The 57671-nt window shown below is 39.6% G+C and carries 53 protein-coding genes and 1 riboswitch (2 of these 54 cut by a window edge); of the genes, 29 read left to right on the top strand and 24 right to left on the bottom strand.

All coding sequences use genetic code 11. From position 1 onward, the window contains the following. The 4 genes from HMPREF0013_RS21870 to HMPREF0013_RS25115 form a co-directional block, all read left to right on the top strand. A protein-coding gene (locus HMPREF0013_RS21870; RefSeq protein WP_002116028.1) for a methyltransferase crosses the window boundary here: on the top strand, positions 1-150 show its final stretch. The gene continues 864 nt to the left of window position 1, outside the view; the window shows 150 of its 1014 coding nt (coding positions 865-1014); its start codon lies beyond the left edge, outside the window; it ends in the stop codon at positions 148-150. 21 nt (positions 151-171) lie between these two features. Further along, on the top strand, positions 172-1632 hold the full coding sequence (locus HMPREF0013_RS21875; protein ID WP_002116519.1) for an amino acid permease: 1461 nt from the start codon (positions 172-174) through the stop codon (positions 1630-1632). Positions 1633-1898: 266 nt separating this feature from the next. Further along, complete coding sequence (locus HMPREF0013_RS21880; RefSeq protein WP_002116075.1) at positions 1899-3104, top strand: RtcB family protein; 1206 nt, start codon at positions 1899-1901, stop codon at positions 3102-3104. Between the two features lie 3 nt (positions 3105-3107). Beyond that, positions 3108-3266: a hypothetical protein gene (locus tag HMPREF0013_RS25115; protein ID WP_002116121.1), complete on the top strand. Its 159-nt coding sequence runs from the start codon at positions 3108-3110 to the stop codon at positions 3264-3266. A 124-nt stretch (positions 3267-3390) separates the two neighbouring features. On the opposite strand, the gene omp38 is transcribed toward HMPREF0013_RS25115, so the two are convergent. Then, the gene (gene omp38 / locus HMPREF0013_RS21890) at positions 3391-4431 is read right to left on the bottom strand and encodes an outer membrane protein Omp38 (protein ID WP_002116311.1); all 1041 of its coding nucleotides are present in this window, start codon (positions 4429-4431) and stop codon (positions 3391-3393) included. A gap of 379 nt (positions 4432-4810) precedes the next feature. On the opposite strand from omp38, the gene HMPREF0013_RS21895 reads away from it, so the two are divergent. The 3 genes from HMPREF0013_RS21895 (at position 4811) to HMPREF0013_RS21905 (ending at position 7183) form a co-directional block, all read left to right on the top strand. Next, on the top strand, positions 4811-5326 hold the full coding sequence (locus HMPREF0013_RS21895) for a GspH/FimT family pseudopilin (RefSeq protein WP_002116357.1): 516 nt from the start codon (positions 4811-4813) through the stop codon (positions 5324-5326). A gap of 108 nt (positions 5327-5434) precedes the next feature. After that, a complete protein-coding gene (locus tag HMPREF0013_RS21900) occupies positions 5435-6610 on the top strand; it encodes a thiolase family protein (RefSeq protein ID WP_002116080.1) in 1176 nt (391 codons plus the stop codon). A gap of 129 nt (positions 6611-6739) precedes the next feature. Then, the gene (locus tag HMPREF0013_RS21905) at positions 6740-7183 is read left to right on the top strand and encodes a VOC family protein (RefSeq protein ID WP_002116181.1); all 444 of its coding nucleotides are present in this window, start codon (positions 6740-6742) and stop codon (positions 7181-7183) included. Between the two features lie 51 nt (positions 7184-7234). Here the strand turns inward: HMPREF0013_RS21905 and HMPREF0013_RS21910 are convergent, their stop codons facing one another. The 6 genes from HMPREF0013_RS21910 to HMPREF0013_RS21935 all read right to left on the bottom strand — a co-directional run bounded on the left by HMPREF0013_RS21910 (position 7235) and on the right by HMPREF0013_RS21935 (position 15043). Then, a complete protein-coding gene (locus tag HMPREF0013_RS21910) occupies positions 7235-7588 on the bottom strand; it encodes a DMT family transporter (protein WP_002116446.1) in 354 nt (117 codons plus the stop codon). Between the two features lie 81 nt (positions 7589-7669). Continuing rightward, positions 7670-8155 carry a DUF934 domain-containing protein gene (locus HMPREF0013_RS21915; protein ID WP_002116122.1) on the bottom strand — a complete coding sequence of 162 codons (486 nt, stop codon included), beginning with the start codon at positions 8153-8155 and terminating at the stop codon, positions 7670-7672. Then, on the bottom strand, positions 8148-9791 hold the full coding sequence (locus tag HMPREF0013_RS21920) for a nitrite/sulfite reductase (protein ID WP_002116477.1): 1644 nt from the start codon (positions 9789-9791) through the stop codon (positions 8148-8150). Before HMPREF0013_RS21920 ends, HMPREF0013_RS21915 begins: the two co-directional genes overlap by 8 nt. A gap of 165 nt (positions 9792-9956) precedes the next feature. Beyond that, positions 9957-12362, bottom strand: a complete 2406-nt coding sequence (locus HMPREF0013_RS21925; RefSeq protein ID WP_002116290.1) for a glucose/quinate/shikimate family membrane-bound PQQ-dependent dehydrogenase — start codon at positions 12360-12362, stop codon at positions 9957-9959. Between the two features lie 174 nt (positions 12363-12536). Continuing rightward, complete coding sequence (locus HMPREF0013_RS21930) at positions 12537-13769, bottom strand: carbohydrate porin (RefSeq protein ID WP_078210305.1); 1233 nt, start codon at positions 13767-13769, stop codon at positions 12537-12539. A 155-nt stretch (positions 13770-13924) separates the two neighbouring features. Further along, positions 13925-15043, bottom strand: coding sequence for a CaiB/BaiF CoA transferase family protein (locus HMPREF0013_RS21935; RefSeq protein ID WP_002116185.1), 1119 nt, complete (start codon positions 15041-15043; stop codon positions 13925-13927). 210 nt (positions 15044-15253) lie between these two features. On the opposite strand from HMPREF0013_RS21935, the gene HMPREF0013_RS21940 reads away from it, so the two are divergent. The 5 genes from HMPREF0013_RS21940 (at position 15254) to HMPREF0013_RS21950 (ending at position 21092) form a co-directional block, all read left to right on the top strand. Then, positions 15254-16264 carry an AraC family transcriptional regulator gene (locus HMPREF0013_RS21940; RefSeq protein ID WP_002116561.1) on the top strand — a complete coding sequence of 337 codons (1011 nt, stop codon included), beginning with the start codon at positions 15254-15256 and terminating at the stop codon, positions 16262-16264. 169 nt (positions 16265-16433) lie between these two features. Further along, entirely contained in the window at positions 16434-17639 is a 1206-nt protein-coding gene (locus HMPREF0013_RS0105760; RefSeq protein WP_016802596.1) for an acetyl-CoA C-acetyltransferase, read from the top strand. Positions 17640-17657: 18 nt separating this feature from the next. Beyond that, on the top strand, positions 17658-19793 hold the full coding sequence (locus tag HMPREF0013_RS0105765; RefSeq protein ID WP_017400279.1) for a 3-hydroxyacyl-CoA dehydrogenase NAD-binding domain-containing protein: 2136 nt from the start codon (positions 17658-17660) through the stop codon (positions 19791-19793). A 165-nt stretch (positions 19794-19958) separates the two neighbouring features. Continuing rightward, a complete protein-coding gene (locus tag HMPREF0013_RS21945; protein ID WP_001280981.1) occupies positions 19959-20216 on the top strand; it encodes a hypothetical protein in 258 nt (85 codons plus the stop codon). 15 nt (positions 20217-20231) lie between these two features. Continuing rightward, positions 20232-21092 (top strand): patatin-like phospholipase family protein, encoded by an 861-nt coding sequence (locus tag HMPREF0013_RS21950; RefSeq protein ID WP_005804689.1) that lies wholly within the window; start codon positions 20232-20234, stop codon positions 21090-21092. A gap of 29 nt (positions 21093-21121) precedes the next feature. Here the strand turns inward: HMPREF0013_RS21950 and HMPREF0013_RS21955 are convergent, their stop codons facing one another. Together HMPREF0013_RS21955 and HMPREF0013_RS21960 are read right to left on the bottom strand one after the other, a co-directional pair. After that, entirely contained in the window at positions 21122-21541 is a 420-nt protein-coding gene (locus tag HMPREF0013_RS21955; RefSeq protein WP_005804690.1) for a GNAT family N-acetyltransferase, read from the bottom strand. A gap of 12 nt (positions 21542-21553) precedes the next feature. Beyond that, positions 21554-22765: a class I SAM-dependent methyltransferase gene (locus HMPREF0013_RS21960; RefSeq protein WP_017400280.1), complete on the bottom strand. Its 1212-nt coding sequence runs from the start codon at positions 22763-22765 to the stop codon at positions 21554-21556. A gap of 128 nt (positions 22766-22893) precedes the next feature. On the opposite strand from HMPREF0013_RS21960, the gene trhA reads away from it, so the two are divergent. Next, the gene (gene trhA, locus HMPREF0013_RS21965; RefSeq protein ID WP_005804692.1) at positions 22894-23535 is read left to right on the top strand and encodes a PAQR family membrane homeostasis protein TrhA; all 642 of its coding nucleotides are present in this window, start codon (positions 22894-22896) and stop codon (positions 23533-23535) included. Positions 23536-23667: 132 nt separating this feature from the next. Continuing rightward, a complete protein-coding gene (locus HMPREF0013_RS21970) occupies positions 23668-24978 on the top strand; it encodes an MFS transporter (protein ID WP_005072730.1) in 1311 nt (436 codons plus the stop codon). Between the two features lie 65 nt (positions 24979-25043). On the opposite strand, the gene HMPREF0013_RS21975 is transcribed toward HMPREF0013_RS21970, so the two are convergent. Both HMPREF0013_RS21975 and secA read right to left on the bottom strand, forming a co-directional pair. Then, positions 25044-25487: a hypothetical protein gene (locus HMPREF0013_RS21975; protein ID WP_005804693.1), complete on the bottom strand. Its 444-nt coding sequence runs from the start codon at positions 25485-25487 to the stop codon at positions 25044-25046. A gap of 131 nt (positions 25488-25618) precedes the next feature. Continuing rightward, the gene (gene secA / locus HMPREF0013_RS21980; RefSeq protein ID WP_005804694.1) at positions 25619-28339 is read right to left on the bottom strand and encodes a preprotein translocase subunit SecA; all 2721 of its coding nucleotides are present in this window, start codon (positions 28337-28339) and stop codon (positions 25619-25621) included. 406 nt (positions 28340-28745) lie between these two features. Between secA and HMPREF0013_RS21985 the strand changes: the two genes are divergently transcribed. From HMPREF0013_RS21985 to HMPREF0013_RS21995, 3 genes are all read left to right on the top strand, one after another. Beyond that, entirely contained in the window at positions 28746-29396 is a 651-nt protein-coding gene (locus HMPREF0013_RS21985) for a peroxiredoxin (protein ID WP_005309671.1), read from the top strand. Between the two features lie 215 nt (positions 29397-29611). Then, entirely contained in the window at positions 29612-30424 is an 813-nt protein-coding gene (locus tag HMPREF0013_RS21990; protein ID WP_005804695.1) for an MBL fold metallo-hydrolase, read from the top strand. Further along, positions 30421-30999, top strand: a complete 579-nt coding sequence (locus tag HMPREF0013_RS21995; protein ID WP_005804696.1) for a dual specificity protein phosphatase family protein — start codon at positions 30421-30423, stop codon at positions 30997-30999. Before HMPREF0013_RS21990 ends, HMPREF0013_RS21995 begins: the two co-directional genes overlap by 4 nt. A 29-nt stretch (positions 31000-31028) precedes the next feature. On the opposite strand, the gene HMPREF0013_RS22000 is transcribed toward HMPREF0013_RS21995, so the two are convergent. The 5 genes from HMPREF0013_RS22000 to HMPREF0013_RS22020 form a co-directional block, all read right to left on the bottom strand. Next, positions 31029-32087: an SPOR domain-containing protein gene (locus tag HMPREF0013_RS22000; protein ID WP_005804697.1), complete on the bottom strand. Its 1059-nt coding sequence runs from the start codon at positions 32085-32087 to the stop codon at positions 31029-31031. Next, a complete protein-coding gene (gene folC, locus HMPREF0013_RS22005) occupies positions 32078-33364 on the bottom strand; it encodes a bifunctional tetrahydrofolate synthase/dihydrofolate synthase (protein ID WP_005804698.1) in 1287 nt (428 codons plus the stop codon). Before folC ends, HMPREF0013_RS22000 begins: the two co-directional genes overlap by 10 nt. After that, entirely contained in the window at positions 33361-34257 is an 897-nt protein-coding gene (gene accD, locus HMPREF0013_RS22010; RefSeq protein WP_005804699.1) for an acetyl-CoA carboxylase, carboxyltransferase subunit beta, read from the bottom strand. The genes folC and accD overlap by 4 nt, the downstream gene beginning before the upstream one ends. Then, on the bottom strand, positions 34254-35057 hold the full coding sequence (gene trpA / locus HMPREF0013_RS22015) for a tryptophan synthase subunit alpha (RefSeq protein WP_002116163.1): 804 nt from the start codon (positions 35055-35057) through the stop codon (positions 34254-34256). The genes accD and trpA overlap by 4 nt, the downstream gene beginning before the upstream one ends. Positions 35058-35303: 246 nt before the next feature. After that, positions 35304-36353, bottom strand: a complete 1050-nt coding sequence (locus HMPREF0013_RS22020) for an AraC family transcriptional regulator (RefSeq protein WP_005804700.1) — start codon at positions 36351-36353, stop codon at positions 35304-35306. A 121-nt stretch (positions 36354-36474) separates the two neighbouring features. Here HMPREF0013_RS22020 and HMPREF0013_RS22025 point away from each other — a divergent pair, with 121 nt between their 5' ends. Beyond that, the gene (locus tag HMPREF0013_RS22025) at positions 36475-37350 is read left to right on the top strand and encodes a metal-dependent hydrolase (protein ID WP_005804701.1); all 876 of its coding nucleotides are present in this window, start codon (positions 36475-36477) and stop codon (positions 37348-37350) included. Between the two features lie 8 nt (positions 37351-37358). Here HMPREF0013_RS22025 and HMPREF0013_RS22030 read toward each other — a convergent pair whose 3' ends face one another. From HMPREF0013_RS22030 to HMPREF0013_RS22045, 4 genes are read right to left on the bottom strand one after another with little or no spacing between them, the layout of a single operon-like run. Next, positions 37359-38354 (bottom strand): DUF2804 domain-containing protein, encoded by a 996-nt coding sequence (locus HMPREF0013_RS22030; protein ID WP_005804702.1) that lies wholly within the window; start codon positions 38352-38354, stop codon positions 37359-37361. Between the two features lie 37 nt (positions 38355-38391). Continuing rightward, positions 38392-38904, bottom strand: coding sequence for a DUF1543 domain-containing protein (locus HMPREF0013_RS22035; protein ID WP_001139542.1), 513 nt, complete (start codon positions 38902-38904; stop codon positions 38392-38394). 9 nt (positions 38905-38913) lie between these two features. Next, positions 38914-40143 (bottom strand): tryptophan synthase subunit beta, encoded by a 1230-nt coding sequence (gene trpB, locus HMPREF0013_RS22040; protein ID WP_000372734.1) that lies wholly within the window; start codon positions 40141-40143, stop codon positions 38914-38916. After that, a complete protein-coding gene (locus HMPREF0013_RS22045) occupies positions 40127-40786 on the bottom strand; it encodes a phosphoribosylanthranilate isomerase (RefSeq protein ID WP_005804704.1) in 660 nt (219 codons plus the stop codon). Before HMPREF0013_RS22045 ends, trpB begins: the two co-directional genes overlap by 17 nt. A gap of 126 nt (positions 40787-40912) precedes the next feature. Further along, positions 40913-41120: riboswitch (cobalamin riboswitch) on the top strand. A 23-nt stretch (positions 41121-41143) separates the two neighbouring features. Between HMPREF0013_RS22045 and HMPREF0013_RS22050 the strand changes: the two genes are divergently transcribed. From HMPREF0013_RS22050 to HMPREF0013_RS22060, 3 genes are all read left to right on the top strand, one after another. Further along, on the top strand, positions 41144-43060 hold the full coding sequence (locus HMPREF0013_RS22050; RefSeq protein WP_078210297.1) for a TonB-dependent receptor plug domain-containing protein: 1917 nt from the start codon (positions 41144-41146) through the stop codon (positions 43058-43060). 95 nt (positions 43061-43155) lie between these two features. Further along, the gene (locus HMPREF0013_RS22055) at positions 43156-43734 is read left to right on the top strand and encodes a cob(I)yrinic acid a,c-diamide adenosyltransferase (protein ID WP_005804706.1); all 579 of its coding nucleotides are present in this window, start codon (positions 43156-43158) and stop codon (positions 43732-43734) included. Between the two features lie 74 nt (positions 43735-43808). Continuing rightward, the gene (locus HMPREF0013_RS22060; RefSeq protein WP_005804707.1) at positions 43809-44522 is read left to right on the top strand and encodes a glycerophosphodiester phosphodiesterase; all 714 of its coding nucleotides are present in this window, start codon (positions 43809-43811) and stop codon (positions 44520-44522) included. A gap of 28 nt (positions 44523-44550) precedes the next feature. On the opposite strand, the gene HMPREF0013_RS22065 is transcribed toward HMPREF0013_RS22060, so the two are convergent. Continuing rightward, complete coding sequence (locus HMPREF0013_RS22065; RefSeq protein WP_017400285.1) at positions 44551-45084, bottom strand: META domain-containing protein; 534 nt, start codon at positions 45082-45084, stop codon at positions 44551-44553. A gap of 208 nt (positions 45085-45292) precedes the next feature. Here HMPREF0013_RS22065 and HMPREF0013_RS22070 point away from each other — a divergent pair, with 208 nt between their 5' ends. From HMPREF0013_RS22070 to HMPREF0013_RS22080, 3 genes are all read left to right on the top strand, one after another. Further along, positions 45293-46465 (top strand): acyl-CoA desaturase, encoded by a 1173-nt coding sequence (locus HMPREF0013_RS22070; RefSeq protein WP_002116208.1) that lies wholly within the window; start codon positions 45293-45295, stop codon positions 46463-46465. Between the two features lie 99 nt (positions 46466-46564). Beyond that, positions 46565-48007 (top strand): protein adenylyltransferase SelO, encoded by a 1443-nt coding sequence (locus tag HMPREF0013_RS22075; protein WP_005804709.1) that lies wholly within the window; start codon positions 46565-46567, stop codon positions 48005-48007. A 68-nt stretch (positions 48008-48075) separates the two neighbouring features. Then, positions 48076-48657, top strand: coding sequence for a L,D-transpeptidase family protein (locus HMPREF0013_RS22080; protein ID WP_017400286.1), 582 nt, complete (start codon positions 48076-48078; stop codon positions 48655-48657). 70 nt (positions 48658-48727) lie between these two features. Here the strand turns inward: HMPREF0013_RS22080 and HMPREF0013_RS22085 are convergent, their stop codons facing one another. Together HMPREF0013_RS22085 and baeS are read right to left on the bottom strand one after the other, a co-directional pair. Continuing rightward, positions 48728-49414 carry a response regulator gene (locus HMPREF0013_RS22085; protein WP_002116101.1) on the bottom strand — a complete coding sequence of 229 codons (687 nt, stop codon included), beginning with the start codon at positions 49412-49414 and terminating at the stop codon, positions 48728-48730. 21 nt (positions 49415-49435) lie between these two features. After that, positions 49436-51094, bottom strand: coding sequence for a sensor histidine kinase efflux regulator BaeS (baeS, locus tag HMPREF0013_RS22090; protein WP_005064224.1), 1659 nt, complete (start codon positions 51092-51094; stop codon positions 49436-49438). 132 nt (positions 51095-51226) lie between these two features. On the opposite strand from baeS, the gene HMPREF0013_RS22095 reads away from it, so the two are divergent. The 3 genes from HMPREF0013_RS22095 (at position 51227) to HMPREF0013_RS22105 (ending at position 55645) form a co-directional block, all read left to right on the top strand. Next, positions 51227-51604, top strand: coding sequence for a hypothetical protein (locus HMPREF0013_RS22095; protein ID WP_005804711.1), 378 nt, complete (start codon positions 51227-51229; stop codon positions 51602-51604). A gap of 289 nt (positions 51605-51893) precedes the next feature. Continuing rightward, positions 51894-53696: an acyl-CoA dehydrogenase C-terminal domain-containing protein gene (locus HMPREF0013_RS22100; RefSeq protein ID WP_005804712.1), complete on the top strand. Its 1803-nt coding sequence runs from the start codon at positions 51894-51896 to the stop codon at positions 53694-53696. 167 nt (positions 53697-53863) lie between these two features. Beyond that, positions 53864-55645 carry an acyl-CoA dehydrogenase C-terminal domain-containing protein gene (locus tag HMPREF0013_RS22105; RefSeq protein ID WP_005804713.1) on the top strand — a complete coding sequence of 594 codons (1782 nt, stop codon included), beginning with the start codon at positions 53864-53866 and terminating at the stop codon, positions 55643-55645. 72 nt (positions 55646-55717) lie between these two features. Here HMPREF0013_RS22105 and HMPREF0013_RS22110 read toward each other — a convergent pair whose 3' ends face one another. Then, positions 55718-56596: a LysR substrate-binding domain-containing protein gene (locus HMPREF0013_RS22110; protein WP_078210307.1), complete on the bottom strand. Its 879-nt coding sequence runs from the start codon at positions 56594-56596 to the stop codon at positions 55718-55720. Between the two features lie 123 nt (positions 56597-56719). Between HMPREF0013_RS22110 and HMPREF0013_RS22115 the strand changes: the two genes are divergently transcribed. Then, entirely contained in the window at positions 56720-57424 is a 705-nt protein-coding gene (locus HMPREF0013_RS22115; protein ID WP_005804714.1) for a glutathione S-transferase family protein, read from the top strand. A gap of 167 nt (positions 57425-57591) precedes the next feature. Continuing rightward, positions 57592-57671, top strand: partial view of a phosphate-starvation-inducible protein PsiE gene (locus tag HMPREF0013_RS22120; RefSeq protein ID WP_002116490.1) — the 5' portion only. 403 nt of this gene lie beyond the right edge of the window; 80 of the gene's 483 nt are visible here — the first part of the coding sequence; it begins with the start codon at positions 57592-57594; its stop codon lies off the right edge, out of view.

The raw sequence follows: 57671 nt of genomic DNA on the forward strand, positions 1-57671 counted from the left end.
AACGCTAAAAAACATTTAAAGGCATCAGGTGAGCTATGGATTGTAGCAAACCGTTTTTTAAACTATCCGATCTTAATTGAGAAGCACTTTGGTCAGTGCCAGATTAAAACTGATCATCAAGGCTTTAAGGTGTTATATGCCTGTGCATAACAAACTATGTAAGGAATCTCCATGAGCGAAACACATGCTCCTGAAAAACTCCAGCGTAAGCTTGGGGCTCGTCATCTGAATATGATCGCCATTGGTGGTTCCATTGGTACAGGCCTCTTCCTTGCTTCTGGATCAACCATTGCAAACGCTGGCCCTGGTGGAGCGCTACTCGCCTATTCACTCATTGGCATTATGATTTACTTCTTAATGACCAGCTTAGGTGAGCTTGCAACTCACACACCAACATCCGGTGCCTTTTTTACTTACGGCAGTCGTTATGTCGAAGAAGGCTTTGGTTTCGCTCTAGGCTGGAACTATTGGTATAACTGGGCAATTACGGTTGCATTTGAACTTGTTGCAGTCCAGTTTATTATGAAGTTCTGGTTCCCTGATATTCCGGGATTCTATTGGAGTGCTTTATTCCTTGCCGTTATTTTTATGATTAACGCGATGACAGTAAAGGGATTTGGCGAAAGCGAATTCTGGTTCTCAATGGTAAAAGTGATTGCAATTGTTGCATTTATTATTATTGGCTTAGCCATGATCATCAAGATTATGCTAACTCCAGGTGTTGCAACATTCGGGAACTGGACTTACAAAGAGGCACCTTTTGTAGGCGGTTTACAAGCCATGATTGGTGTAGCAATGATTGCCGGATTCTCTTTCCAAGGAACTGAAATGGTTGGGGTTGCTGCTGGCGAATCAAAAGATCCAAAGAAGACAATTCCACTTGCAATCAAACAGATTTTCTGGCGAATCTTATTATTCTATATCCTATGTATTTTCATTATCGGCACCCTGATTGCCTATGATGACCCGAATTTATTGCAAGCAGCAGCCACTGAAGATATCGCGCTTTCTCCATTTACATTGCTTTATGAAAGAGTAGGTTTTGCTTTTGCTGCGAGTTTAATGAATGCTGTCATTCTTACTGCTATTTTATCAGCAGGTAATTCAGGCATGTATTCCTCAACTCGTATGTTGTTTAAAATGGCTCAAGAAGGCCGTGCACCAAAGTGGTTTGGAAAACTCGATGGTCGTGGCGTTCCGATGAATGCGCTCTATGCCACCACATTTATTGCCGCTTTTTGCTTCCTCACAACATTTATTGGAGAAAAGCAAGTATTTAACTGGCTACTCAATATGTCGGGTATGTGCGGTTTTATTGTTTGGTTAGGAATTGCGATTTCACATTATCGTTTCCGTAAAGGATATATTGCTCAAGGCTATAAATTAGAAGATTTAGCATATCGTGCCAAATTTTTCCCATTTGCACCCTGGTTTGCATTTATTCTCTGCTCAATCATTATCTTAGGGCAGAACTACCAAGCCATTTTAGGTGGAAAAATTGATTGGTTAGGCTTACTTTCAACCTATATTAGCTTGCCACTGTTCTTGATCATTTGGTTAGGTTATAAGTGGAAAAATAAAACCAAATTGATCTCTTACGATCAAATGAACGTCAAACCTGAGCAAGATTAAAACTGGTCATTAAAGTAAATCAAAGATCAAAAGCTTGATCTTTGATTTAAAAAGCGTAAAATGCCGTTCAGATTTTCAACGGCACTTTTAAATAAGGAGGACATCATGCCATTAGTACAAGGTAAAACAGATTAAATAATTTGGCACGATGTCAGCTCACGGACAAGTGTACAAATTCACACCACTTGTCCGAATGCTTAAACTTAGAACCTAGCATTCGCTAGGTTTTTTTATGCCTATTCGGACGGAAAAATAAGAGAAAAATTATGGGCATACAAAAAATATTAAACAAGGAGGCACTCTATGGTGTCCCTGTTAAAATTTTTACTCAAGATATAGATAGTGAAAGTATAGAACAACTCAAAAAAATGGCTCAGCTGCAATTCATCTATTCTCACATTGCAGTTATGCCTGATGTGCATGTGGGTAAAGGCACTACTGTAGGTAGTGTTATTCCAACCAAACACGCCATTATTCCTGCTGCTGTAGGAGTTGACATTGGATGTGGGATGAATGCAATTCGCTTGAGTTTAAAGGCTTCACAATTACCTGATAACTTAAGTCGTTTGCGTGATGCAATTGAACGTAAAGTCCCTGTTGGCTTTGCTTTGCATAAACAAGTCAAAGCGAAAGCTTCTAGCATTATTCCACTTGAAAAATGCTTAGAACCAATTATCAAAAAGCATCCTGGTCTTGTCCGAATGCTTCGACAATTTGATGCAACATGGCAAAAGCAACTTGGGACTTTGGGTGGTGGTAATCACTTTATAGAGTTATGTATTGATGAGAATCAAGACGTATGGGTAATGCTACATTCAGGTAGCAGAGGGCTTGGTAATGTTATTGGTACTTACTTTATTGAGTTAGCCAAAAAAGAAGCTCAGCATCGCTTTGGCCATGTTCCTGATAAAGACTTAAGTTATTTTGCTGAAGGCTCAAAAAGTTTTGATGATTATGTAGAAGCTGTAGAGTGGGCACAAGAATATGCTTTTGAAAACCGCAAAGAGATGATGCGATTAATTTTAGAAGCGATCCGCCCTCCTCTCCCTTCTTTTCAAATGACAAAAGAAGCGATTAATTGTCATCATAATTATGTAAGCCGTGAAACACATTTTGGCGAAAATCTATTGATTACCCGAAAAGGTGCAATTAGAGCAGGCTTAGATGAGTTAGGTATTATTCCAGGTTCAATGGGAGCACGATCTTATATCGTTAAAGGCAAAGCAAATCCTGAATCATTTTGTTCTTGTTCTCATGGCGCTGGTCGCAAGATGAGCAGAAGTAAAGCAAAAGTTCTTTTTAATCAGCAAGATCTTATTGAACAAACCCAAGGTATTGAATGCCGTAAAGAAAGTGGCGTTGTCGATGAAATTCCAAGCGCCTATAAAGACATTGATGAAGTCATGGCGAATCAGTCAGACCTCATTGAAGTCGTTCACACACTTAAACAAGTTTTATGTATTAAAGGTTAAAACATGAAAATTAAAGAAATGTCAAAAATCAAAGTCCGTAATCAAGTGGCTCTTTCCCCTTTACTTCACAAAGGTGGAATACATGAAACAGAGAAACCTCGTGCTCAACATCGTAGAGATAGACAAGACGCTAAACAGCAATTGAAGAAAGGTGTTTGGTAAATAATTTAAACCAAGATCGAAAGTAATTATTATTAAGGAGACATAGAAATGACTAAATATTTTAAAAATCGCAATAAAAAAAGCGACTCTAACGAGTCGCTTTTTTACTGTTCAAAAACTCAAATTATTGAGCTTGTTGACCAGGTTGAACAACTACAGTACGGCTACCAGTGATTGTCGCGAATACACGACGGTTCATAGCACGACCTTCTTTAGTTTTGTTGTCAGCAATCGGTTGATCCCAAGCGAAGCCTTGAGTAGACAAACGAGATGCATCAACGTTGTATTCGTTTACAAGAGCTGATTTAACAGAGTTAGCACGAGCTAAAGATAAACGTTCGTTCAATTTACGTGGACCAGTGTTATCTGTGTGACCTTCGATACGTGCAGTAGCGTTAGGGTATTCAGTTAACTTCTCAGCAACTTTAGCGATTTCTGGTTTGTATTGGTCTTTGATATTTGATTTGTTAGTATCAAAGAACACGCGAAGTTCCATGTTAAGATCTTCAGTTAACTCTTGTGGTTGTGGAGCAACTGGAGTTGGTTCAACTGGAGCAACTTCCACTACAGGAGCAGCAGGCTTCAAGTGACCACCAAGAACTACGTTCAAACCAGCAAGAGCTGTATAGTTCCAGAATTTTTCGTCAAAGTTATAAGTACCACGAGCTTCTGTACGAAGAGATAAAGCATCGTTCAAGCGGTAGAAAGCACCTACACCTGCGTTACCTAAAGTACCTTCTTCGCCATCATGATATGCTAAACGAGCATCATCAAACTCATATTTGTAGTGACCAGCACCTAACAATACATATGGCTTAATTTTGCTGTCATAGTTTTTTGTGATTAAATCAGAAGTAACATAGAAATTACCATTGATTTGTTTTTGTTTGTATTCACCGTAGTTAGGATCTACATCACCTTTAACTTGGTTATATTCAGCTTCGAAACCTAACCATGGTGTTAACTCAATACCAAGAGCTGCACCAACGAATAAATCGTCTTGTAATTCAGGTCCGTTAGTTAACTCGCCTTTGTCACCACCATTGTTGTGTTGGCTGTCTTGGAAAGTGTAACCAAGCAATAATGGAGTAACAGTTACGCCAGCATTAGCAGCAGCTAATGGAGCAGCGACAAGCATAGCAAGTGCAATACGACTCAATTTCATGGATATCCTCCAGAGATAACAATTGTTGTTCAAGCTCAGCCTAAATTTATTGGCCCCTGAGATATTTTCACCCCAGTATTATTTTTAAGCTATTCACATTTGAATCATACAAACACTTGATAGACTTTCCAAGTGCTTGATAATTTTAATCAAGTAAATTATTGACAAAATTACTTACAATTTCCGTTGTAATTCGGTAATTTTTCACTCAACTAGCAAATATGAACAACTTCTTTCTTTCGCTTACGGTGATTTTACCAGTATTCTAGCATCCTGATAACCTTTATTTAATTTTGTGTTTCCTCACTATAAAAATCATTATAAATCATTGATAGAAAGCATAAAATCAAAATACCTCTTTATATATTAAGGAATTTTAATGTTTAAATCTCCCGGTTTCACGTTGTTGGAACTCGCTATAACGCTCGCAATTCTTATGATTATGGCCACTATAGCGCTTCCTTTATATCATCAATTTATGGCTTCTGTAGAATTAAAAAATTCGCCTCGACTACTCACAATTCATATACAAAAAGCCAAATACGACGCAATTCTACGACATAAGAGTGTCGTACTTTGCCCAAGTGTTGATTTGTCTACATGTAATAATAACTGGGATACAAGTCTTATAAGCTTTGTAGACACGAATCAGAATCTACAAAGAGAAAATAATGAAGAAGTATTAACCAATGTTGAATTTGCTCATCGCTACGGTTCTTTAAAATTTCAAAAGTTTGGAAAAAAACTAAATAGTATTGTATTTCAGGGCGACACAGGACTCCCACGCGAATCTAACGGCACTTTTACTTACTGTTCTTATAACCAGCTTAAAAACTTTAAATTAATTCTCAGCAAAATGGGACACACCCGTTTAGAAGACCTTAAAAATTGTTAGAACTCTACAGTCTAATGCAGAAGATATCTCTCTTTGATTTTTGCAATATACTGCCTAGGTTTTAAACATTTCTTATTTTGAGATTAAGAACAATCGGAGATTACAACAATGACTGACATCGTAATTGTAAATGGTGCTCGTACTGCCATGGGTGGTTTTCAAGGATCACTATCAGGACTTACAGCGCCTGAATTAGGTGCTGTAACGATTAAAGAAGCAATCGCACGAGCAGGTTTACAGCCTACTGATGTCGAAGAAGTCATTATGGGTTGTGTACTGCCTGCTGGCCTAAAGCAAGGTCCAGCACGTCAAGCGATGCGTAAAGCTGGCTTACCAGACTCTACAGGTGCAGTAACGATTAACAAGCTTTGTGGTTCTGGCATGAAAGCTGTTATGCAAGCCGCTGATATGATTAAAGCAGGTAGTGCTGAAGTTGTTGTTGCTGGCGGTATGGAGTCTATGACAAATGCACCTTATGTTTTACCAAAAGCACGAGCTGGCTATCGCATGGGCCATGGCGAAATTAAAGATCATATGTTCTTTGATGGGCTTGAAGATGCTGAAACTGGGCGTTTAATGGGTTCATTTGCTCAAGATATGGCCAATACTCGTGGCTATACACGTGAACAAATGGATGACTTTGCGATTCGCTCTTTAAAACGTGCTCAAACAGCAATTACTGAAGGTTATTTCAAAGACGAAATCGTTCCAGTTACTGTACCTAGTCGTAAAGGTGATGACCTTGTTGATCAGGATGAACAACCTTTAAATGCCAAGATTGACAAGATTCCTTCACTCAAACCAGCTTTTGCAAAAGACGGTACGATTACCGCCGCAAATGCAAGTTCTATTTCGGATGGTGCATCTGCATTAGTATTAACTTCAAGTGAAGTTGCAGCACAGCGCGGTTTGCAACCGCTTGCAAAAATTATCGCAACAGCGTCAAACTCTCAGCATCCTTCAGAATTTACGATCGCTCCAGTTGGTGCTATCGAAAAAGTGCTTAAAAAAGCGGGATGGAATGCGCAAGATGTTGACCTGTGGGAAATTAACGAAGCGTTTGCTATGGTTACCATGTGCCCAATTGATGATTTCAAACTTGATGCAGAGAAAGTAAATATCAATGGTGGTGCTTGTGCACTAGGTCACCCTGTAGGTTCTACGGGCTCTCGTATTATTCTTACACTTATTCATGCACTGAAACGTACTGGCGGTAAAAAAGGTATTGCTGCACTCTGTATTGGTGGTGGTGAGGCAACAGCAGTTGCAATTGAACTCATTTAATCCAAATTCATTATTTTAAAATCCCACTTCGGTGGGATTTTTTATGAAAAAACTACAAAAAATGACCCACAAAATCACTTTTAAGTTTTAACTTATTCCTTTAAACGAAAACAACAATGGACAATAACAATGCAACTCAATCACTATCTCAATTTCCAAGGTCAAGCAGAACAAGCCTTTAACTTTTATAAATCAGTATTTGGTGGTGAATTCGGTATGTTAAGCCGTTATGGTGATATGCCAGCGCCTGAAGGTGTGACGTTATCGGAAGCCGACAAAAATTTGGTTCTACATGTTTCTTTACCGATTAATGAGTACACTGTGCTTATGGCCTCAGATACAAATGATCAGTTTTGTACCCCTAACAGCGTTTTCACCCAAGGAAATAATCACTACATATCGATCAACCTTGAAAAAGATGAGCAAGAAAAAGCAAAACAACTTTTTGATGCTTTATCTGTTGATGGTCAAATTGAAATGCCTTTAGAAAAAACGTTCTGGGGCGCATTGTACGGCGCTTTTACCGATCAGTTCGGTATAAAGTGGATGGTTAACTGCCAGCTTGACACTTAATATTTTCAATATTCAGCCCTTATAGAGATACTTAATATTTCTATAAGGGCTTTAAACATCGATATTGGAATATTGCGCAATAATCATTAAACCTACAGTAATAAAACCAATTCCCACCCATCCTGCCACATCAATATTCTGACCAAGAAAAATCTTTGCTAAAAAAGCGGTTGCTAATACACCTATCCCAGACCAAAGCACATATAAGATTCCAGCTTGCATATATTTCAAAGCAATAGCAGCGCATGCAAAAGAAATAATATACAAAACCAGAGCAATGCCTTGAGCTGTTTTATTGACTAAGCCATTCCCCTTAGCAGAATAAAATGTTGAGAGTACATCTGTCGCAATAGCAAAAAGTAGCCACCAAGCACCAGGATTTATTTTTGAAATTAAACCTAACATTGTTGTTCTTCAGTTGAGTCTTTTAAAAATTATTCATAAAAAAAGCTGAACCTGAGTTCAGCCTTTATATTTAAAAACTATTTAAGCACCAGTTTGATAACTTGCTTGTGGTACGGCTGTTGAAGCTTGGTATGGGTTGGTAAAGTCTTGCAAACCAGCTGCCGCTTCTTGCACATCTTTACCTTCTTTAATCACAAAACTATCAAAACCTGAACGTTTTAAGTAATTTAGAACATCCTTAAACACATCACCAGTTGCACGCAATTCGCCTTGGAAACCTTGACGACGCAATAGTGCAGCAAATGAATAACCACGACCATCACCAAAACCTGCAAATTCAATGAAGATTGCATCAAGTTCACTTAATGGAAATGTGTGCTCTTCAGGTGAATCATTTACGGTCACATACAAAGCTTTTTTGCCTTGAACGTTAGCTAATTGATCGAGTTGAGCTGTTGTGACCACAACATCACCTTGGGGAATAACACCATCTTCAGCAATGATTTGATAAGTATTATCTGCAATCGTGCCATCTTTATAAAGCACTGGTAGAGCTGTATTAAGCATATGCACGCTCCTTAAATGGTTGAATTCCTACACGGCGATATGTATCAACAAAACGCTCACCTTCAGTACGCAAATCAAGATAAGTATTCAATACTTCTTCAATAACATCAGGCACAGCATCTGCTGCAAAAGATGGCCCTAAGATGTCACCGATTGATGCATCATGGTCTGAATTACCACCTAATGTAATTTGATAGAACTCAGCGCCTTTCTTATCTACACCTAAAATACCGATGTTACCTACATGGTGGTGACCACAAGCATTCATACAACCAGAAATATTTAGATCTAAATGACCAAGATCATAAACTTTGTCTAAGTCATCAAAACGACGTGTAATTGCTTCAGCAATTGGAATTGATTTCGCATTTGCAAGTGAACAGAAATCACCGCCCGGGCAACTAATGATATCGGTAATAAAGCCGATATGTGCACGCGCCATATTTTGTTGTTCAAGCGCTTGCCATACATCGAACAAATCTTTTTGAGGTACATCCGCCAAAGCAATGTTTTGTTCGTGAGTCGTGCGAAGTTCACCAAACGTATATTTATCAGCAAGATCTGCAATAAAATTCATTTCTTCGGTGGTCATATCACCCGGTGCGATGCCTGCACGTTTTAAAGAAATCGTAACAATACGATAGCCCTTTACTTTATGTGCATGCGTATTGATGTTGAACCACTGTTTGAATTTTGGATGCTCAGCAAATAAAGCTGTGAAGTCTTCATCTGCTAAATCTTTGTAAGCAAATGGAGTGAACTCTTCATCCAGTTTTTTCAAGATTTCTGGCTGAATCTTCAATGCTTCACGTGTATGTTCAAATTCAGCTTCAACTTTCTGTGCAAACACTTCAGGAGTTAATGCTTTAACTAGAATTTTGATACGTGCTTTATATTTGTTATCACGACGGCCATGCAAGTTATAAACACGTAAAACCGCTTCTAAGTAAGCAATTAAATCTTCACGTGGTAAAAACTCACGGATAACGCTACCAATGATTGGAGTACGGCCTAAACCACCACCAGCCATAATTTTATAGCCTATTTCACTGGCTTCATTACGCACGATATAAACACCAATATCGTGGAATGCAGTTGCCGCACGATCTTTTTCTTCAAGTGCAGAAACAGCAATTTTGAACTTACGTGGCAAGAATGCAAATTCTGGGTGGAATGTACTCCACTGACGAATCAACTCACATGTTGGACGTGGGTCTGCAATTTCACCAGCAACCACACCTGCATATTGGTCAGTTGTGGTATTACGAATACAGTTACCACTGGTTTGAATGGCATGCATTTGTACAGTTGCAAGTTCAGCTAAAATGTCTGGTACATCTTCAAGCGCAGGCCAGTTCAACTGGATGTTCTGACGTGTAGATACATGTGCATAACCACGGTCATAAGCAGTTGAAACTTCAGCAACTTTACGTAATTGTTTAGAATTCATTAAGCCATACGGCACAGCTATACGCAGCATAGGCGCATAACGTTGCACATATAAACCATTTTGCAAACGTAATGGACGATATTCGTCTTCAGAAAGTTTGCCAGCTAAATAGCGTTCTGTTTGATCACGGAACTGAGCAACTCGTTCATTAACCAGCTGCTGGTCGAAATCGGTATATAAATACATGGCGTATGGCTAGTAGATTCATTATTAAGGCGGATAGCATAGCGAGCTTTTATTCATCAATAAAATGCTTTTTTTGCATATTTAATAACGGTTTTATTGATAAGCTTTAATATAAATCGACATAAAAAAGCCCGGATAAATCCGGGCCCTTTCTATAAAAGCTTTTTATTTGTTATCTGGTAAGGCATAAGCCACTAAATAGTCGCCCATTTTCGTACCAAATGAACCATGACCACCAGCCATGATTACAACATATTGCTTACCATTGATTTCATAAGTCATTGGTGTTGCTTGTCCACCTGCTGGTAAACGCGCTTCCCAAAGTTTCTTACCGTTAGTAACGTTAAACGCACGTAAGTAGTTATCTTGAGTTGCACCAACAAACATGACATTACCGGCAGTAGAAATTGAACCACCTAAACCAGGCACACCAATTTTCACAGCTGGCAACTGGAACAAGTTCGGTAAACTGTCACGGATTGTACCAATACGTTTTTTCCATACCACTTCATGAGTTTTCAAATCAACGCCAGCTACATAGCCCCAAGCCGGTTGTTTACAAGGTAAACCAAGCGGAGATAAGAATGCGCTAATTTCAACACCATATGGTACGCCGTACATCGGTTGTACGCCCTGCTCAGTTCCCGCACCTTTTGCAGTTTGTGCACGGTTTGGATCAGCAGGAATTAAACGACTGACGAATGGCAGACCAATCGGGTTCATTACAGCAACCTGACGATCAGGGTTAACTGACATACCGCCCCATTCAAATACACCTAAGTTACCAGGGAAAACTAAAGTACCGTTTTCAGATGGTGGCGTATAAATACCATCGTAATTTAGACGTTTGAAAGATACACGACACATGAGCTGATCAAGCATAGTGGCACCCCACATGTCTTTATCAGTCAATTTATCTTGTGGCGCCAAGTTCAAGTCAGAGAATGGCTGAGTTTTTGAATAGAACTCACCTTTAGTTTGTGGTCCACGTTTAACTGTTTGTGGAACTGGTTTCTCAGTTACAGGAACAATCGGTTGACCATTACGGCGATCAAGCACAAAGGCATTACCTGTTTTCGTCAATACATAGATTGCAGGAACAGTTTGGCCAGCTTTGTTTTTGATATCAGCTAAAGATGGTTGTGATGGTACATCCATATCCCATAAATCGTGATGGGTTGTCTGGAAGTTCCACACTAATTTACCAGTAGAAGCATTAATCGCTAACATTGAGTTTGCATAACGCTCTTTCAGCTCGGTACGGTCACCACCCCAGATGTCTGGTGTACCTACACCTGTTGGTACATAAACGATGTCAAGTTTGGCATCGTATGCTAAAGGTGCCCACGCATTTGGTGAGTTGTGAACAAAAGTAGTACCTTCGCCCGGCATTGCATTTGGATCCGCTGCGCCAGTGTCAAATACCCAAAGAAGTTTACCAGTGTTAACGTCGTATCCACGAATCACACCAGATGGCTCTTTATTTGAGTAGTTATCTGTTACAGAACCAGCAATAACAACAGTTGAACCAGTCACGATACCAGGAGATGTCGGGTTATAACCGCCTGGATAAGCATATGGCATGAACTCTTGTAAGTTCACTTGACCATTTTGACCAAAGTCAGTACATGCTTTACCAGTGTCAGCATTTACAGCCACTAAACGGCCATCGTTGACTGGTACAAATACCTTACGTGGACATTGTGTAGAGCTAGATTTCTTGCTTTGAAGACTCGTTGCAAACTCAGTTGTATTGTTTGCATCGTAGTACATCACACCACGACAAGTTAGATGCTGGAACGATTTATCCGTTTTAAGTTTCGGATCAAAACGCCATTTTTCTTTACCTGTAGCAGGATCAATAGCAATTAACTGCTGGTGAGCTGTACAGATAAACATGTTATTACCGATTTTAATCGGTGTAACCTGATTAGTCGTTTCGCCAGAGTCGTTATCTGTCTTAAGATCGCCAGTACGTAAAGTCCAAGCAACTTTCAAGTCTTTTACGTTTTGATCATTGATCTGTTTCAATGGAGAATAACGCACGCCTGCTTGAGTACGACCATAAGCTGGCCAATCACTTTCAGCAACACCAGGCACGGCTTGAGCTGTTTCTGGTTGAGGTGTTTTGATTTCACCATTAATTTCTTGCGGATCATTGAAGATAGAATAAACCATCAACACGATTGCAATTGCTAAAGTTGAAGATAAGGCAACTTTACTTGATCCAAGGTTGTTGATTCCACGAGTTACAGCCGGAACCAATAACCATAAACCAAGAATACCTAAAATATCTAAACGTGGTGCAAGCGCCCAAAAGTCTGTTCCAACTTCCCAGACACTCCAGATAATGGTACCTAGCATTAATGCAGCATAAAACCACAAAGCAGTAGAAGCACGCTTGTAGAGTTGCCATGCAACAATGAGGAGTAATACTCCAGCTATAATGTAGTAAATTGAACCGCCTAGTGTAGCGAGCCAAATACCTCCAATTAACAGGAATAACGCCAGTAACCCAATAATAATTACGGTAAAAGTCGTTAAACCTGATCTTGAAGTAGGTTGATTCATAAACCACCTCTTATCAATCATCATTTTTATAGGAAAGATGTGCCAAGAGCCTTATAGAAAAATGGCATCACCAATACATCTAAAACAAATTCAGGCATCAAGAAAAAACGGAAGGTCAGGATAATTCAATCAATGATTTAGCCCTCGACAATCCGTTTTTCGGAGTAATTACGCTTAGAATGCAGTTGAGAATTTAATACCGCCAACCCAAGTGTTATCACCATTTTTTAATGCACCAACATGACGAACATATTGCACATTTGGACGAATAGTTAACCAGTTAGTGGCATGAATACCGTAGTAAAGCTCGGTATTGTATTCAGTGTCATATTCTTTAGTTTGAACATCGTTCCAATCATCATTGATATGGATACGAGCCACACCGAGTGCCAACTCATCTTGAGGACGTTGATTGAGCAAACCTTTATAGACCAAGCCTACATTTTGCATATTATCAATTTTGTTGGTATCAGAGTCGTGGAAAGTCAGGTTCACAAAACCTGTCAAACCGCGATCTGTTTGATCAGCAGGCTGGAATAATTTTTGTTTTGCAGTTACCCACACCCCTTGTTTATGAGATGTTTGAGCCTTATTCGTAATTTCTTCGGCGTCAGCAGTGCTGTAGTAATAACCTAAACGGTATTCACCAGCCATACTTTGAGCGCCTAATTTAGGTGACCAAACTACTTCGGCAGGAATAATTGCACCGTGAGAACCATCAGTACTTAAGTTAAAACCTTTACCTCGGTCCAGATTTTCCGGGTTGTATTCATATACACCAACTTGCGTATATAAATCAGGTTGCAAGTTATATTTAACACGCATTGCCCATTGGCTTACTGGCCAGTTATACCACTGATCGCCCACCCAGTTACCGACTTGCGAACCACAAAGCGCTAAATTCTGGAAATCACAGTCAAAACTATTAAAGTCTTCACCTTCACCAAAACGACCGACTTTCACATCTAACTTCTGATCAAGGAATTTCTTCTTGATCCACAAATCTGTTAAACGCCAAGTTTGCTCACGCCCCCACACTTCTTGCACCGAGCTTAAGTGCCCTGCTAAAGCTGGTGAATGTTCAGAAAGCGACTGCCCATCACGATATGTTAATGTGATTTGAGCTTCCGTATCTTGCCAACCTAAAATTTTATTTAGGTCAAAATGAGTTCCTAGTGCAAGTTGCCCCGTATAAGCACTACCATGCGTAGACGTATTTTTTGAATCTAAAATACCGGCATATTCGCCGGTATATCCAAAAGAAAAATCATAACCTTGTGCTTGTAACGCTGTGCGTTGACCGTTCCAATCACCCAACATCCAAGGACTATTTGGGTCGAATGCAGCAGCAGCTTGTGCATGCTGTATAAAAAGAGTAATTGATAAAACGGATAAACAGGAAGCCATCAAGGATTTATGTGTTTTCATGTTTACATACCTTTTATGTCTTTGTTTATAAAGGGTACGCTAATTTTATGTAAAGAAATTATTCAAAATGTTAATCGATTGATTAATCTAATAATAATCTTAATACACATTGTATAAAAAATGGCCCCAGCTCTTTACCACTGCCCTTCACCAAGTTTTTGACCTATAAAGGAATATCTCATTTTTGATCTTGAAAACTTAATTGGACAAGCCAATTGTGGTTCTGTATCCGCTGTATTATTTTGCAAAGGTACATCCACAATCCATCCACGTTCTTGTGCTAAAGGCGAGTTTAAGGACTCTGTTAGGCTTAAAACAGGTTCTACACACACATCAAGATTTGCAAAAATTTCATGCCATTCTTTAAATGATTTCGTTTTAATTTTCTCTTGAATGGCTTGTTTAACTTCCTGTCGGTCTTCGACATCTAAGGAAGCGCCTTTTTGTAATAGTAAAGGCAAATCAAGCGCCACTGATAAACCAGACATAAATTGTGGCTCAAGACTACCTATTGAAAGATAACGACCATCTTGAGTCATATAATAGTCATAAAAAATACCGCCATTGAGCATGCCATGCTCTGGTGCCTGTTCAACCTGTGCAGCAAGTGTCGCTGATGCGGCCATACTATTGAGGCTAGCAACACAATCGGTCATGGAAATATCAATATATTGTCCCATTCCACTACGTCCACGTTCGACAACCGCAGCTAAAATTGCAATAACAGCATGAAGTGAACCACCTGCAATGTCTGCAACTTGAATACCGAGTGGTGGTGGACCACTGTCTTGTCGGCCGCTATATCCAGCAATACCTGCTAAAGCTAAATAGTTAATGTCATGCCCAGCTCTGTCTTTATAGCTCCCTGTTTGTCCATAACCTGTAATTGAACAATAAATGAGACGTGGGTTAATTTCGGCAAGTGTCGCGTAGTCTAAACCGAGACGACGCATAACATCAGGTCGGAACTGCTCTATGACAATATCAAACTCAGAAATTTTGGCTTTAATCAGATCAATACTCGCTTTATCTTTTAAATCCAGAACAATCGACTGTTTATTTCGGTTTAAATAACTATGTGCTGTTGCTTGACCATTTGCATATGGTGGCATGATTCGGATTAAATCAGGACGTGATGGAGATTCGATATGGATGACTTCTGCTCCCATATCCGCCAAATACATTGTGGCAAAAGGTCCAGGTAAGAGCGTCGAGAAATCGAGAACTTTAAGTCCATTTAATGCTGTCGTCATCGTATTTTTAACCACTATTATTCGAATTTTCTTTTATATTAGTTAAGCAAATATACTAAAACAATGTCATGTTCAGCCATTTACCTTGATCATTTCGGCAATTTAACATGTAAAAAGTGCTTTTACTCTGTTGTAAATCGCCAATTTATTTTTTTAGACGGTCATTTAGGTCAATTTAAAGTGAACATCAAAGAGACTGAAGGATTCAATATGAGTCGCGATACGATTAGCATCCACTTCGTGAATGCGGCTTTGACAGGCGTAAAACGCCTTGGCATGGATGTTGAAATGCTCCTTTCACATGTGGGTATTGAAGCGGAATTATTACGTCAACCTAAAGCTCGAATCTCACCAGAACAATACACTCGTTTTATAAAAATGTTGTGGATGGTCACACAGGATGAACACGTTGGATTTGACGTACAACCACGTCGTCTGGGCACTTTTGCCATTATGTGTCAGTTGATTATTCACGCAAAAACATTGGGCCAAGCCCTTGAACTGTCATCTCAATTCTACAAATTATTTGGCGATGAATGGTCTGTAACTCTAGAGCGTGACAAACATGAAGCACGTCTAGTTCCCCTCATTCCAAAAACTTTAGATCCTGACCATTTCATTACTGAAAGCATGCTCATGATTTGGCACGGTCTAGCATCATGGCTGATTGAACGCCGCTTGCCATTAGAACGTGTTCATTTTAGCTATCCACGTCCTGCACATGCCGATGAATATGATGCATTATTTTTTGCACCAGTTATGCAGTTTGATGCACCACGTACTGAAATTACCTTTGCAGCTGATTATCTTGATTTGCCAATCCGCCAAGATGAGAAAACGCTAGAAGAATTCTTAAAAGCAGCTCCTGCTCAGCTTTTAGTAAAATTCAAAAACACCAACTCGCTAACTTCTCGTATTCGTGAAGTGCTCAAAAGCCAAATTGGTGAAGAAATGCCAACGCTTAATGACGTTGCATCAATGTTATATTTATCTCCTCAAACCTTACGCCGCCGCTTGGCTGCCGAAGGTAAAAGCTACCAAGGTGTAAAAGATGCCCTACGCCGAGATGCTGCAATTCACTTGTTACTCAACCCTGAGTTAACACTTGAAGATGTTGCTCAACAAGTTGGCTTTAGTGAAACCAGTACCTTCCACCGCGCATTTAAAAAGTGGACTGGTGTAACACCTGGCCTATATCGCCAGCTACATGGTTATCACTAATTCTCAAATCTCTTTAGTTTCACATTTAGCCCAAGTTCAACTTGGGCTTTTTTGTATTTCTATTGGCAAAAATCATCACCTGACTGGTGCGCTTATCGTCATTGCGTTGCCTTTTAAAACCAGTACACTCAAAACACAACAAAGTTTAAGTAATAAAAAAGGAACTGTTATGAGCGAGGCTTATATTATTGATGCCATTCGCACCCCACGCGGAAAAGGAAAAAAAGATGGCTCTCTTTACGAAGTAAAACCAATTACATTATTGACCACCTTATTAAATGAATTACAGCAGCGCCATCAACTCGATACCTCTAAAGTTGACGATATTGTTTTAGGCTGTGTAACACCAATTGGCGATCAAGGTGGTGATATTGCCAAAACTGCAGCGATTGCAGCAGGTTGGAATGATGATGTTGCTGGGGTGCAAATCAATCGCTTTTGTGCATCTGGTTTAGAAGCAGTCAACATGGCAGCAATGAAAGTTCGCTCTGGTTGGGAAGATTTAGTAGTTGCTGGTGGCGTTGAATCAATGTCACGTATTCCAATGGGTTCGGATGGTGGGCCGTGGGCTTTAGACCCAGAAACAAACCTTAAGTCATCATTTGTTCCGCAAGGTATTGGGGCCGACCTCATCGCAACCTTAGATGGCTATAGCCGTGAAGATGTTGATAATTTCGCTGTGAAGTCACAGCAAAAAGCGGCGGCGGCTCAATCAAATGGTTATTTCGACCAATCAGTCGTACCAGTCAAAGATCACGCAGGTGTAGTGATTTTAGAGAAAGATGAATTTATTAAAGGCAATACAACACTCGAAGGTCTAACGAAGCTCAACCCAAGTTTTGAAATGATGGGGCAAATGGGCTTTGATGCAGTCGCTTTACAAAAATATCCAGAAGCACAAAAAATTAATCATGTTCACCATGCAGGTAACTCATCAGGCATTGTCGATGGAGCAGCTGTAGTTTTGTTAGCTTCTGAAAAAGCGGTAAAAGAACAAAACTTAAAACCACGGGCTAAAGTTTTAGCGACCGCACTGGTTGGTACTGACCCAACCATTATGCTGACTGGCCCTGCGCCTGCTGCACGTAAAGCTTTAGAAAAAGCTGGGCTTACGATTGATGATATTGACCTATTTGAAGTCAACGAGGCATTTGCAGCAGTTGTTATGCGTTTTATTAATGAGCTCAATGTCCCTACTGAAAAAGTCAACGTAAATGGTGGTGCGATTGCTTTAGGTCATCCATTAGGAGCAACAGGTGCCATGATTTTAGGTACTTTACTTGATGAGCTTGAACGACAAGATAAAAAGCGCGGTTTAGCGACCCTCTGTGTTGGCGGTGGGATGGGTATCGCCACCATTATTGAACGCGTATAAAAATTAGGGATATAGAAGATGAGTGCAATTCAATACGAAAAAAATGCCGACAATATTGTCATTTTAACGCTTGATTCAACTGGTCAATCTGCAAACACCATGAATGCCGAGTTTCGTGACTCGCTCGATGAAGCGACTCAGAAACTTAAAGCAGAAACAGAACTTTCAGGGGTTATTTTCCGCTCGGCTAAAAAAACTTTCTTTGCAGGTGGTGATTTAGATGAGCTGATTCAAGTTCAGCCTGAACACGCAACTGACTTTTTTAATATGGTTGAAAAGCTAAAGGGTCATTTACGCACAATTGAAACGCTTGGTATTCCAGTCGTTGCAGCATTAAATGGCACAGCACTTGGAGGTGGTTGGGAAATCGCATTAAGTTGCCATCACCGTATTGCAATCAATGACTCTAAAAGCAAATTTGGTCTCCCAGAAGTCACTTTAGGTTTACTACCAGGCGGCGGTGGTATTGTACGTATGGTACGTTTGCTTGGGCTTCAAAATGCGTTCCCATTTTTAATGGAAGGCAAACAGTTCGGTGTTGATAAAGCAAAATCTTTAGGTTTAATTCATGACACTGCCGAAAATGATCAAGAGCTTTTAGATAAAGCAATTGCTTGGATAAAGGCCAATCCAAAATCTCAACAGCCCTTTGATGTGAAGGGTTATAAAATTCCGGGTGGTGATCCAAAAACTCCAGCAGTTGCACAAGTTCTTGCAATTGCGCCAGCCATGTTAAGAGACAAAACCAAAGGTTGTTACCCTGCCCCTGAAGCGATTATGGCTGCCGCAGTTGAAGGTGCTCAAGTCGATGTCGATACTGCACTGCGTATTGAGTCTCGCTACTTTACTCAGCTTACCACAGGCCAAATTTCTAAAAATATGATCGGCACTTTCTGGCATGGTCTAAATGCAATTAAGTCTGGTGCGAGCCGCCCTGCCGGCGTTGCAAAATGGCAAGCCACTAAAGTAGGTGTGTTGGGTGCAGGCATGATGGGTGCAGGTATTGCATATTCAACCGCAATTAAAGGCATTCCTGTTGTACTTAAAGATGTATCAGTTGAAAATGCAGAGAAAGGCAAAGCCTATTCACAAAAGCTTCTTGATAAACGTGTTTCACAAGGCCGCATGACCGCAGAAAAACGTGATCAGGTTTTATCACTCATTACCGCTACAGCTTCAGCTCAAGACTTACAAGGTTGTGATTTAATTATTGAAGCGGTATTTGAAAACCAAGAACTCAAAGCTAAAGTCACTCAAGAAGCTGAACAATACTTAGCGCCTAACGGTGTGATGGCATCAAACACCTCAACCCTGCCAATTACAGGTTTAGCTCAAGCAAGTAAGGATGATAAAGCTTTTATCGGTCTGCATTTCTTTAGCCCTGTCGACAAAATGCAGTTGGTTGAAATTATTAAAGGTAAAAACACCTCCGCAGAGACACTTGCCAAAGCTTACGACTTTGTACAACAAATTGGAAAAACACCGATTGTTGTTAATGATAGCCGTGGTTTCTTTACCAGTCGTGTGTTTGGTACGTTCATTCAAGAAGGTATGCGCTTGCTTGCCGAAGGTGTCCACCCAGCGCGTATTGAAATGGCTGCACTGAAAGCGGGTATGCCAGTTGGCCCCCTCGCTATTCAAGATGAAGTATCTTTAACATTAACCGAACATGTTGCCAGTGAAGCACGCAAAGCTCTACAAGCCGAAGGAAAAGATTTACCTAAAACTTCTGTAGATGAAGTGGTTCGCACCATGATTCATGAGTTAAACCGTAAAGGTAAAGCTGCTGGAGCTGGTTTTTATGAATACCCAGAAAATGGCAAAAAGCATCTATGGGAAGGCTTAAACCGCTGGAAAAAAGATCATGATATTTCTGAACAAGATATGATTGATCGCATTCTGTTTGTACAGGCCTTAGATACTTTACGTTGTTATGAAGAAGGCGTATTGGAGTCTGTAATTGATGCCAATGTCGGTTCTATCTTTGGGATTGGTTATGCACCTTGGACTGGAGGAGCAATTCAATTCCTAAATCAGTATGGTACTGATAAAGCACAAAAACGTGCCGAAGAATTAGCTGCCAAATATGGTGAACGTTTTACACCACCAGCTTTACTAAAAACCAAAGCTGAGCAGAAACAAAATATTCAGTAATTTAGTCTTATTGAATATTTAAAAAACTGCATAAACCTTACCCATATAAATATATTTTATTTATATGGGTTTTTCTTTATGACCTTTAAGATTTCAGCCCCCTGCCTAAATATGCTATAAATAGACTTCATTTTTGTGCTTCTACAGCACATTCGAGAAATTCTTATGTCCGATAAAAATTCTTCCGAGTCAGCAATTTTAGGCTGGAAATTTGTTCTGATCGTTGGTGTTTTAAGTGCAATTTTCCTTGGCTTTTTTTATTTAGCAATGAGTAATGAACCTGACTATATGCCAGGTGCACAGCGCAAAGCACAACAAGAGCAAATGCAGCAAAAGGCCGAGCACTCTACAGAGCAACACGCTCAACATAGTGACAACATGCCTGAAATGGATATGCAAGAACATAAGCAATCAACTCAGTAATCAGATATTTTTCAAATGACAGATTTTTCCCGCAACGCACTGGTTGTAGAGGGTGGAGGCATGCGTGGTGCCTTTACCAGTGGTGTACTTGACGTGTTTTTACAACAACAGTTCAACCCATTCGATTTATATGTTGGTGTATCGTCTGGTTCAACTAATGTCGCCAACTACCTAGCAGGCCAGCAAGGCCGCACTTTAACATTTTATATTGATCATTCACTGCGTCCTGAATTTATCGATTACAAGCGCTTTTTTAAGGGCGGCGATTTACTTGATTTAAAATGGATGTGGGAAATTGGTGAGCAAGAGCATCCTCTTGATCAACAGAGTCTTTTTGCCAAAAATCCTGATTTTTATATGGTGTTGACGCATGCCAAAACAGGTCATGCAGAATATCTCCGTGCGGGTAAAGATAATTTGCTGAATGCGCTTCGTGCTTCTAGCTCAATTCCAGTTTTAACGCGTCATCCCGTCGATATTATGGGTGAACCTTATTTTGATGGTGGTGTTGCAGATGCCCTACCCGTTCGCTGGACGGCACAGCAAAGTGGCGTCAAAAAACTGTTAGTTTTACGTACTCGTCCGAAAAACTATTTCAAAGCAAGTAGTCGAGGTGATCAATTCCTCGCAAAATATGCGTTTAAACATCATTATGGTTTCGCTAGTAGCTTGCGTAGCCGCTGTGCTCGTTATAACGCTTCGGTCGATTTTGTTCGTGGTGAAAATCCAGACCAGCAAATTTTAGAAGTGTGTCCACCGCCTCTTAAAAATATGGCTGGCCGTTTAACTACCAATCCAAAAAAGCTTCGCTACAGTTATGAAGTCGGTTTAGAAACTGGCTTACAGGCCATCGAGAGTTGGAATGCAATGAAATAAATTAAAATTGAGATTTCTAAAAAGAAATCTCAATTTAACTTCAAAACCATATCAATATGTGGAATGCCACAGTCTTGGTAAACTTCACCTTGTACTTTAAAGCCTAAAGCTTCGTAAAAAGCGGTCACATAGGTTTGCGCTGAAAGCTTTAAGTAAGGCAGTTTATGACGACGTGCATAGTCAATAATATGCTGCATTAAAATTTTACCTATACCCTGCTTTCGATAAGGCATTAAAACAGCAACACGCCCTACGCTATGCTGTGGCAACAAACGTGCTGTAGCGATAGGCTGCTCTTTGTCATAGACAATAAAATGTAGAACTGTGGCATCCAAATCGTCCCATTCATCTTCAGGTGCAATTCCCTGTTCTTGGATAAAGACTTGTTCACGGATGTATTTGGCATCTTGCTCAAGCTGTTCCCAACCACCCTCTACAATTTTATACATCCATTCACCTTCCTAGCACTTGCAGCCAATATTTTCGATCGGCAACTGATCTTGTAACAACAATTCCAGCGTTTGTTTTTTAATACCATACATTTCTTTCAATGCTTGGATTTGAGCCATAATCTTGGCGTCAGGCTGTGAAACGTTTTTGCGTTTTGTTGCCAAAATCATTTTATTTTTGCTGGTATGCTCAAGCGATACAAACTCAAAAACTTTGGTTTCATAGCCATACGCTTTTAAAAGTAACGCACGTAAAGTGTCGGTTAACATCTCGGCCTGTTGCCCAGCATGAATACCAAACTGTAGCATTGGCTGTAAAACTTCTGGGCTATGTAATTGTGGGCGCAACTCTTTGTGACAACATGGCGCGCACATAATCATCGAAGCGTTTAAACGAATTCCAGTATGAATGGCAAAGTCAGTTGCAATATCACAGGCGTGTAAGGCAATCATAACGTCTAGTTTTTCTGGTTGATAACTACGAACGTCACCTTCAAAAAAGTCTAAGTGGTTAAAATGCACTTTGTCTGCAACATTCTGGCAAAATTCCACCAAATTACGGCGCAGCTCTACACCAGTAATCAATGGTATTTTCTGCTGTTGTTGCAGATAATCATACAATGCAAAAGTTAAATAACCTTTCCCCGAGCCAAAATCGACAATGCGTAACTCTTGTTGAGACGCATCAATTTGTTCATAGGCACTTGCAAAAATTTCGATAAATTTATTAATCTGTTTCCACTTACGAGCCATGCTTGGAATGACCTGAGCTTTTTCATCAGTAATACCCAACTCTTTTAAAAATGCATTGCCCTGCTGTAGATAGCGCTGCTTTTCACGGTCATGCGCCTGAACCGTTTGTGTCGCATTTACCGCCTGCTTTTTCCCCATATTCAATATGGCTTTTTTCTTATTTTTTTTAAGTTGAATTTCTTGAGTAGTCGAAAATAAGTTTGCTTGCTTACACTGAATTATTAATTGCTCAATCTGTTGCAAACCTTCTTGAAATGAATAGTTTTTAGTCACATCTTGGGTCGTATGATGGTATAGAGCTGAAAGCTGTTTTTGTCCATGTAGCTCTACAACGCGGAAAGTGATTTTTTCCAGTTGCGCCAACTCTCCCTTATATTGGCTCAAGATCAAACGCTCAAAAGCTTGTTGGTCAAGCATTTGCTTGATTTCATAAAAGAATTGCTGTTCTTGCTCAAAGGAGAAAACCGACACGGATATACCTAAAAAATGAAGACTCATATAAAATAGAAGTTTAAAGGGTCTAGGATTAAAAATAAAATAACTTTACGACTGTTTTTTATTTCTATACATTTGTATTTTTAATCAAAAAAATTAAAGTTATGAGTAAATCTGTGTTGGAAACTTACGATCCAAAAGAAGAACTATTTAATGCCTATAGTCATGGTGCTGGTGTTGTTATGGCAGTTGTAGCTTCTATCTTTTTAATTATAAAGGGATCTTATCTTCCAACTGCTCAGTGGGTGGGCTTATGGGTATACTCATTTAGTCTCATTCTAGTTTTTACCAGTTCTACACTTTATCATTTTGCTCAAACACAAAAACTACGCTACTGGTATAAAAAACTCGACCACACTGCTATTTATTATTTAATTGCTGGAACATATACCCCGTTCTTAAGCATTGCTATACCTACACAAAAAGCTCATATTTTACTTATTGCTCTCTGGAGCATTGCTGCAATTGGTACACTTTTCAAGTTAGTTTTTATTCATCGTTTTCAGAAAATTTCGCTACTTGCTTATGTTCTTATGGGGTGGCTTGCTGTATTTGTTATGGATGATATGCGCACCTATCTGAGTAAAGACGCGTTGATTTTGTTAATTATTGGCGGATTAGCTTATACGGTTGGAGCATTGTTTTACGCGTTAAAAAAGGTAAGATATACCCATGCGATCTGGCATATTTTTGTGCTTTTAGGTGCAGGGGCACATTTTCTTGCAATCTATTGGTACGTAGTTTAGTCCATTTTTCACTCATATTCAGTGATCCTGAAAGAGTCATGGATGATGTTCTTTCACGCTATTCTTTGAGAAAAATACGTCTTTAAAAAGAGTAGTGATTAAAAATAAATTTTAACGGATATAAGGACTTATATGGAGTCAACTTCTGCGACTGCTGCTCCTGTAGTAGCCACTAATTCAAAAACACGAGTTTTGTTTGCAAGCTTAGTCGGTACAACCATTGAGTTCTTCGACTTTTATATCTATGCAACAGCTGCCGTGATTATCTTTCCTCACCTATTTTTTCCTGCTAGTAGTGGCAGTGCCGCAGTCTTACAATCTCTGGCAACCTTTGCAATTGCCTTTATTGCTCGTCCTATCGGTGCCGCATTATTTGGCCATCTAGGAGACCGTATCGGTCGTAAAGCAACTCTAGTTGCAGCTTTACTGACCATGGGTATTTCAACCGTATGTATTGGTTTACTTCCAACTTATGCTCAAATCGGAATTATCGCACCATTACTATTAGCTGTTTGTCGTTTAGGACAAGGCTTAGGTTTAGGCGGTGAATGGAGCGGCGCAGTATTATTAGCGACTGAAAATGCCCCAGAAGGTAAAAGAGCATGGTACGGGATGTTTCCACAGCTAGGTGCTCCAATTGGCTTTATTCTGGCAACAGGTTCATTCTTATTATTGAGTGCAGTTATTCCTGAGCAAGCATTCATGCAATGGGGTTGGCGTATTCCATTCATTGCCAGTGCTGTATTGGTTATTGTTGGCTTATATATCCGTTTAAAACTTCATGAAACTCCAGCTTTCCAGAAAGTCTTAGATAAGCAAAAAGAAGTTAATATTCCATTTAAAGAAGTTTTAACCAAACATACAGGTAAGCTTATTCTTGGTACAGTTGCAGCAATCTGTACCTTTGTTGTGTTCTATCTTACTACCGTATTTGCCTTAAACTGGGGAACCACAAAGCTTGGGTATGCGCGTGGTGAATTCTTAGAACTTCAACTCTTTGCCACACTTTGCTTCGCCGCATTCATTCCTTTATCGGCTATTTTTGCAGAAAAATTTGGTCGAAAAACAACTTCTATTGGCGTTTGTATTGCTGCTGCGATTTTCGGCTTGTTCTTCTCTAGTATGTTAGAGTCTGGAAATACTTTAATCGTTTTCCTTTTCTTATGTACTGGCTTGGCAATTATGGGCTTAACATATGGTCCAATTGGTACAGTTCTTTCTGAACTTTTCCCAACTTCAGTTCGATATACAGGTTCAGCATTAACTTTTAACTTGGCTGGTATTTTTGGTGCATCCTTTGCCCCACTGATTGCGACTAAGCTTGCTGAAACTTATGGTTTATATGCAGTTGGTTATTATCTGACTGCTGCATCACTTTTATCATTAGTTGCGTTCTTACTCATTCGTGAAACAAAAAATGATGATGTAAATAATCAGATTTAAAGTTTTAAAGACACCCCCATAAAAAAGCCAGTTCAATTTGAACTGGCTTTTTATACGTATATGAATTAGTTCATTGATGCAGGATTTGCTGGAGCAACACTATTTGCTGCAGCTGGCGCTGTTACATTGCTTGCTGCAACTGCTGCTGGTCCTGCTACAGCTGCTTCACCGATTAAAGCAACTTTTGCTTTTTCTTGGCTTTTTGCAGAGAGAGCTGGGTTGCTTGCCACAATTCGATTAATGTTTGCTGAGTTTGCCGGAGCAATCGCTGTAGTTTGTAAGATAATTGGGCGATTACCTGTGTTACCCAACGTATAGCGAATACCTGTACGTGGACTAATCACTGTAGTATTTTCTTGCTTCACTACAGCTTGAGCCGAAGTTGGGCCTTTTGCTGCAAGTACTTTGTCAACCGTTGTCGTTTGAGGGGCTGAAGCTGCTTCTGCTGCAAAAACAAAACTTGGTACAGCAAGAACAGTTAAAAATAAAGGTTGTAATACTTTTTTCATTGTCTTTCCAACATACACTCCGGATGAGAAGTAAATAGCATTTAATGCTTAAAACTGCAAACATTATTCACAGGCTTACTACAAACATAAAAAAAGCAGAACAATTGTTCTGCTTTTTTTGAGAAGGCAGATTAGATCTTACCGTGACATTGCTTATATTTTAGTCCTGAACCACATGGGCATGGGGCATTACGGCTTTCTGGAACAGGGAAAGCTTGCTGATCGGCAGACTCGTTCATGGTTTCTTGAGAAAGTGTAACTTCACCAGTTAAACCATCTACATCATCATGTTCAAAAGAAAGCTTCATCGATTCAGCTTGCTGCTGCTGTTGAGCTTCCATTTCTGCAAGTTCTTCTGGTGTTGGGATATGTACACGAGACAAATCAGTCACAACATCAGTTTTAATAATACCCAACATGTTTACGAATAGGTTGAAAGCTTCTTTCTTATATTCCTGCTCAGGGTTCTTTTGCGCATAGCCACGTAAGTGAATACCTTGACGCAAATAATCCATTGCAGCCAAGTGATCTTTCCAATGGCGATCAAGAGAATTTAAAACGAAATGGCGCTCAAGCATTGCTGCAGATTCATCACCCATTTGAGCACGGCGCTGACGATAACGCTCAATCACTTCATCACTAATACGCTCAACCAAACCTTCTTCATCTAAACGACGATCTTGATCTAACCATTCTTGAATTGGAAGCTCAATACCTAAATCAATACGTAAAGCATTTTCTAAACCTTCCACATCCCACTGGTCATGAATTGACTCTGGTGGAATAAAGTTAGCAATCATGCCTTGCATCACTTCACGATGCATTTCTTCAACATATTCTTTTAAGGTATTTTCAGCTAATACTTCATCACGTTGAGAATAAATGATCTTACGCTGTTCATTATTCACATCATCGTATTTCAATAAGTTCTTACGAATATCGAAGTTACGCGCTTCAACTTTACGCTGAGCATTCTCAATCGAACGGCTCACCATTTTATGTTCAATCGCTTCGTCTTCTTTTAAACCCATCGCGCGCATCATACCAACGACACGGTCACCTGCGAAAATACGCATCAGGTCATCTTCAAGAGATAAATAGAAACGAGAAACACCAGGGTCACCCTGACGACCGGCACGACCACGTAACTGGTTGTCAATACGACGTGATTCATGGCGTTCAGAACCAATGATATGCAAACCACCTGCTTGCAATACATCTTCATGGTCTTGTTCCCATTGCGCTTTTAGACGTGCTTCATCTTCTGCAGTTGGGTTCTCAAGTTTGGCAAGTTTCGCTTTCCAGTTACCACCCAAGATAATATCCGTACCACGACCAGCCATGTTAGTTGCAATCGTTACTGCATTCGGGCTACCCGCTTGAGCAATAATGTCAGCTTCACGCTCATGTTGTTTTGCGTTCAAAACTTCATGATGAATACCAGCTTGCATTAACTTAGAAGATAAAATTTCGCTGGCTTCAATGGTTGCTGTACCAATAAGAATTGGAGCAACACCCTGCCCACGAATATTCATAATTTCTTGAATAATCGCGTTATATTTGCCGTTACGGTTTAAATAAATTAAATCGTTTTGGTCGTTACGAATCATTGGACGGTGAGTTGGAATAATCACAACGTCAAGACCGTAAATTTCTTTCATTTCCGCAGCTTCAGTATCAGCAGTACCTGTCATACCTGAAAGCTTTTTATAAAGACGGAAGTAGTTCTGGAATGTTGTTGTCGCTAAAGTTTGGTTTTCAGGCTGAATTTCTAAGCCTTCTTTTGCTTCAACAGCTTGATGCAAACCTTCTGACCAACGACGACCCGGCATCGTACGGCCCGTATGCTCATCGACAATAACCACTTCACCATCATGAATGATGTAGTGAACATCACGTTGGAATAGGAAATGTGCACGAATGGCAGCAGATACATGGTGAACAAGGTTTAGGTTTGTTGCTGAATATAAGCTTTCGCCTTCAGCCAACAAGCCCATCTGAATAAGTTCTTGTTCAACAGTTTCATAACCAACCTCGGTCATTTCAACTGAACGCTGCTTTTCATCAATCCAGAAATGCCCACCATCTGCAACTTTTTCTTCTTTTTGCGGATGTAATTTAGGAGGAATCGTATTGATTGCAGAATACAGATGCGAAGAGTCTTCACTTTGACCAGAAATAATTAATGGTGTACGAGCCTCATCAATTAAGATGGAGTCAACTTCATCGATAATGGCATAGTGCAAACCACGTTGTTTTTTTTCTGCTAAAGAAAACACCATGTTATCACGTAAGTAGTCAAAACCGAATTCGTTATTGGTACCGTAAGTAATATCTGCAAGATAAGCTTCCGCTTTTTCTGACGGACCTTGCATTGAATAAATCGTACCAATTGATAGACCCAAAAATTCAAATAATGGGCGGTTCAATTCGGCATCACGCTGTGCCAAATAATCGTTCACAGTAATGACATGTACACCTTGGCCACTCAAAGCGTTTAAATAACACGCCAGAGTACCCATAAGGGTTTTACCTTCACCGGTACGCATTTCGGCAATCTTACCTTCATGTAAGGTAATACCACCGATTAACTGAACGTCATAGTGACGCATACCCATCACACGCTTAGCAGCTTCACGACAAACTGCAAACGCTTCTGGAAGTAATTTATCTAAACTTTCGCCATTATTATAACGTTGTTTGAATTCTGGAGTTTTTGCAGATAAGTCTGCATCGCTTAAAGCTGATATCGTCGGCTCGAGCGCATTGATTTGCTCAACAATTTTGCGCATGCGTTTGAGTTCACGCTCATTTTTTGTACCGAAGATACCTCCGATCAGACTTGCCAACATGGATAAACTCTCTAAATCTTGCTTGGTCAAATGAATAAACTTTTTCTCAGTCGTTTATTATGGTGCCAGAAATTTGAAGTACAAGGGGTTTGCACAAAACCCCTAAAAAAAATCTGATAGTTAGACGAATGGTTTTTCATTCATCTAATCTCCCCTTAATGTGCCGAGCACCAAAAACACACCATTAACGCTCATCTATTAAGCATAACTTCCGAGAAATCTAATTTAGCAAATTTACCTTAAAGTTACATTGATTAAGCACTTAAAATAATGAGTTTTAGTCATATATATTTACACTTATATAAAAATTTCATAATAAAATATAAAAACAATAATTTTAATCATAAAGTAAATGCTGCATATTCATTCAATCGAATAACAAATTATGAGCAATTGAGGAAATATCATGACACTACGATTAGGAGACACTGCACCCGATTTTCAACAAGAATCGAGCGAAGGCCCAATTAATTTTTATGATTTTTTAGGGGATAGTTGGGGAATCTTATTTTCACATCCAGCCGACTATACGCCAGTATGTACAACAGAGTTAGGTTACACAGCAAAATTAAAAGATGAATTTACGAAGCGTAATGTTAAAGCGATTGCTTTGTCTGTAGATGATGTAGAGTCTCATAAAGGTTGGATCAACGATATTAATGAAACACAAAACACAACTGTAAACTTTCCAATCATTGCAGATAAAGATCGTAAAGTATCTGAGCTCTATGGCTTCATTCACCCTAATGCCAGTGAAACTCTAACAGTGCGCTCATTAGTGATTATTGATCCTAACAAAAAAGTTCGCTTAATCATTACCTACCCTGCTTCAACGGGCCGAAATTTTAATGAAGTCTTACGTGTTGTGGATTCATTACAATTAACAGATAAACATAAAGTCGCTACGCCTGCGAACTGGCAGCAAGGTGAAGATGTCGTGATTGTGCCATCACTTAAAGATGAAGAAGAAATTAAACAACGTTTCCCTAAAGGTTATACGGCTGTTAAACCTTATTTACGCCTCACGCCACAGCCTGAAAGCAATAAAACCGACTAAAGGTTTTATTGCTTGCAAGACAAACGCAGTGCGTAGGCAAGCATCTGAAAAATTCCTTACAAGACAAGCGAAGCGCGTAGGCACATTTAGATTAAATATCACACCCGAAAAAGTCATCCGTAGTGATGGCTTTTTTATTTATGTATTGAATACTCATGGTTTTTATTGTTTAGATCAGTTATAACTCGAAACGATTTGGTAAAAAAATAAAAATCATGATCTATAAAATTCATCATTTAAAGTGTGGCAGTATGTGCCCAGTTTGTGCCCCCTTATTTGGACAAAAAGGCTTCCGAGCTGAGGTAATCTGTCATTGTCTTTTAGTTGAAACTGATCGAGGCTTAGTGCTTATCGATACTGGCTTTGGCTTGCAAGATTACTTACATATGAAGCAGCGCCTAGGCTCATTAGTTAAACGCTTAGGCAATATTGAGCATAATATTGAATTTAGTGCGATCCAACAAATCCAAAAGCTCGGGTTTAGTCCCAAAGATGTACAGCATATTTTTGTCACTCATCTTGATTTCGACCATGCTGGTGGTATCTCAGATTTTCCTCATGCCACAGTTCATGTTTTAGCAGCAGAATACAACGCTGCCCAACTTCCAAATTTTAAAGGCAAACTTCGCTATAGAACCAATCAATATAAAGATCATCGGTATTGGAACTTCGTTGAATATCAAAAAGGTGAAGCATGGTTCAACCTCGAAAAAGTTAAAGGTTTTCCGCTGTTTCAAGATGAAATTTTAATGATACCGCTGTTAGGACATACAGCTGGACATTGCGGGATTGCCATAAAGCAACAAAATCAATGGGTATTATTTTGTGGAGATGCCTACTACTCACACCTAGAGTTAAACCCTAAAAATAAATTAAGATCACTTGGTCTGGTGGAAAAAACATTTGCAGAAGATAATGAAAAGCGTCTTTTTAACCTCAAGCGTTTACAGCATTTAGCTCAACATGAACCCAAGATTGAAATAATTTGTGCTCACGACCCTGATGAGCTGAAACGGTATCAAAAATGAAAAAATTATCGCTCCTTACACTTGTCATCTGTATAAGTTTACAAGGGTGTATGCAGCACGAAAGTATCGCCCATGAGCATCGACCACAAGATTGGGGAAGCTTAGTTTCTCAGACTCATAACTTTTATCAAATTAGTAATGATGTTTATCGCAGTGAACAACCTGATACAGCAATGATTTCTGAATTAAAGGATCATCAAATTGGAACGATCATTAATTTAAGAGCCAAAGACGCAGATAGTTTAGTTTTTAAAAATGAAAATTTTAATCTTGTACATATTCCTATCAACACTTGGGCAATTGACCGACAAGATCTCTTAGAAGTCATGCAACAAATCAAAATTGCCAAGCAGAATGATCAGCGCGTTTTATTGCACTGCTACCATGGTTCAGATCGTACAGGGGCCAGCGTTGCCATGTATCGCATTATTTTTGAAAATTGGACAATTGATGATGCGGTTAAGGAAATGAAACAAGGGGGTTACGGTTATCATATTATTTGGAAGAACATTGACCGATTATTTACACCTGAAAATGTAAGATGGATTCAACAGCAACTGTCGAATCCATCTTAGTGACATCTTGAGTGGAATTTTTAATTTGGTTAACGTTGGTCTAACGGTACCCAGTCAATCACCCACGCTGATTTCATGTTTAAACTTGAATCAGAAGTAATTTTCTTACGCGCAGCATCTGCTGTATCACGGTCTTTTGCAGGTCCAACCATAATACGAATACCCTTACTGGTTGGGCTTGTAGTGACCTTATAGCCTTTAGCTCGTAATTTAGAAACAACTGCATCTGCATTGGCTTGGTTAGCAGCCAAAGCGACTTGAACCATCCACTTTTTATCGCCATTTTCAAGCAGTTCACGTGCTTTTTCAGCTTCAGCTTTTTTCTCAGCTTCAGCTTTTCGTTTAGCATCAGAGGCTTTTTTATCAGCTTCTGCTTGTCGTTTGGCTTCAGCAGCTTTCTTGTCTGCTTCTGCTTGGCGTTTTGCTTCTGCAGCCTTTTTATCTGCTTCTGCCTGTCGTTTAGCTTCAGCTGATTTCTTTTCTGCTTCCGCTTGACGTTTTGCTTCAGTTGCTTTTTTGTCTGCTTCTGCTTGACGCTTAGCATCAGCCGCTTTCTTGTCTGCTTCTGCTTGGCGTTTTGCTTCTGCAGCTTTTTTGTCTGCATCTATTTTTGAAGTATCAGTTGTTTTATTCACCGTATTGGTTTGCTGGTTTTTAGCTTTCGCCTCACCCACTAACTCCGGTGGAATATTATCTGAACTTTCTTGAGCCGCTGTACGGCGCGCATTAATCGCAGCGTACTCTGCTGCAGCTTTACGAGCAGCATCAGCTTCAGCTTGCTGCTGCATTGCTAAGAACTCAGCTGCACGTGCTTCTTGTTCAGCAACGGCCTTTTCACGCGCACGACGCTGTTCTTCTAGCAAACGTTTTTCAGTTTCAACATCAACCGCAAGAGGTTGTAGTTGTACCATTTGCCCTTCAGTTGTCTGTTTTGGTTTAGTTTGAGTTTTTGGCGATGTGGATGCGGATGGTTGAGCTTCAACCTGTTTTATTTCCTCATTTCCTTTTAGAAGTAATGCTGCCAATAAAACACCACCTCCTAGTAAAACAACGCCACCCATCCAGCGTTGTTTGTTATTCATTGACATTCTTCCAAATACTCCCAAATCGCTTCTAAAGTATGAAACGAACCACAGGCTAAAATCAGCTGATTGTTATTTGTTTGCTCAAGCGCTGATTTAAAAGCCTCTTTGATATTGCCATATTGTTGTACTATCTGGCCTTGCAAGGCATCATTGAGTTGCTGAATCGGTGCAGCACGCGGCACATTCAATTCAGCAATTTTCCAATGTAAAACAGTAGGTTTCAATAAATCGACTACTGATTTTATATCTTTATCTGCCAGCATTGAAAATACTGCGACAACTTCTGTGTACTGTTTATTGTATTCTAAGAAATTTCGCAATTGCTTTAACAAAAATTCAACACCATGTGGATTGTGCCCAGCATCAAAAATGACCGTTTTCCCGTCCACTTGGCGCTGTTCAAAACGCCCTGCTAAGCGAGCAGATTGAATACCTTTTTCTAATGCTGAGTGAGAAATTTCAAGTCCGCTATTTAAAATGGCCGCAACTGCTCCTGCAATATTTTCAATCGCTAATGTACCTAAAGGAAGTTTTAAAGTGGTTCCTTCCGAAGCAAAGTACCAGTTTTGTCCATCTTCTGCGAGCTTATAAAAATAATCACGATTAACGGTATATAAGTCTGCTTGTGAACTTTGTGCTTTATCTTGAATTGCTTGCGGTAATTGTTGCTCACCCGCGAAGATAACCGGAATATATGGACGAATAATGCCTGCTTTTTCAAAAGCAATTTTTTCGATGGTATCGCCTAGCCAATCTGTGTGATCTAGGCCAATATTAGTAATCACTGCAATGTCGGGATCAATCACATTGACGACATCTAAACGTCCGCCCAGACCAACTTCGAGCACCCATACATCACATTGTTGTTGTTTAAAAATAACAAAAGCAGCCAAAGTGGTTGCTTCAAAAAAAGATAAGCTTAAATCACAATCGCGACGAGCCTGATCGACTTGAACAAAAGCATCAATCAGACTTTGATCATCGACTTCAACTCCACCTAACTTAACTCGCTCATTAAAGCGATAGATATGCGGTGACTGATATAACCCAACTTTATAACCTTGTGCGTTTAATATCACAGCCAGTGTGGTTGTGGTTGAGCCTTTACCATTCGTTCCGGCTACTGTAAAAACTTTAGCATGAGGCTGAGTTACACCCAGCTTTTCTGCAACAGGAATTACACGTTCCAGACCAAGATCTATCCCTGTAACGTGAACATGGCTCCAATAATTGAGCCATGTATCTAAAGAGTCTATTGAAAGTGGAGCTTGTTGGTTCAAGGTAAGTTCATCAATTTCGATACAAGTCGAGATACAGTATCACGTAAAGCGTGGCGATGAACAATCTGATCGATTACACCATGATCAAGCAAATATTCAGCACGTTGGAACGGTTCTTCAAGAGTTTCACGTACAGTCTGCTCAATTACACGTTTACCAGCAAAGCCAATCATTGCTTTAGGTTCAGCAATATGAATATCACCCAACATTGCTAAAGAAGCTGTTACACCACCATACACAGGATGTGTTAACACAACGATATATGGTAAGCCAGCATCTTTTAATTTTTGAATCGCAGCAGAAGTGCGCGCCATTTGCATAAGCGATAACATACCTTCTTGCATACGCGCGCCGCCAGAAGCTGCGAAACAGATTAATGGCTGACGTTTTGCAATTGCAAGCTCGGCAGCCTGTACAAAACGGTCACCTACAACTGTACCCATTGAGCCGCCCATAAAGTCGAACTCAAAAGCACATGCAATCATATCTACGCCATTTAAGTTACCTTGCATGGCAATTAACGCTTCCGTTTCACCAGTTTTGCTTTGCGCTTCACGCATACGATCTGGATACGGTTTAGAGTCAACAAACTTTAATGGATCTTTTGCAGTAAATTCTTGACCCAATTCAGTTACAACATTATCGAAGAACCAGTTCAAGCGGTCACGAGCTTTCATTCGTAAGTGTTCATCACATTGCGGACAAACATATGCATTGAAAGATATTGCTGTACGTGTCACTAGTGCATGACATTCAGGACATTCAATCGTTGGCTCAGTAAATGTTGCTTTGAGAATTTGTTGCTCATCTGCGACTTCAATACCTGGAACCGGACGTTTTGTCCATGGTGTCGAAGGGCTAAGAACTTTCCCTGGTTTCACTTCTTGATTCATACTAACTCATCGAGCGCTGCTCGAAGCTCCTTGACTTTACTCACCGTCTGTTCAACAGCGTCATCCGCTGCCAACGTTGCAAAATTTTTAACGAAAGCACTACCTACAATCACGGCATCAGCAACATTACCCATTGCTTTTGCTGAAGCAGCATCACTAATACCAAAACCAACACCCACTGGAATATTAGTGGCATTTTTGATTTTTTGAATACGCGCAGCAGCTTCTGCCGTATCAAGTGTTGCTGCTCCAGTTACACCCTTAAGTGAAACGTAGTAAATAAAACCACTTGCCTGATTAGTCACATGTTGAATGCGTTGATCTGTAGAAGTTGGCGCAAGTAAGAAGATTTGGTCCATATCATGTTGTTTCAACACAGCACCAAACTCTTTTGACTCTTCTGGTGGTAAATCCACAAGTAATAAGCCATCTACACCACATTGTTTCGCATGAGAAACAAACTTCTCGTAACCAATAACTTCAACCGGATTCAGATAACCCATTAGAACAACAGGTGTTTCCTGATCCTGCTCACGGAACTCTTTTACCATGTTGAGTGCATCCAACGTGTTAGTCCCTGCTGCAAGCGCACGTTCAGCTGCAAGCGCAATTACTGGACCATCAGCCATTGGATCTGAAAATGGTAAACCAAGCTCAATGACATCTACTCCTGCCGCAACCATTTTATGCAGTAACGGAACCGTTACTTGTGGCTGTGGATCACCCGCCATAACATAAGATACAAGCGCTTTACGTTGTTGGGACTTAAGCTTTTCAAAACGGGTGGCAAGACGTGACATAGGGTTGTGCTTTCCTTGAATTATTTAAAATTGAGGAGTTGTTTGTAGAAATACAAGAACATCGCATTTTAACGCTATTTTTTGTCCATTGAACAGGTCTAACGTTATGGCGATATTCGATTGTATGATTCATACAACCCATGGTGTACATTTATCAATATTTTGAAACTTTTCTCAATGATCAAAGCTTCCTATTTTCGAGCCATTATTAGATTGCTAACTGATCAAAAAACAATCACACAAAACTTATTTCTCAATATTTTTATTGGCGAGTTGTAATTCCCTTTTCCGCGTGAGTAAAGTTTGTCCTGTCAAATTTTTATGAGCGCGTGCAAGTGCCGACTGATCTGAATATCCCAACTGTTCAGCAATTGTGGTGAGGCTTTCATTTTGGTGAAGTAATATTTCACAGCGTTTCATGCGTTCAGTATCTAAAATTAATTTAAATGAAGTATTTAATGACTGTAATTGACGCTGCAAGCTTCGTACTGAAATATTCAACTCGATGGCAATATCCTCTATTTTAGGGGCTTGTTGCTTGTGTTTAAAATATTCATGAACAATCCAATGTATTTGCTGGGCTAAATCTGTATGTATTTTCCGCTGAGCTAATGCCTCTTCTGCTTGTTTCACTAAAAGTTGCATTAAGCTGGGGTCTGCATGTCGAGGACGAACATTCAATCCCTCACTTGCAAAAGTTAATGCATAGTAAGGTTGCTCAAATGATAATTTACATTGAAAGAAACGCTGATAGTGAACTAATGGACCACGTGAGCGGTGCACAAACTCAACATGCTGCAAGAGAAAATCATGGAAAGGAGCAATTTGTTTAGCAAGCTGAACCATAGCAGCTAAAGTCAGCTCACAAAGTATGATATTACTGGCATCAACTAGCGGCCAATACAAACGGATATTAGAAGCATCTTGTTCAACTTGCATAGGCACGACTTGCTCACCGTCAATCACGAGACGATGGAATTTCATGACATATTCAAGAACCTCTGCAAAGCTGCCACTTCGAGAAGCCATGTATCCCAGTACACCAAAATTGGCAGGTGTAATACAAGTTGCCATTTCTAGGGCTAAATTAGAAACTTGTAGACGAGACTCTGTCAGCTCTAAAAGTTCAAGAAAAAAGTTTAAAGAAGATTGAGCATCAATAGATGAAGCTAAAATATTTTGAACTTGACGGGCCTGAACATCTGTAAGGTTTAATGCCTGCCAATCGATTCCTTTTTCTTTTAGATAAGTATTCCAAAGATAAAAATAACCATTTGAAATCGTAAAATCCTGCATGGCTCATCCTTTTTTTAATGCCATCTTGTCGCAAACTGTATAAAAATTGGCAATAACTGTCAAAACAAAGCCGACTATTAGCGACATACTAATGAACATGTTAGATGCGAGAAATAAAAATATGAACGCACATGTTTCTTATCAGGTCGAGCCAGTAGTTCGTAAAGATCTAGATTTTCATTTAAACGAAGCGCCTCGCTTTTGGTTTAATAATGATCCCTTTTTGACTCGTATGTTTGATGCGCTCAGCTTAACCTTTCCAGATGGAGAGCGTTATTTTATTGAATGTGTCCGTATGTTCCGAGACAAAATTGATGATCCCGAACTACAAAAACGGGTTGCAGACTTTATTAAACAAGAAGCTCAACACGGTATTGCACATGACAAAATGAATCAGCTCATGAAAGAGCAAGGCATGCCTGTTGACCAGTTCACAGCCACACTTAAAAAAATTTTTCGTTTTGAACTCACCAAACGCTCACCACAATACAATATTGCGATGACAGCGGCAGCGGAACATTTAACAGCACTAATGGCAGAAACCTTTTATAGCCATAAAAAAACTTTAGAAAATGCTCACCCCTATGTTCGAGCGCTATTCGCGTGGCATGCCATTGAAGAGATGGAGCACCGTGATGTTGCTTTTGATGTCATGAAACAAGTAGGTGAAGTTCCTGAGTCGACTCGTCGTTTTGTATTGGTTCTTACGACAGTACTAATGTTTGGCTTTACACTCTATCGCACCAACATCATGTTGAAATGTGATGGCTTTAGTCCAAGAGAAAGACTCTTGATGAACCTTAAAGGTTTACCTTGGTTCTTCGGCAAAAATGGCACATTAACTGCCATGAAAAGCCAATATTTAGATTGGTTTAAAAAAGACTTTCATCCAAGTCAGCATCCAGTCATTCGTCAATATCCTGTTTGGATTGAAACACTCGAAAAGACAAATGATCCTATTGCAGCTGGTGAGGCATTCTGGCAAGCAGGTTTATAACCTGCTTGTTACCATTTCGCATAATGTTGTTCTAGTAAACCATATTGTTCGTTGCAATTGATGATATCGGTTGCCTCATGCTCAATCGCGCCGCTAATTTTAGCTTGCCACTGATTGAACTGGCTGCCGATCATTCTTAAGTTTATATTTTCATATCGGCACCAACCAATATGCACTTGGAGATTAAGCTTTTGATCTAAAGAGCTAATTTGCCAAAGCTCATCATTTACTTTTTCAAATAAAACATCAGTTAGTGGAAATAAGACTCCGTTAATCCATAAGCAGTTTTCATTACCAAAACTTTCATTAACACCAGAAGCCAGATTTAGCCCTATACGACGCCCTTGCTCATCCCAGAAATTACATGAAAGCCAGAACCAAGCCGTTTCAGGTCGCAAAAAACCGCAGGTATCATCTAAAGAGGCAAATGTCTTTTCATCAAATTGTACGACTTGGTTTTGCTTATTAATAAACATTCCCTCTACAGCCAATGTGGTCTGCTTTTGGGTATAAGTCCAACCATTGATGCCAGTTGGTGTACACAAACTTAATATATCGGTTCCAGCACAAAAAATACGAGCGCTAAGTTGAATCTCACCATATTTAGTGACTCGAATGTATCGCACACCATTGGCATGCTGGATATCAAACTGATAAGGAGACTTAGAAAAATAACTTTGATTAAATAAAGGTTGTTCATCAAGGTAGGTTTTATGACCTAAAGGCTGAATGGCATTCCACTCGATGACTTGCCCTGTTTCATGGTCATAAATATAGAAAAAGCCATGCCCAACCCAGCCAATATCTGCAATTGCCAGACCAATACTATAGTGTTTATGTTGAATGCCGCAGAATTTAAATTTTTTATATTTTAATTGCTTACGCCAGCCTTTAAGGACCTTACCATAAGGGGTTTTATAAATATAATGTTGTACGTGAATGGTTGACGGTACAGATTCAAAACGCCCGTAGCGAGGCTGTCCATTTTCTTGAATTAAATCCATTTACCCACTTCCATATGAATATTAGATTTCAAATGACCTATACCACGGTCAAATACGTATTTTCCCAAATTGTTTCAGCAAAATCGCCTTTTATTAAATGAATATAGCGCCCTGCTACACAATCTATTGCTAAGCAGTCATCAATATCAATGACTCGATCTGTATGTGCTTTTTGCCACTGCCGATCTATAAATTGTTTACCTAATTGTTTGGCAGCTACCGCATTCGGTGCAACCACAAACTCATAACGGTGAAGTTCACCGAATTCACTTGCATTATATCCACCTAGATTAATTAAATATAATTTTAAATCATCTGGTTGTGGAGCAGCATCTGTAAAGTGAATTTGATAATTTTGCCCTTGAGAGCTAACACCAGAGAGCTTGGCCCAAGCATCAATATGTAATCCTTGAGCCTCACCAAACCAAGCCTGTTTAAGTTGAGGATAAACTTCTTCCAAAGTATCTCCTACAGCCATGACTACATCATGAACTTCTGTATTAGCGCGTGCATGACGCCCGCCTAACATCACCATAAACAAACTTGGCATTATATCCTCTTACATCTCGACCATTTCTACGCCATCAATACGTGCAACTGTCATTAAATCTTTATCACCACGACCTGAAACAGTCGCAATAATAATCTGATCTTTAGACATCGTCGGTGCAAGCTTAGAGACATAAGCCATCGCATGCGAGCTTTCAAGCGCAGGAATAATCCCTTCAATTTTAGTTAAATCACGGAAACCTTGTAGAGCTTCTGTATCATTAATCGGCACGTACTCTACACGCTTCATATCTTTCAAGAAGCTATGTTCAGGGCCAACACCCGGATAATCAAGGCCCGCCGAGATACTATGTGTCTCAATAATCTGGCCCTGTTCATCACTCATTAAATAAGTACGATTACCATGTAATACACCCACATGACCTGCATTTAACGGCGCAGAGTGTTTACCAGTTTCAATACCAAAACCAGCTGCTTCAACACCATACATTTTCACGTTGGCATCGTTTAAGAATGGATAGAACAAGCCCATTGCATTTGAACCGCCACCTACACAGGCAACTAATGCATCTGGTAAGCGACCTGCTTGTTCCAAAATCTGTTTACGCGCTTCACGACCAATAATTGACTGGAAGTCACGAACAAGTTGAGGATAAGGATGTGGGCCTGCAACTGTACCAATCACATAATATGTTGTATCAACGTTGGTTACCCAGTCACGCATCGCTTCGTTCATGGCATCTTTTAATGTTTTAGAGCCACTTTGCACAGGTACAACTGTTGCACCTAACAAACGCATACGGTAAACGTTCATCGCTTGACGCTTAACGTCTTCAGCACCCATATAAACAACACATTCAAGACCTAAACGTGCTGCAATTGTTGCTGTTGCTACACCATGCTGCCCAGCACCAGTTTCGGCAATAATACGTTTTTTACCAGAAAGCTTTGCCAATAACGCCTGACCAATCGTGTTGTTTACCTTGTGTGAGCCAGTATGGTTCAAGTCTTCACGTTTAAGGTAAATTTGCGCACCACCTAACTCTTTTGACCATCGCTCAGCATAATAAAGTGGACTAGGACGACCTACATAGTAGGCGAGGTCACGGTCGAATTCTGCCAAAAACTGTTCATCATTTTTCATGCGGGAATAGAGATTTTCCAAATCTTCTAATGCCGCCATTAGAGTTTCTGACACAAAACGTCCGCCATGGATACCGAAATGCCCATTTGCATCTGGGAATTGGGTATAGTCAATCACATTATTTTGCTGATCCACGTTGGACTCCTTGCATAAATCGTTCAATGAGTTGTTGGTCTTTTATACCTTTTGCGGATTCTACGCCTCCGCTCACATCTACTGCAAAAGCACCGGTAGTATGAATAGCGTCAATGACATTGTCAGGGGTTAAACCACCTGCCAAGATTAATGGAATATCAAGTTTTGGGAATTTAGACCAGTCAAACTGATGTCCTGTCCCCCCTTTGAGCTCAGGATGCCACGCATCGAGCAATACAGCACTGGCACCAGCTGCCTGATATTTTTGAATTTCAGCAACTACATCCAGATCAGGTTTAACCTGAATCGCTTTATACCAGCGACGTTTACAATGGCGAGCAATTTCCTGACATTGTTCTGGAGTTTCATCGCCATGTAGTTGTAATACATCTAGGGGAACACAATCAAGTACATCCTGAATTTCAGTAGCACTCGCATTTACAAACAAACCTATCATTTGTACATAAGGTGGAATTACTTTTGCTAATTCTTGGGCCTGTTCAACCGTAACATGTCTTGGGCTTGGCGGAAAAAAAACAAAACCAATCGCATCTGCTCCAGCAGCAACAACTGCTTGAACATCTTGAATACGAGTAATTCCACAGATTTTTGCTCGTGTACGTTTTTGGTTTGATTGGCTCATGATCTGCCTAAACTACAACCATTTCTTAAAATAAGCGCCATTGTAATGCAATTTTTGTCCCTTGCGTAAAAGTTCTCAGGGAATTGCTCCAAATGACATTGTATGAAGTAAATCGCCACTTTATACTGCGTAAAATTGGAAGCAAGTGTAAGCAATTCATGCTTTAGGGAAGCTGGTGAAAGTCCGGCACTGCCCCCGCAACGGTAACAATGTAAAGCATATTTTTTAAGTCGTTCTCGACTTACACCACTGCAGTAATGTGGGAAGGTGAATATGTCCATAAATTAAATATGGCGCTGAAGTCCGGAGACCTACTTGTTTCATCTATCTACCCGATCATTCACGTGGGGTGAATGTATGGAGCATGTTATGTCTAAGTCTTTTCAACCTACTCGTCTGGTAGGGGCTATCGCTATTGCGATGGGGTTTTCACCTGTTATTTTTGCTGAAGATACAACGAATGTAACTCAGCTTGATCCAATTGTAGTGACTGCTTCCAAAAGTGCTGAAAAAGCGAGTGAAGTTCCGGCGCGTATTTCAGTGATTTCAAAAGAAGAAATTGAAAAAAATCCTATTTCAAATTTATCTAGTATCTTACAAAAAGATGCATCTATTTATATCAAACAAAATGGTGGTCTTGGACAAGGCACTAATCTTTTGATTCGTGGTACAAATCCAAATCATGTACTGTTATTAAAAGATGGAGCACGTCTAAATACTCCAAATACCCTTTCTCCGATCTATCCTGAACTTTTAGATACAACTAATCTTGACCGCATTGAAATCTTAAAAGGTCCTGCATCAGTTCAATATGGTACTGATGCGATTGGCGGTGTGATCCAAATGATTACATCTTCACCTGAAAGAAACTCTGCATTCGTTACAGGTATTTATGGTGAAGATAATACTTATAAAGCGATTATTGGAACAGATTTAGTCAGCAATGAAGGGTTCTTTGCTCAAATTCGTGGGCAAAGTATGGAAAGTGATGGAACGCATATTTTCAACACTCAACCAGACAATTTAAAAGCTGCTTATGATCAAAAAGGTTATAGCGCAAAAATAGGTTATGACAACAAGAACAACCTAAATGCAAATGTTGAAATTTCTCAAAACAAGGGTGCTAATAATTATTCAGACAATGGTGGCATAAGCAATACAGCTAAACGTGAGTTTGACAATCAATTATTCAGCACTAGAGTCGAATATAAACCGACATCTAATATCACTATCAATACAAGATATTCTAATTTTAAAGATACACAAGATTATCGTGAATCATCACCTTATCATGCCGACACTAAACGCAATGAAGGTGATTTAAATGTTAAGTGGCAATTTACACAGGCACAAAATATCTTGGTTGGAGCAAGCATTGATAATACAGAGTATCAAGATGCCTCCATTTTAAATGGAAAGCAAGATATTGACTCTACTGGCTATTATCTACAACATCAATATAAAACTGATAAAATCAGCACGCAATTAGGCGTCCGCCTCGAAGATAATGAAAAATTTGGAACACATAATGTAGGACAAGGGGCTATTCGTTACTTTGTATTACCGTCAACCAGTATATATGCAAATATCGGAACAGCATTTAGAGCTCCTTCACTTACTGAATTGTATTATCACAGCGAAGCGGATTATGGTTCTTTTGGAATTTATCATACTTATGGGAATACTGATCTAAAACCAGAAGAAAGTACTTCATATGAAATTGGCTTAGATCATCAGTTTACTCCTGCATTAACAGCATATTTATCGGCATACAAAACAGACGTCAAAAATTTAATTGCCTCAACTTCAAGCTTTGATGTTGCAACTAATACAACGACAAGTACTTATGAAAATCTAAACAAAGCACAATTTTCTGGAGGAGAAGTTGGATTTAAATGGAAACAAGATGATCTATTTTTATCGACTGAATATGCCTATGTAAAAACTGAGAATAAAGAAACTGGTTTAGAAATTGCTTATCGACCTAAACAAACACTTACCTTAACTACAGGCTTAGAAAATGCTGTTTACGGTGTTAGCGCTTCTGTTATTGCCCGCTCTAGCTCTAATGCGCAGAATAGCTCTAATCCACAAAAAGTACCAGGCTATGCTACTGTCGATTTAAATGCTTACTGGAATATCAATCCAAACGTTAAAGTATTTACTAATATCGAAAATGTAGGTGATGCTGAATATAAAACAGTTTACAACTTTAGTAACTGGTATGTGAACGGTGGACGTCAAGCTTCTGTTGGCGTAACTTTCCGTTATTAATTTCTCACGCCAACTATAAAAATATTTTCTTAACTCCAGTTTCGGGGTAATGTTCTGACCGACATTATCCCTTTTTTATGTTCAGGATATCCATCATGGGACACCGTTTAAGCAAAATCTATACACGCACAGGCGACTCAGGTACAACAGGTTTAGGCGATGGTTCTCGTGTTGCCAAGGACGATTTACGAATTGCAGCACTTGGTGATGTTGATGAACTCAACGCCATTATTGGGGTACTTCGTGCTCAAATCACAGATAGCCAAGTAACTAATAAGGCTGATTGGGATAAAAGCTTAAGTCTGATTCAACATTGGCTTTTTGATTTAGGTGGAGAGGTTTGTATTCCAAACTACAATCTACTCCAGCCCGTTTGTATTGAATTTCTTGAAAAAGAAATTGACCGTATGAATGAAGACTTACCGATGCTTAAGGAGTTTATTCTACCGTCTGGTTCTTTATCTTGTAGTTATGCTCATCAAGCCCGTGCCGTTTGCCGCCGTGCAGAACGATCGCTCATGTCAGTACAAACTCGTGATCAAAATATTCAAGCTACAGCACTCCAACTTTTAAACCGTCTATCTGACTGGTTATTTGTCGCATCGCGTGCTTTACAGCGTGCCGAAGGCGGACAAGAAGTACTTTGGCAAAAAAATATTAATGAGATTATTTAAAAATAGATTAGATTAAACATGGTCTCTACTCTTTTTAAAGAGACCATAGTTAAAATATTTCATAGAAGAAAATTATGCGCATTATTGGCCATCGTGGTGCACGCCGAGAAGCTCCTGAAAATACACTTGGTGGGTTTCAGCACATAAAAAATTTAGGTATTCGTGGTATCGAATTTGATATTCGTCAGCTTCAAGACCAAGAGTTAGTTGTTATTCATGATGACAATTTTTTGCGTACAGCTGGAGTCGATCAAATTGTAGAGCAATCGACTTTGGCTCAAGCGTTGTCATTCGATCATCGGCAAGGCTGGCCCAATTGGCCAACTTCTGAACCAACACCGACCCTTACAGGTGTTTTAAACTTACTTGATAATTTTGATCATATTGAAGTTGAAGTTAAAGCTGTAAGAGATATGGCATTGGCCGAAAAGCTCGTTCAAAAGCTTGAGACGGAATTACAGGGCTTTGAAAAAGTCGTAACCATCACAAGTTTTGATCTTCAAATTCTAACCGCCTTACGCGATATAAACTCTCAATTTAAACGCGGATTGTTAGTTGAACTTCCTGTTGGGGCAACGGCAATTGAACTCGCGCATCAATATGGTTGCGGTCATATTGGTTGGCATGATCAGCTGGCAACAGATGAAATGATCCAACTGTCTCATCAAGCTGGTTTGAACATTAGTGTCTGGACAGTCAATGATGTAGAAAGAGCAAAAAGGCTGCGTGATTTAGAAATTCAGGGCTTAATTACAGATATTCCAACCACGATGTTAGAAGCTCTATAAATATAAAAAAGGTGGTAAAAACCACCTTTTATTTCTTTTGTGCCTGAATGAGGCGCTGACCACTCTGGTCAAGTAGATATAGCGTATTACCTACGAGTTGGAAGCGTTGAATACGTTGCAAAGCATCTACCAGCTCTGCTTCTTGAGCCAAAGCACCATCACAGCTTGAATGGCCTGCATTTACTTGCATATCAAGTTTTTGCTGACTGAAATTAAATGTATAACGGCCAAAAACAGCATTACAGCCAGTATGTCCCGATACTGTTTTGACTGCTGAGTTCAGTGAAAGAGTAGGCCATTGGTTAAAAAATTTTGCCTTATGACCACTGATCTGAGTGATCTGCCAATCAATATCTTGAATGCCATCTGGACTCACTCTCTTTTTTACAACAGGTGCTTGAGTCTGATGAACTGTTCTTTTTGTTTGAACTTTTTTCGTAGTTTGTTCGGGTGCACTTTGACATGCGGCTAATACAAGACTGATTGTGACCAAGACACACTTCAATGATAATTTTCTTGAAATATCAATGCTGTTCTTTTTTTTCAATCGTTGTACATTCATTAAACAACTTCTCCTGCTTGAAAAACTCTTTGACATAGTTTAATTCTGTTACGGTTCTTTCAATACATCTGTACAATAATGCTAGTGATTCTCACTAAGCACGTGCTAATATGAAGGATAGAATAGCAATATATCTTGATGATTGGTTTTGCTATGTCGTTTTGTCTTTGTACCTTGTTTCACAAGGATTCTAGGAGCGCTGCCGGATATGACTTCCGCCCCACTCAAAGCCCCAATTAACTGGACCGCTAGCATTACCTTAATTGGTTTACCAATTCTTGCCGCAATCATAATCCCGATTTATGCGTATTATTATGATTTTAGTGTAAGCGCATGGGTAAGCTTATTTTTTCTTTTAGCTCTAAGTAGTATGGGGATTACTGCTGGTTACCATCGCCTTTGGGCTCACCGAGCTTATGAAGCGTCGTTACCGCTTAAAATTCTTTTAATGATCGGTGGAACATTTGCCGTACAAAATAGTATTTTGTTCTGGGCATCTGGTCACCGTACTCACCATCGACATGTTGATGATGTTGATGAAGATCCGTATTCGATTGAGCGTGGTTTTTGGTATGCCCATATGGGTTGGATGATCCGCGATCATTCGCCATCTGAGCCAGACTTTAAAAATGCACCAGACCTACTCAATGATAAACTGGTCATGTTCCAACATAAATATTACGCGCTACTTGTAGTTGCAGTTCATGTTGGTATTTTAGGTTTAATTGGTTGGGCAACAGGTGATCTATGGGGTGTAGTTCTCCTAGGTGGTCTCTTACGTTTAATCATTAGCCATCAAGTTACATTCTTTATTAACTCGCTTTGCCATATGTTTGGTAAACGTCCTTATACAGACGAAAACTCAGCACGTGATAATTTCTGGTTAGCCATTGCCACTTGGGGCGAGGGTTACCACAACTATCACCATATCTTCCAATACGACTATCGTAATGGTGTGAAATGGTGGCAATATGACCCAACAAAATGGTTGATCTGGTCATGTTCTAAAATTGGTTTAGCTAAAAATTTACGTCGTATTCCAAGCTTTAATATTAAAAAAGCAGAACTGGCGATGAAATTTAAATACGCTGAACAAGACCTCGCTATTTATGGTCATGATGTAAATGCAGACATTACTCAAATGAAGCAACGTATTGCACAAGAGTACGAAGCATTTACACACACCTTAAATGATTGGGCAAAACTTAAAGAACAAGAGTTACAAGCTAAAAAAGCAGCAATGGCTGAAAAGATTCATAGAATGGATCATAAGCTTAAAGTTGATTTTCAATTGCTTGAACACCGTTTAAGTCATCACCGCGAATGCTTAGAAACACTGATGCGTAGTGTTAAAAAGAATACCAACGTGGTGTCAGACTAAAATAAATTCTGATTTAAAATAGCTCTTTCGGGAGCTATTTTTATGCCTGCTTTTTAACTGTGTTATAGTGAAATCCGCTCTCTCTATTTTGCTAAGCCTATGCAGTTTAATCCGCTCTACCCTTCACTTCCGTCTAAATTATTTCATGTTCAGCAGCCATCACCCTTACTTGGTGCAAAAGCAGGACATTTTAACAGTGCTTTGGCTGATGAACTGCAATGGTCAGAAGACGATAAAAATGCATGGGTTGAGATCTGTAGTGGACAGCGTACATTCCCTGAATTCCCGTCTCTTGCGATGGTCTATGCTGGCCACCAATTCGGACAATGGGCAGGACAACTCGGCGATGGACGTGGCTTACTGATTGCGCAAATACTGAATACAAAGGGCCAAACCATCGACCTTCATCTCAAAGGTGCAGGTCCTACGCCTTATTCAAGAATGGGAGATGGGCGAGCAGTATTACGTTCTGTGGTCCGTGAATATTTAGCAGGACATGCTCTAAATGCTTTAGGCGTCGCATCTAGTCATGCAGTCGGTTTTACAACCTCGACTCAAGGTGTACAGCGTGAAAAACTAGAGTTAGGCGCAATGCTACTTAGAACATCTGAATGTCATATTCGTTTAGGACACTTCGAATGGATTAATCAATATGCGCCTGAGTTGCTGTCAGAATTCACTCAAAAATGTATTGAATGGCATTATCCAGAATGCTTAGAAACTGAAAATCCAATTTTATCCTTTGCCAAAAAGGTAGTTGAACGTACTGCAATTATGATTGCGAAATGGCAATTGGTTGGATTTGCTCATGGAGTGATGAATACCGATAACTTAAATATTACAGGTTCAACACTCGATTTTGGGCCATATGGTTTTATGGAGCGTTTCCGCCCCAACTGGATCAACAATCACTCGGACTACCAAGGCCGTTATACTTATCAAAATCAACCGAGTATAGGTCATTGGAACTTATGGACGTGGTTAAACAATTTAATCCCTCTCGCTGAGCCTGAACAAAAAGATGAGTTTAAAGAAGAGTTAGCACGTTGCTTAGAACAATTTGAACCAATCTTTTTAGAACACTATGGACAAGGTTTATGTCAAAAAATGGGACTTCCCCATTTCCACAAAGACAGCCTTGATTGTAGTTTTGCATTTTTAAGAATCTTACAAACTGAACAACTCGATTACACTCAAAGTTTTATTCGTCTTCAAAATAAAGAATACAAAGCTTTACGAGATGATTGTCTTGATATTCGACAGTTTGATGAGTTTCTTAGCAAATATGAAAGCATTCGTGAACATCAAGATATTGATGAGCTGGATGCAAATATGCAAAAAGCAAATCCAGTTTATATTTTACGTAATCACATGGCACAGCGTGCTATTGAAGCAGCTGAACGAGATGATTTTAGTGAAGTAGATCGTTTATTTAAGCTACTTAATCACCCATACACAAGACAACCAGAGCTTGAGCAACCACAAGACTTAGGGCCATTACCAAGTGATGTTCCAGATGTAGCAGTGAGCTGTTCATCTTAATATTAAAAAACTAAACTCTCTTAAGCCACTTAGCTTAAGAGAGTTTCTTACACATCAAAGAATAATATATGAAAATTAACCCCCTCATTATTTGCACACTTCTTATCGTTCCACTGGGAATCGCTTTTTATAATTATGAAAAATATTTACCGACTTTTACGTCAAGCCATCAAGCGCTCTCAAATGAAGAGATCCAAGAAATAATCAAGACCAAGCCTGTTACCTCAATTGAAGTGTTTAAAAACCAACGCCTACTTCTGCTCAAGAGTAATCAGGACGTGATTCGGCAATATCCGATTCGTCTCGGTTTTAATCCCAAAGGACATAAACACTTTGAAAATGATGGTAGAACACCTGAAGGGATTTATTCTATAGATTGGCGAAACTCACAAAGTGCTTACTATAAATCTTTGCATATTTCCTATCCCGATGCGAAAGATATTGCTTATGCCAAGCAACATAATCAACCAACGGGAGGAGATATCATGATTCATGGATCTGTTCCGAAATCATTACTCTCGATGCCTTTTAGCTCGACTTACATGCCCCATAAGGATTGGACGTTAGGATGTATCGCGGTTAGAAATGTAGATATAGATGAAATTTGGCAATTAGTACCCAATCATACCAAGATTATAATTTATCCATAAAATCTTTAAAACTATCCACATTTTCTGTGGATAACATTGTGGTTATCCACAGAATAACTTTTATGAAGACTTACTCTTCAGGATATTCGAAGCGATAACCTACACCATAAACGGCTTGAATCCATTCATGACGGTTACCAGTTTCAGCCGCTTCACTAATTTTTCGGCGCAAGTTTTTGATATGGCTGTCAATCACACGATCGGCAACATCAAAGCTGTCCGGATTAATGTGATCCAATAATTGTGCACGTGAATAAACTTGCCCCACATGCTCTAAAAATAGCTCAAGTAAGCGAAATTCGGTTGGCGTTAAGCTCAACGATTTTTGTTGATACCAAATTCTTTGTTGTGCTTTATCGATGCGGAAAGAATCATTTTGCTCAGGCTCTGCCTTACGCTCTAAACGGCGTAAAACAGCTTGTACACGAGCCACCAACTCTTTTGGGCTAAATGGTTTACATACGTAATCATCAGCCCCCATGTTAAGACCTAATACTCGGTCAATTTCTTCGGTACGGGCAGTGACCATAATAATCGGTAAATCTGATTGTTCACGAACTTTACGGCAAATCGTTAAACCATCCATTCGTGGAACCATTAGGTCCAGAATCATCAAATTTGGTTTACGTTGCTGGAAACTCGCATAGGCATCTTGACCATCATGAAACATACTTACTTCAAAACCGGCAGCTTCAAGATAATCACGCACCAAATGCGCCAATTCGACTTCATCTTCAACCAACATCACATGTTTCATGAGATATTTTTCCTTTTATATTTAACTCTGCTTTTTAAAAGTAAGTACACAACGTAAACCACCTAATGGTGAATGTTCAAAACTGAGTGTACCACCAAGCGCCTGCGCAATCTTACAAGACAAAGCTAAGCCCAGCCCTGTTCCACCTGTACTACGCGTACGCGAATCATCTACGCGATAGAAACGTTCACCTAAACGGGATAACTGCTCATCACTTAAACCATAAGGACTATCATCGACATATAACGTCCACTCTTGAGGAGTCTGACTTGTATGAATATGAATTTTGCCACCTGTTTCTGTGTAACGAATACTATTACTAATTAAATTAACAATAATCTGTTTAAACCGATCACGGTCTAATAATAGCGGAGAACTTGTTCCTTCAACCTGAATTTCGAGACCAGCCTGCTCAAGTTTGGGTTTAAAGTTTTCAACTTCTTGTAGTACCACTTCCCATGGATTTACAGAGCTCAAATAACACTTAAGCTGCTGAGCATCTGCCTGTGCCAAGTCTGCAAGGTCTTGGGTCAATTTTTTCAAGCTTGAAACCTGACGCATCATTGCATCTAAATGTTCAGGTGTGGCTTTTCGGATCCCGTCCTGCATAGCTTCAATTTGTGCTTGCAATACAGCCAAAGGCGTTTTTAATTCATGAGAAGTATCAGCCACCCATTGTCGTCGTGACTCTTCATGCTGATGTAAAATCTCTGCCAAATGGTTCAACTGGGTTGATAAATCACCTAGCTCATCATTTCGCTTAATGACCACTTGGTGTTGATAATTTCCTTTGGTTAATTCATTAGTTGCATTTAATAAACGCTGAATTGGCTTTTTAAAATAAGTCGCCATTAACAGTGCTGCAACTAAACTTGATAGTAAGGTTAAAGCATAGATTAAGAGTAAATAACGCTTTTGATTACTAAAGAAATTAATACTCAAAGCGTCTTCTTTATCTAAAACAGGCTTTAAACCTAAATATCCCACGACTTTATTATTTAAAATAATCGGGCGAAATGACATCTGATCTGATGAAGGCGGTTCACCTACCACAAACTGGTGCTGTGCATCATATAGAGATAAACGCGAACTCAATCCTAAACGGTCTGGTAAAGCGATAAAACGTTTCTTCCCATTTTGGGTTTCAATATCTTTTAAGCTTCCCTTCTTTGATTTATTTTTATCATCACTTGGGCGAAACTGATTTGCGCTTAAAGGGAAACGTAGCCCTTCAAAGGGTTGATACTGGGAAGGTAAATTTTGCTCGAGTGCTCTTAATTCCTCATCACTAAAAATAGTATTTTTATTTGTCGGTGCAACTTGCGGTGAAATATTAATGAGCGCGTGTTCATCAAAAGAATGCTGCTGTATGGCAATGTCATATTGACGACGAAGCCACCACTGCGAGAGACGATCATAGTCATCGGGAGCCGCGGTTCCTTCGATTTGTAAAATCTGTGCCTGAATCGCATTCCCCCAATCATGGTACACCGTATAGACATCGCCAAGATTGGTAATGAGGCGGTCTAGTTTCTGCATTTCAACGTCAGCTACATATTTGGCAAAGTTCTTTTGCATTGTCCAGTGCAAAACGCTCAAGCTTGCAGTCGCAATAAGCAATGTGGTGAGCAAGACTGTCAAAAATAACCGTAATGCAATGGGAACACGTAGAACGTTCAAAAGCACTCTCTCATTTTTACGCTATATTTTGCATTGTAACCAACAACGAAAAGAAAAACTCTCCATTGTTTCTACATCTTTATTATCTAATCTTTAACCCATCAGTAAACACAACATCAAAGGGCTTTAGATATGAAAATGACGGCAAAAATTGCATTATTCAGTGCGGCAATTGTAACAATGGGAAGTTTGGCTGCGTGTCAATCGACAACTCAACCACCTAAACCAGAGCATGGAATGATGCAAGATGGCCCACGTGAGGGGCACCACCGTATGAAGCACCGTGAATTTACTCCAGAACAAAAAGCTGCATGGGAACAGCACCGCGCAGAACGTAAAGCTCGCTTTGAACAAATTCAAAAAGCATGTGATGGTAAGGCCAATGGACAACCCGTAAGTGTTCAAGTTGGGGATAAGACACTTGAAGGGACTTGTAACCTTCGTTTTGAACCTAAACGCCCTCAACCACCTGTTAATGCCCCTGCTCCTGCACCAGTTCAAGCAAAATAATTCTAAAAATCATAAAACAAAAGGCGCCTATAGGCGCCTTTTGTTTATACATAAGTGTTTACGATTTTGACTATTTGTATCATATAAACATAACCAAAAGTATTTACACTCAAAGCACTTACATAGTTTCAGCATTTTTTTCTTGACTTTGCAGTCACAAAGTAAAGGTCCTGAGGTGCTTGTACAGTTATGCAAGTTGTTGCACGATGTAATAGTCCAAGGTGCCTCATGGCACATTATCATAGATTAAGATTATAACTCTGGTTTCACCAGTATTGAGGAACCCGATATGCCACAATACAAAGCGCCCTTACGTGATATGCAATTCGTTTTGCATGAATTATTAAATGCTGAAGAACACTATGCAAAATTACCTGATTTCCAAGGTAACGTAAGCCGTGAATTGGTTGATCAATATTTAGAAGCTGCGGCGGATTTCTGTGAAAATGAACTTTCTCCTTTAAACCAAGTTGGCGACCGCGAAGGTTGTACTTGGAATGATGGCGTAGTCACTACTCCAACAGGCTTTAAAGAAGCTTATCAAAAATATATTGAACTTGGCTTTCCGTCTTTATCAGCAGAAGAACAATACGGTGGTCAGGCCTTACCTAACTCTTTAGGTATCGCAATTTCTGAAATGGTAGGTAGCTCTAACTGGGCATGGGGCATGTACCCAGGCTTGTCTCACGGAGCTGTACGTACATTAGAACATCACGGTTCTGATGAACAAAAAAATACTTATTTACCAAACCTTGTTTCAGGTGTTTGGACAGGTACGATGTGCTTAACTGAGTCTCATGCAGGTTCAGATTTAGGTATTATCCGTACTAAAGCAGAACCAAATGCTGATGGTAGCTATGCAATCTCTGGCGAGAAAATCTTTATCTCTGCTGGTGAACATGACATGGCTGAGAATATCATCCATATCGTTCTTGCTCGCCTACCTGGTGCACCCAAAGGTACTAAAGGTATCTCATTATTCATCGTTCCTAAATTCAATGTAAATGCAGATGGATCTATTGGCGAACGTAATGCGGTACGTTGTGGTTCTATCGAACACAAAATGGGTATTCATGGTAACGCAACTTGTGTCATTAACTTTGACCAAGCTAAAGGTTACTTGATTGGACCTGAAAACCGTGGTTTGAACTGTATGTTCACCTTCATGAACACAGCACGTATTGGTACTGCTGTTCAAGGTTTAGCAGCGTCTGAGTCATCTTTCCAAGGTGCGTTGACTTACGCGAAAGAACGTTTAGCAATGCGTTCACTTTCTGGTCCTAAAGCTCCAGAAAAAGAAGCAGATCCTATTATCGTTCACCCTGCTGTTCGTAACATGCTTTTAACTCAAAAAGCGTTTGCTGAAGGCGGTCGTGCCCTTGTTTACTTACTTGCTCAATACGCAGATATCGTTGAAAAAGGCGAAACTGAAGAAGAGCGTAAGTTTGCTGACAACATCTTGTCTTTATTGACTCCAATTGCAAAAGCATTCTTAACTGAAACAGGTTCTGAATCTGCTAAGCACGGTGTACAAGTCTTCGGTGGTCATGGTTTTATTTCTGAGCATGGCATGGAGCAAATCGTACGTGATACACGTATTGCTTGCTTGTATGAAGGTACAACTGAAATCCAAGCACTTGATTTGTTAGGTCGTAAAGTATTGCAAACTCAAGGTGCAATGCTACGTGACTTCACTAAGATCATCCATAAATTCGTAGAAGCAAACAAAGACAACGCTGCTATGAAAGAATTTGTTGAACCGCTTGCGGCGCTTAACAAAGAATGGGGCGATCTTACTATGCAAATCGGTATGCGTGCGATGCAAAACCCAGATGAAGTCGGTGCTGCTGCTGTAGATTACCTATACTTCGCAGGTTATATCACTTTAGCTTACCTATGGGCTCGTATGGCGCTTGTAGCACAAGAGAAATTGGCAGAAGGTACAACCGATGTTGACTTCTACAATGCGAAAGTAACTACTGCTCGTTTCTACTTCAAGAAAATCTTGCCACGTGTACGTTCTCACGTAGATGTGATCGCTGGTGGTCTAGATCCATTAATGTCATTAGACGCTGAACATTTCGCTTTCTAACCATAGTTAGTTGCGATATGCAATGTTAAAAAACAAAAAAGGACTGCTCAGTTTTGACGGTCCTTTTTTTATAAAATCAATGATAAATTTACACTTTAAATTCCATATCCATTTCGTTTTACAGGATATCTAGCACAGGCCAATGTGCACAAAAAAGGTGAACGATTATGCCAATTTACAATGCTCCTTTAGCTGATATGAAATTCATCTTAAATGATGTATTTAAAGCAGAACAATTTTGGCAGTCTAATGAGAAACTCGCTCATGTAGATGCTGCAACAGCTGAAGCAATTTTAGAAGAAATGGCTAAATTTGCTCAGAACGTGACTCATCCATTAAACCGTACCGGTGACGAAGAAGGTGCTCGCTATGAAAACGGCGAAGTATTCACACCAGCTGGTTTTAAAGATGCATTTCGTCAATATGCAGAAGGTGGTTGGATTGGATTAGGTGCCGATGAAGAATGGGGCGGTCAAGGCATGCCAAAAATGCTCACCGTTCTTTCTGATGAAATGTTATTTGCGACTAACCCATCCTTCATGCTTTACCCGCTACTTTCAGTAGGTGCTGGTATGGCTTTAAGCAGCTACGCATCTCAAGAACAAAAAGAAACTTATTTACCTAAGATTTATTCAGGTGAATGGTCAGGTACCATGTGCTTAACCGAGCCACATGCAGGTACTGACTTAGGGATTATCAAAACTAAAGCAGAACGTAATGAAGACGGTACTTATAACATTACAGGTACTAAAATTTTCATTACTGGCGGTGACAACGATTTAGCAGAAAACATCATTCACTTGGTACTTGCTAAAACTCCAGATGCCCCTGCTGGTTCACGTGGTATCTCGTTATTTATCGTACCGAAATACCTTGTAAATGAAGATGGTTCTTTAGGCGACCGTAACCATGTTGGCCCAGGTTCTATTGAACATAAGATGGGTATCAAAGCATCTGCAACTTGTGTGATGAACTTTGATGGAGCTAAAGGTTACCTCGTTGGTAAAGAAAACGAAGGCCTTGCTGCAATGTTCGTGATGATGAACTACGAACGTTTATCAATGGGTATTCAAGGTTTAGGTGCATCTGAATTTGCTTATCAAAATGCTGCTCAATACGCGACTGACCGTTTACAAGGTCGTAGTGCAGCTGGTGTTCAATCACCAAACAAACCTGCTGACAGCATTTTAGTGCATGGTGATGTACGTCGTATGTTGTTAAATGTACGTGCCAATAATGAAGTATCTCGTGCATTTGCTGTCTATGTAGGTCAACAACTCGATATTACTAAATTCTCAACTGATGCAGCAGCAGTGAAAAAAGCCAATGACCGCGTTGCGCTTTTAACTCCAATTGCAAAAGCTTACCTCACAGATACAGCATTCCAAGCAACTTTAGATGCTCAAATGGTATTTGGTGGTCACGGCTATATCCGTGAATGGGGTATGGAACAATGTATTCGTGACCTTCGCATTGCTCAAATCTACGAAGGAACCAACGGCGTTCAATCTCAAGATTTAATTGGTCGTAAAACCATTAAATGTGGCGGTGCATTCATTGCTGAATACATCACTGAAATCCGTGACTTTGCAAATGACCTAGACACTGACTTGAACTTCATTAAAGATGCAACTTTAGATGCTGCAACTGAAATTGAAGCAATCACTCAGTTTATTATTGAGCAAGCTGCTGAAAATGTAGAGTTCCCGAACTCAGCTGCGGTTGATTATTTACATGCGGTTGGTTTACTCAGCTTCTCATACATGTTTGCAAAAATTGCTGCCGCTGCTAAAGATAAGTCTGGTGATTTCTACCAAAACAAACTTGCTTTGGCTCAGTACTTTGTTGAACGTATCTTGCCGGATATTGATGCACGTATTGCTAAAATCAAAGCTGGTTCTGACTTAATTATGGGCTTTAGTGAAGATTACTTTACAAATCAAGCTTAATTAAGTTCTTTATAAAAAAACGCCTGAATAATCAGGCGTTTTTTATTTCTAATCATAAAAGATAGATAACTTTTAAGTTTTTAATTTCTCGACCAAGAAGTCAGCAGTAATATTGACACTGGGTAAAAGCCCTCGTCTTGTCAACATCAATAAACTTGTCGTTACGCTACCAGCAGACCAGTCTGGCAAAACATGAATTAAGCTACCCTCAGATAGTTCATTCATACAAAAAGTTTCAGGTAAAAGCGTAATACCCAATCCCCTTTTTGCAGCCCCCTTTAAGATCTCCGACTCATTTGCTACAAAGCGGATGTTTGGACGTACTATCTCTTTCTGACCATTTATATTTTGAAAATGCCATGGATTCATTTGCAATTCAGGCCATAAGCCTTCGTGTTTAAGCAAATCTTCTGGTGTATGTATAGGAGCCGTTTTCTTTAAATATGTAGATGCTGCAACAGCAATAATTTTGTCATTTTTAAGTACACGTTGAATTAATCCAGAATCCGGCAGTGGTTGAAAATGACTACGGATCACAATATCAAAGTTTTCGCTCATAACATCAACGTAACGATCAGTTACCTCTACTTGTAATAACAACTTAGGATAACGTTCTGCAAGTTCAGGCAAACAATCAGATAGAAGATACTGAGCAATGGGCACAGAAGCACTGAGCCTGACTACACCACTTGGTTCTTGTTGTTGTATTAATAGATTTTCTTCTGCATAACGAAACTCATCTACTGCATTTTTGGCATGTTGATAAAACAGTTTTCCTGATTCGCTTAAGACAAAACTACGTGAACTACGATGAATTAACGTTAAGCCCAGCTTATTTTCTAATATTGCAACACGCTTACTAATAGTTGATTTAGGTAAATTGAGCTGTTTAGCTGCGGCAGAAAATCCTTGATGCTCTACAGCAACAACAAAGAGATAAACATCATTCAAGTTTTGTCTAAGTAGCATTATTCAATGTCCATATATGTAGACAATAAGTTTCATAATACCTGACTACTAGAAACTTTTCTGTCGACTTATGATGATTTTACATATCAAAAAAGAGTAATCATCATGTCAACTTTCACTTTATTTTATGGCGTCCCTTCTGGCTGCTCATTTGGTTCAATTGTTGCCTTGGAATGGTCAGGTTTACCTTATCAACTCTGTAGAATTGAGATGCCGGCTCAGTGTAATACCGAGGAATACCGCAGAATTAATCCAATGGGTGAAACGCCTGCACTGCTCTACGATAATGGTAAAGTTTTAACGGAAAGCATGGCTATCTTGAACCATGTCATGGCAAAAAGCCTGAATGCGGCTTTTCATTATGAACAAGGAACAGAACAATTTAATCTCTTTAATCAGAAACTAGCTTTTTTGAATACGACTTTATTCAATGCATTTAGCCCTCTCTGGTATAGTCTTGAATATTCTTCATCAGAAAGTGATAAACAAGCATTACGTGAATATGGAGCAGTCCAAGTTAAAAAAGCATTTACCGCTTTAGAAAATAGCCTGATAAATCAAACTTGGCTAATGGGCGATCAATTGTCTTTTGTAGACGGATACTACGCAGGTATCGCACGATGGTTGAAATATCATAATGTTATTGATATTGATCAATTTCCAAACTGCAAACGACTTTATGAACAATTACAAAATGAAGCGGCGGTTAAATTTGCGCATGCAATAGAACAAGAACAATCCGTAAAGAGTACAGGTAACTTTTTAGGCCATATTGCATTTGAAGATGTCATTCAACAATATAAAAATTGAAATAGTCTTTGTAATTATAGTGGATATCACCTTACTACCTGAGTTGAATTAAATCTTCATAAAATCGCCTGAATAATCAGGCGTTTTTTTATTTTGTATTTACTATTTCCATTGGCACAAAATTTGTTTAATTTCTAAACATTACGAAGTGAACAAAAGATCTTATTATGCCTGATCCTAAAAAATACGAACGAATACTTGACCGTTTCGGACATTACGCCGTAGAAGCCTTCCATTATTTAGCCTT

The organism is Acinetobacter sp. SH024 (assembly GCF_000163635.1).
Lineage (GTDB): Bacteria > Pseudomonadota > Gammaproteobacteria > Pseudomonadales > Moraxellaceae > Acinetobacter > Acinetobacter pittii.

Bases quoted from the DNA above. Each gene is read 5' to 3' on its own strand.
- HMPREF0013_RS22000 (WP_005804697.1), bottom strand. From the start codon at position 32,087: ATGTCAATGAATAACAAACAACGCTGGATGGGTGGCGTTGTTTTACTA.
- HMPREF0013_RS0105760 (WP_016802596.1), top strand. From the start codon at position 16,434: ATGAGCGAGGCTTATATTATTGATGCCATTCGCACCCCACGCGGAAAA.
- HMPREF0013_RS22070 (WP_002116208.1), top strand. From the start codon at position 45,293: ATGACTTCCGCCCCACTCAAAGCCCCAATTAACTGGACCGCTAGCATT.
- HMPREF0013_RS21930 (WP_078210305.1), bottom strand. From the start codon at position 13,769: ATGGCTTCCTGTTTATCCGTTTTATCAATTACTCTTTTTATACAGCAT.
- HMPREF0013_RS22050 (WP_078210297.1), top strand. From the start codon at position 41,144: ATGGAGCATGTTATGTCTAAGTCTTTTCAACCTACTCGTCTGGTAGGG.
- trpA (WP_002116163.1), bottom strand. From the start codon at position 35,057: ATGTCACGTCTTGCCACCCGTTTTGAAAAGCTTAAGTCCCAACAACGT.
- HMPREF0013_RS22055 (WP_005804706.1), top strand. From the start codon at position 43,156: ATGGGACACCGTTTAAGCAAAATCTATACACGCACAGGCGACTCAGGT.
- HMPREF0013_RS21905 (WP_002116181.1), top strand. From the start codon at position 6,740: ATGCAACTCAATCACTATCTCAATTTCCAAGGTCAAGCAGAACAAGCC.
- HMPREF0013_RS25115 (WP_002116121.1), top strand. From the start codon at position 3,108: ATGAAAATTAAAGAAATGTCAAAAATCAAAGTCCGTAATCAAGTGGCT.
- HMPREF0013_RS22020 (WP_005804700.1), bottom strand. From the start codon at position 36,353: ATGCAGGATTTTACGATTTCAAATGGTTATTTTTATCTTTGGAATACT.
- omp38 (WP_002116311.1), bottom strand. From the start codon at position 4,431: ATGAAATTGAGTCGTATTGCACTTGCTATGCTTGTCGCTGCTCCATTA.
- HMPREF0013_RS21975 (WP_005804693.1), bottom strand. From the start codon at position 25,487: ATGAAAAAAGTATTACAACCTTTATTTTTAACTGTTCTTGCTGTACCA.
- HMPREF0013_RS21950 (WP_005804689.1), top strand. From the start codon at position 20,232: ATGACAGATTTTTCCCGCAACGCACTGGTTGTAGAGGGTGGAGGCATG.
- HMPREF0013_RS22095 (WP_005804711.1), top strand. From the start codon at position 51,227: ATGAAAATGACGGCAAAAATTGCATTATTCAGTGCGGCAATTGTAACA.
- HMPREF0013_RS22060 (WP_005804707.1), top strand. From the start codon at position 43,809: ATGCGCATTATTGGCCATCGTGGTGCACGCCGAGAAGCTCCTGAAAAT.
- HMPREF0013_RS21880 (WP_002116075.1), top strand. From the start codon at position 1,899: ATGGGCATACAAAAAATATTAAACAAGGAGGCACTCTATGGTGTCCCT.
- HMPREF0013_RS21875 (WP_002116519.1), top strand. From the start codon at position 172: ATGAGCGAAACACATGCTCCTGAAAAACTCCAGCGTAAGCTTGGGGCT.
- HMPREF0013_RS22105 (WP_005804713.1), top strand. From the start codon at position 53,864: ATGCCAATTTACAATGCTCCTTTAGCTGATATGAAATTCATCTTAAAT.
- HMPREF0013_RS21910 (WP_002116446.1), bottom strand. From the start codon at position 7,588: ATGTTAGGTTTAATTTCAAAAATAAATCCTGGTGCTTGGTGGCTACTT.
- accD (WP_005804699.1), bottom strand. From the start codon at position 34,257: ATGAATCAAGAAGTGAAACCAGGGAAAGTTCTTAGCCCTTCGACACCA.
- HMPREF0013_RS21955 (WP_005804690.1), bottom strand. From the start codon at position 21,541: ATGTATAAAATTGTAGAGGGTGGTTGGGAACAGCTTGAGCAAGATGCC.
- HMPREF0013_RS22065 (WP_017400285.1), bottom strand. From the start codon at position 45,084: ATGAATGTACAACGATTGAAAAAAAAGAACAGCATTGATATTTCAAGA.
- HMPREF0013_RS22035 (WP_001139542.1), bottom strand. From the start codon at position 38,904: ATGCCAAGTTTGTTTATGGTGATGTTAGGCGGGCGTCATGCACGCGCT.
- HMPREF0013_RS22045 (WP_005804704.1), bottom strand. From the start codon at position 40,786: ATGAGCCAATCAAACCAAAAACGTACACGAGCAAAAATCTGTGGAATT.
- HMPREF0013_RS0105765 (WP_017400279.1), top strand. From the start codon at position 17,658: ATGAGTGCAATTCAATACGAAAAAAATGCCGACAATATTGTCATTTTA.
- HMPREF0013_RS22075 (WP_005804709.1), top strand. From the start codon at position 46,565: ATGCAGTTTAATCCGCTCTACCCTTCACTTCCGTCTAAATTATTTCAT.
- HMPREF0013_RS21970 (WP_005072730.1), top strand. From the start codon at position 23,668: ATGGAGTCAACTTCTGCGACTGCTGCTCCTGTAGTAGCCACTAATTCA.
- HMPREF0013_RS21925 (WP_002116290.1), bottom strand. From the start codon at position 12,362: ATGAATCAACCTACTTCAAGATCAGGTTTAACGACTTTTACCGTAATT.
- HMPREF0013_RS22085 (WP_002116101.1), bottom strand. From the start codon at position 49,414: ATGAAACATGTGATGTTGGTTGAAGATGAAGTCGAATTGGCGCATTTG.
- HMPREF0013_RS22030 (WP_005804702.1), bottom strand. From the start codon at position 38,354: ATGGATTTAATTCAAGAAAATGGACAGCCTCGCTACGGGCGTTTTGAA.
- secA (WP_005804694.1), bottom strand. From the start codon at position 28,339: ATGTTGGCAAGTCTGATCGGAGGTATCTTCGGTACAAAAAATGAGCGT.
- HMPREF0013_RS22025 (WP_005804701.1), top strand. From the start codon at position 36,475: ATGAACGCACATGTTTCTTATCAGGTCGAGCCAGTAGTTCGTAAAGAT.
- trhA (WP_005804692.1), top strand. From the start codon at position 22,894: ATGAGTAAATCTGTGTTGGAAACTTACGATCCAAAAGAAGAACTATTT.
- HMPREF0013_RS22080 (WP_017400286.1), top strand. From the start codon at position 48,076: ATGAAAATTAACCCCCTCATTATTTGCACACTTCTTATCGTTCCACTG.
- HMPREF0013_RS22100 (WP_005804712.1), top strand. From the start codon at position 51,894: ATGCCACAATACAAAGCGCCCTTACGTGATATGCAATTCGTTTTGCAT.
- HMPREF0013_RS21990 (WP_005804695.1), top strand. From the start codon at position 29,612: ATGATCTATAAAATTCATCATTTAAAGTGTGGCAGTATGTGCCCAGTT.
- HMPREF0013_RS21945 (WP_001280981.1), top strand. From the start codon at position 19,959: ATGTCCGATAAAAATTCTTCCGAGTCAGCAATTTTAGGCTGGAAATTT.
- HMPREF0013_RS21900 (WP_002116080.1), top strand. From the start codon at position 5,435: ATGACTGACATCGTAATTGTAAATGGTGCTCGTACTGCCATGGGTGGT.
- HMPREF0013_RS21920 (WP_002116477.1), bottom strand. From the start codon at position 9,791: ATGTATTTATATACCGATTTCGACCAGCAGCTGGTTAATGAACGAGTT.
- HMPREF0013_RS21985 (WP_005309671.1), top strand. From the start codon at position 28,746: ATGACACTACGATTAGGAGACACTGCACCCGATTTTCAACAAGAATCG.
- HMPREF0013_RS21915 (WP_002116122.1), bottom strand. From the start codon at position 8,155: ATGCTTAATACAGCTCTACCAGTGCTTTATAAAGATGGCACGATTGCA.
- HMPREF0013_RS21940 (WP_002116561.1), top strand. From the start codon at position 15,254: ATGAGTCGCGATACGATTAGCATCCACTTCGTGAATGCGGCTTTGACA.
- HMPREF0013_RS22115 (WP_005804714.1), top strand. From the start codon at position 56,720: ATGTCAACTTTCACTTTATTTTATGGCGTCCCTTCTGGCTGCTCATTT.
- HMPREF0013_RS21995 (WP_005804696.1), top strand. From the start codon at position 30,421: ATGAAAAAATTATCGCTCCTTACACTTGTCATCTGTATAAGTTTACAA.
- HMPREF0013_RS21935 (WP_002116185.1), bottom strand. From the start codon at position 15,043: ATGACGACAGCATTAAATGGACTTAAAGTTCTCGATTTCTCGACGCTC.
- HMPREF0013_RS21895 (WP_002116357.1), top strand. From the start codon at position 4,811: ATGTTTAAATCTCCCGGTTTCACGTTGTTGGAACTCGCTATAACGCTC.